Source organism: Parapedobacter indicus (genome assembly GCF_900113765.1).
In the GTDB taxonomy this organism is placed as follows: Bacteria; Bacteroidota; Bacteroidia; order Sphingobacteriales; family Sphingobacteriaceae; genus Parapedobacter; species Parapedobacter indicus.
In genome coordinates, this window is sequence record NZ_FOQO01000003.1 from 576,717 (window position 1) to 634,387 (window position 57,671).

34 protein-coding genes (2 of these 34 cut by a window edge) are annotated in these 57,671 nt (G+C 51.5%); 18 read left to right on the plus strand and 16 right to left on the minus strand.

Annotation, left to right across the window (positions count from 1 at the left end):
* The 8 genes from BMZ56_RS08835 to BMZ56_RS08870 form a co-directional block, all read right to left on the minus strand.
* A protein-coding gene (locus BMZ56_RS08835; RefSeq protein WP_090626191.1) for a DUF6603 domain-containing protein crosses the window boundary here: on the minus strand, positions 1-7,497 show its 5' portion. It extends 2,010 nt beyond the left edge of the window; the window shows 7,497 of its 9,507 coding nt (coding positions 1-7,497); its start codon is at positions 7,495-7,497; its stop codon lies off the left edge, out of view.
* On the minus strand, positions 7,487-9,082 hold the full coding sequence (locus tag BMZ56_RS08840; RefSeq protein ID WP_177195096.1) for a lipase family protein: 1,596 nt from the start codon (positions 9,080-9,082) through the stop codon (positions 7,487-7,489). The genes BMZ56_RS08835 and BMZ56_RS08840 overlap by 11 nt, the downstream gene beginning before the upstream one ends.
* A gap of 43 nt (positions 9,083-9,125) precedes the next feature.
* Positions 9,126-9,866 carry a hypothetical protein gene (locus tag BMZ56_RS26050; RefSeq protein ID WP_090626193.1) on the minus strand — a complete coding sequence of 247 codons (741 nt, stop codon included), beginning with the start codon at positions 9,864-9,866 and terminating at the stop codon, positions 9,126-9,128.
* A 2-nt stretch (positions 9,867-9,868) separates the two neighbouring features.
* Complete coding sequence (locus BMZ56_RS08850; protein WP_090626194.1) at positions 9,869-10,504, minus strand: hypothetical protein; 636 nt, start codon at positions 10,502-10,504, stop codon at positions 9,869-9,871.
* A gap of 10 nt (positions 10,505-10,514) precedes the next feature.
* Positions 10,515-11,129 carry a hypothetical protein gene (locus BMZ56_RS08855; RefSeq protein WP_090626195.1) on the minus strand — a complete coding sequence of 205 codons (615 nt, stop codon included), beginning with the start codon at positions 11,127-11,129 and terminating at the stop codon, positions 10,515-10,517.
* Positions 11,130-11,708: 579 nt separating this feature from the next.
* A complete protein-coding gene (locus BMZ56_RS08860; protein WP_090626196.1) occupies positions 11,709-13,895 on the minus strand; it encodes a DUF4954 family protein in 2,187 nt (728 codons plus the stop codon).
* Positions 13,896-13,905: 10 nt separating this feature from the next.
* Positions 13,906-15,747, minus strand: coding sequence for a glutamine--fructose-6-phosphate transaminase (isomerizing) (glmS, locus tag BMZ56_RS08865; protein ID WP_090626197.1), 1,842 nt, complete (start codon positions 15,745-15,747; stop codon positions 13,906-13,908).
* A gap of 260 nt (positions 15,748-16,007) precedes the next feature.
* Positions 16,008-16,883, minus strand: a complete 876-nt coding sequence (locus tag BMZ56_RS08870; RefSeq protein WP_090626198.1) for an AraC family transcriptional regulator — start codon at positions 16,881-16,883, stop codon at positions 16,008-16,010.
* Between the two features lie 197 nt (positions 16,884-17,080).
* Between BMZ56_RS08870 and BMZ56_RS08875 the strand changes: the two genes are divergently transcribed.
* The 11 genes from BMZ56_RS08875 (at position 17,081) to BMZ56_RS08925 (ending at position 31,876) form a co-directional block, all read left to right on the plus strand.
* On the plus strand, positions 17,081-18,442 hold the full coding sequence (locus BMZ56_RS08875; RefSeq protein ID WP_090626199.1) for a sugar porter family MFS transporter: 1,362 nt from the start codon (positions 17,081-17,083) through the stop codon (positions 18,440-18,442).
* Between the two features lie 21 nt (positions 18,443-18,463).
* Positions 18,464-19,840 carry a hypothetical protein gene (locus BMZ56_RS08880; protein WP_090626200.1) on the plus strand — a complete coding sequence of 459 codons (1,377 nt, stop codon included), beginning with the start codon at positions 18,464-18,466 and terminating at the stop codon, positions 19,838-19,840.
* Between the two features lie 12 nt (positions 19,841-19,852).
* Positions 19,853-20,944, plus strand: coding sequence for a carbohydrate kinase family protein (locus BMZ56_RS08885; RefSeq protein WP_090626201.1), 1,092 nt, complete (start codon positions 19,853-19,855; stop codon positions 20,942-20,944).
* Positions 20,945-20,951: 7 nt separating this feature from the next.
* Positions 20,952-22,340 carry an aspartate aminotransferase family protein gene (locus tag BMZ56_RS08890; RefSeq protein WP_090626202.1) on the plus strand — a complete coding sequence of 463 codons (1,389 nt, stop codon included), beginning with the start codon at positions 20,952-20,954 and terminating at the stop codon, positions 22,338-22,340.
* Between the two features lie 10 nt (positions 22,341-22,350).
* Entirely contained in the window at positions 22,351-23,778 is a 1,428-nt protein-coding gene (locus BMZ56_RS08895) for a hypothetical protein (RefSeq protein ID WP_143072885.1), read from the plus strand.
* A 27-nt stretch (positions 23,779-23,805) separates the two neighbouring features.
* Positions 23,806-26,952 (plus strand): SusC/RagA family TonB-linked outer membrane protein, encoded by a 3,147-nt coding sequence (locus tag BMZ56_RS08900; protein ID WP_090626204.1) that lies wholly within the window; start codon positions 23,806-23,808, stop codon positions 26,950-26,952.
* A 17-nt stretch (positions 26,953-26,969) separates the two neighbouring features.
* Positions 26,970-28,397, plus strand: a complete 1,428-nt coding sequence (locus BMZ56_RS08905; protein WP_090626205.1) for a RagB/SusD family nutrient uptake outer membrane protein — start codon at positions 26,970-26,972, stop codon at positions 28,395-28,397.
* Positions 28,390-29,655 carry a glycosyl hydrolase family 28 protein gene (locus tag BMZ56_RS08910; RefSeq protein WP_218146520.1) on the plus strand — a complete coding sequence of 422 codons (1,266 nt, stop codon included), beginning with the start codon at positions 28,390-28,392 and terminating at the stop codon, positions 29,653-29,655. Before BMZ56_RS08905 ends, BMZ56_RS08910 begins: the two co-directional genes overlap by 8 nt.
* A 221-nt stretch (positions 29,656-29,876) precedes the next feature.
* Positions 29,877-31,274: an alpha/beta hydrolase gene (locus tag BMZ56_RS08915; RefSeq protein WP_090626207.1), complete on the plus strand. Its 1,398-nt coding sequence runs from the start codon at positions 29,877-29,879 to the stop codon at positions 31,272-31,274.
* Positions 31,275-31,326: 52 nt separating this feature from the next.
* Complete coding sequence (locus BMZ56_RS26155) at positions 31,327-31,599, plus strand: SemiSWEET transporter (RefSeq protein WP_262509816.1); 273 nt, start codon at positions 31,327-31,329, stop codon at positions 31,597-31,599.
* Positions 31,600-31,690: 91 nt separating this feature from the next.
* Positions 31,691-31,876 (plus strand): hypothetical protein, encoded by a 186-nt coding sequence (locus tag BMZ56_RS08925; protein ID WP_090626208.1) that lies wholly within the window; start codon positions 31,691-31,693, stop codon positions 31,874-31,876.
* Here the strand turns inward: BMZ56_RS08925 and BMZ56_RS08930 are convergent, their stop codons facing one another.
* Positions 31,877-32,938, minus strand: coding sequence for a Gfo/Idh/MocA family protein (locus BMZ56_RS08930; protein ID WP_090626209.1), 1,062 nt, complete (start codon positions 32,936-32,938; stop codon positions 31,877-31,879).
* Positions 32,939-33,205: 267 nt separating this feature from the next.
* Here BMZ56_RS08930 and BMZ56_RS08935 point away from each other — a divergent pair, with 267 nt between their 5' ends.
* Positions 33,206-34,315, plus strand: coding sequence for an acyltransferase family protein (locus BMZ56_RS08935; protein ID WP_090626210.1), 1,110 nt, complete (start codon positions 33,206-33,208; stop codon positions 34,313-34,315).
* 150 nt (positions 34,316-34,465) lie between these two features.
* Here BMZ56_RS08935 and BMZ56_RS08940 read toward each other — a convergent pair whose 3' ends face one another.
* Positions 34,466-35,125 (minus strand): HAD family hydrolase, encoded by a 660-nt coding sequence (locus tag BMZ56_RS08940; protein WP_181127802.1) that lies wholly within the window; start codon positions 35,123-35,125, stop codon positions 34,466-34,468.
* A gap of 225 nt (positions 35,126-35,350) precedes the next feature.
* Here BMZ56_RS08940 and BMZ56_RS08945 point away from each other — a divergent pair, with 225 nt between their 5' ends.
* The 5 genes from BMZ56_RS08945 to BMZ56_RS08965 all read left to right on the plus strand — a co-directional run bounded on the left by BMZ56_RS08945 (position 35,351) and on the right by BMZ56_RS08965 (position 43,375).
* Complete coding sequence (locus tag BMZ56_RS08945) at positions 35,351-35,917, plus strand: sigma-70 family RNA polymerase sigma factor (RefSeq protein ID WP_177195097.1); 567 nt, start codon at positions 35,351-35,353, stop codon at positions 35,915-35,917.
* A 55-nt stretch (positions 35,918-35,972) separates the two neighbouring features.
* Complete coding sequence (locus BMZ56_RS08950; RefSeq protein ID WP_090626213.1) at positions 35,973-36,941, plus strand: FecR family protein; 969 nt, start codon at positions 35,973-35,975, stop codon at positions 36,939-36,941.
* Positions 36,942-37,088: 147 nt separating this feature from the next.
* Positions 37,089-40,547, plus strand: a complete 3,459-nt coding sequence (locus BMZ56_RS08955; RefSeq protein ID WP_245893142.1) for a SusC/RagA family TonB-linked outer membrane protein — start codon at positions 37,089-37,091, stop codon at positions 40,545-40,547.
* A 40-nt stretch (positions 40,548-40,587) separates the two neighbouring features.
* Positions 40,588-42,396: a RagB/SusD family nutrient uptake outer membrane protein gene (locus BMZ56_RS08960; RefSeq protein ID WP_090626214.1), complete on the plus strand. Its 1,809-nt coding sequence runs from the start codon at positions 40,588-40,590 to the stop codon at positions 42,394-42,396.
* A 13-nt stretch (positions 42,397-42,409) separates the two neighbouring features.
* Positions 42,410-43,375, plus strand: coding sequence for a metallophosphoesterase (locus BMZ56_RS08965; protein ID WP_090626215.1), 966 nt, complete (start codon positions 42,410-42,412; stop codon positions 43,373-43,375).
* 96 nt (positions 43,376-43,471) lie between these two features.
* On the opposite strand, the gene BMZ56_RS08970 is transcribed toward BMZ56_RS08965, so the two are convergent.
* The gene (locus BMZ56_RS08970; RefSeq protein ID WP_090626216.1) at positions 43,472-45,823 is read right to left on the minus strand and encodes a PAS domain-containing hybrid sensor histidine kinase/response regulator; all 2,352 of its coding nucleotides are present in this window, start codon (positions 45,821-45,823) and stop codon (positions 43,472-43,474) included.
* A 161-nt stretch (positions 45,824-45,984) separates the two neighbouring features.
* Between BMZ56_RS08970 and BMZ56_RS08975 the strand changes: the two genes are divergently transcribed.
* On the plus strand, positions 45,985-47,265 hold the full coding sequence (locus tag BMZ56_RS08975) for a sugar MFS transporter (RefSeq protein WP_218146521.1): 1,281 nt from the start codon (positions 45,985-45,987) through the stop codon (positions 47,263-47,265).
* Between the two features lie 77 nt (positions 47,266-47,342).
* On the opposite strand, the gene BMZ56_RS08980 is transcribed toward BMZ56_RS08975, so the two are convergent.
* The 5 genes in view from BMZ56_RS08980 to BMZ56_RS09000 are tightly spaced (at most 53 nt apart) and all read right to left on the minus strand, a layout consistent with a single transcriptional unit that may run on beyond the window.
* Positions 47,343-50,807, minus strand: a complete 3,465-nt coding sequence (locus tag BMZ56_RS08980) for a PVC-type heme-binding CxxCH protein (RefSeq protein ID WP_090626217.1) — start codon at positions 50,805-50,807, stop codon at positions 47,343-47,345.
* Positions 50,808-50,860: 53 nt separating this feature from the next.
* On the minus strand, positions 50,861-52,087 hold the full coding sequence (locus tag BMZ56_RS08985) for a GDSL-type esterase/lipase family protein (RefSeq protein ID WP_090626218.1): 1,227 nt from the start codon (positions 52,085-52,087) through the stop codon (positions 50,861-50,863).
* Between the two features lie 41 nt (positions 52,088-52,128).
* Positions 52,129-53,304: an FG-GAP repeat domain-containing protein gene (locus tag BMZ56_RS08990; protein WP_218146522.1), complete on the minus strand. Its 1,176-nt coding sequence runs from the start codon at positions 53,302-53,304 to the stop codon at positions 52,129-52,131.
* Between the two features lie 38 nt (positions 53,305-53,342).
* Positions 53,343-54,836 (minus strand): RagB/SusD family nutrient uptake outer membrane protein, encoded by a 1,494-nt coding sequence (locus tag BMZ56_RS08995; RefSeq protein WP_090626220.1) that lies wholly within the window; start codon positions 54,834-54,836, stop codon positions 53,343-53,345.
* 34 nt (positions 54,837-54,870) lie between these two features.
* Positions 54,871-57,671, minus strand: the 3' portion of a protein-coding gene (locus BMZ56_RS09000) for a TonB-dependent receptor (protein ID WP_218146523.1). 496 nt of this gene lie beyond the right edge of the window; only the last 2,801 of its 3,297 coding nucleotides appear in the window; its start codon lies off the right edge, out of view; the stop codon is at positions 54,871-54,873.

Consider the following 57,671-nt stretch of genomic DNA (forward strand, 5'->3'; position numbering starts at 1 on the left):
CAGATGCAGTTTAGCACCGAGTTCGGCGGAGATCCTGACTGACACGCCGGCGATGGTTGTCCCGAAAGACGCACCGATCGTCACGCCGATCCCTACATTGAAGTAAAAAGGCTGCCATTCGATGAGGAAATTAGCATAGGCATCCAACCAGGCTTTCAATGGCCCTGCCTCAAAGACCACATTGATATATCCACCGGCCATCACCGCGGTAGGACACAGTGCAAAATAAGCTCCTCCGCTGATGCCGATCTTGCCCACGGATACTTCCATTTTCCATTGCATACCCAGTCGCGGCACATCGGGGTAATAGACAGGCTTGGAGAAGGCGGGGTGATAGCCGCCAAGGGAAATGACAAAATCTCCGGCAGGGATGGTATAATCCGCCGTTGTAATTGTTTTATACCAAAGGTAGAAGGCAAAACCACCGGTCACCTTACAGTCTTTGGACAGCACAAAGGAGTTGGGAGTCAGCTGGGCCTCGGCCGAAACGATACCCGCTGATGGTTTGAACGAAGCCTTAATGGCCAGCTCAAAGTAGGCCAATGCCAGATCCTGTGTCACCATAGGCGGCAGGGAAGCATAACTCAACCCAAGTAGATTCATTTCGAAATCCTTACCGAAGCTGACAAACAACAGCGCGGAGGAATTGATAAGCTGAAAGGAGGTGAAGCTCAATCCCGCTGCTATCCAATATTGACCGACCTCGGGCGTCACCACTTCAGAAAGTTTCAGCAACGCCGTTGCGGGATCCTCTCCCGCGGTAAATGAGCCTTCCGTCACACCCTTTACCAAGGGGAAGTTTTGCACTTCCTCCACCGCAGGGATACGCAGCGAACGGTTGTAGCTAAAGCCTGCGGCGATGCCCGTGACAAAGAATGCCGGCGGTCCGCCCAGCGGCATGTTGAGTACGCCAAATACAAAGAGTGACGGTACTTTATCGGCATCCGGTTCATTGGAAACGGCCACTTCAGCATACGAACCGATGGCCGAAAGTGCAAATCGGGTGGCCTTGATGATTGCCGTACCGGTGTAACTCAGGTAAGGTGTTTCCGTTTTTACGAGCCCCGCCTCCAACGTAACCGCTCCTCCCTTAAAACTGACATCTATCCCTTGGAGATCCAATGTATAAGCGCTAAAATCTGTAGGGGTGGTAACCGGAACACCTACGGTAAGCCCCGTGAGAGAAGCTTTCAAACCCGCGAGGTTCACATTGCCGGAGAACAGAAAATCAAGCACTTTCTGCTGCTGTTCCCAGCCCAGTCCGAGATTTTCCACATATAAGGGTCCGAATGAACGCTGGATCGGGACGATCACTTCCGAGCCATTGCCGGTATCGCTCTTCAGGTCTACCCAAAGGTTATTGCAGTAAGCTACCGAAACGGAAAATGTTGGGTTGGTGGGCGGATTGGCAGCATCGTTGTCCGTATCATTGCCTGAACCCAGCAGGTTGCTTGCAATGGGGTTACTGCTACTCCCCGGTGCCATGCTGTTAGGCGCCAAGGACAGGCCCATACGATCGAGGGTTACGCCGGCTCCAAACGCGACGGTAGGTGCGTTGCCGCCGTTTAACTGGATGCTTAGCAGTATACGTGGTTCAATCTTATCAATGGTAAAGCGGGTGAGGTCGACGAGGGGTTTTCCGTTGGTACCCCTGAAGTCGAAACCGACATTATCCATCACCAGATTAATCCGTGTAAAATCAGCCGAAAAATCTGTACTGCTCACTTCCAAGGGCAGATACAGACCAATACCCGGGTCACCGGGTGTCCCCCCGCTTCGGGAAATCCATGCATCGTCGCTGTTGCCCACCTGAAGCACCAGGTTGGGCACAATATCCAGCTCCAGATCTGGGGCAAACAAGCGCAACCCATAATAATCCGGCTGGTTCTTCTTGGGTCCGATGGTGATGCTGCACTGGTTTTTGTTACCAAACGTAAACAAGGTAATTTCCTGTTTCATTAACGTTTGCAGGAAATTGCCAAAGAAAGTCTGCGGTGTGAGGGCCAATAATTTGTCGACAGTATTCAGTGAGTATTTATTGGAGGTTTGGTCGAGCAGAATAACCGACGATGCCGTAAGCAATAAGCCCGGTGTTGGGACCGTCTGCCCCTGCTGCGGAGTAACGATGGGCGAATCGAGCCAAGTACGCACGCTGTCTTCATTGAGCACCAAGGTAGAGACGTAACGAGGTAAGACATCTTTAATGACAGCAAACAGCCAACTGGTAAAGCGGTCGGCGAGTGAACTCGCATCGGTCGCTGGAAAAAATTCCGGAAGCAATTCCCTGCTGAGTGCAGACGTTTTGCTGAAATCGGATGCATCGCCCAGCGGGTCGAAACCCAGTACAAATCCCTTTTCTGCACGATAATCGAGGTTGAGTGCAGGTCCTGTACTGCCTTCGATGGCAACCAGCATATGTACGCCGAAATTAAAACTGATTTCTCCGGATCCGGAAATTCCCATACCCGTTTCGGCAATATCGAGTTTGAGCAGCTCGGTACCCGGCAGTTCTACATCCGCCCAAAGCCCCAGCAGGGCATCGTTATTCAGGCCTGCTTTAATGGTGATGGGTATCTGGTCGCTGGGTCGGTAGCTCACCTTGCCTCCATCCGCCTCAAGCTGCCCGGGCAACACGCCGGAAAGCAACGTAACGATTCCTTGCACCGTATCAGCCACCTTGTCTGGCCCATAAAGGCCCTGCAGCCAATTCAGGGCAGAAGCTTCTACCATCTCCAGCAATTCCCTTTGGGTTTTCGATGCAAAGTTCGCCGGGGTAAGGATATCCATCAGTCCGCGAACGAAAGCATCCACCTGTATCTGGGTGCCAAAAGTGGTGAGGCGATCTACAAAGTCCTTGGCCCCGGCATCCGCCAGTTTTTGGAGGAGCTGGGGGGTAAGCTGTTCGACCATATATACCGCAGCCATACGTGACGCTTGCTCGGCCAATGTTCCCCATCCCAAAAACGGCAACAGTTGCACGGCCAGTCCGGTGGGTTGTTCCGGCGTTCCCTGCGCAATCTTCAGCAGGAATGCTTTGTTGTATCCCGCCGTCACGTAAAAGGGTATATTGAGGTCTTTCGATGCGGAAATATCCAATGATCCGCTTACAGCGGGCTGATAGTTTTCGTCCAGTTGCAGTTCGAATTTCAGGTTGCTGAGTGTGGCAAATCCCCCTGCAATAGGCAATGAAGAAGTGCCGAAACCAAAATTGGCGATGCCGTTGTTTCCCTCAGCAGACACATTGAAATCATAGGGAAGGCCTGATATATCCACGCCGTTGCTTTTCGGCGTAACTGTGATGCCATTGGACGAACGGACTTCGGGCAGCCCTTGCAGCAGCCGCAGCAGTGCCGCCACACTGAACTGGCCGTTGTAGCCCAGTACGCTGTCGGAAAGCAACCAACCAAGCGGATCCCGAAGTATCCCCATCAAAGACGGCATCTGCCAGGTACCGTCGGCTTGTTGCGCAAGGCCCAAGCCCAAAAATAGGTTTTGTACGAAGGGGTATTTTTTCAGCAGCTGATCTTCCAGCACGGCATTCAGTAAAATATTAAGCGAATATGCCGGGGCCAGCTCGGAAACCTGATCCAAGAAGACATTGCTGTCGAACGGATAGAGCTGCAGCGGCTTTGCCGCAGGTTTGCTGGCGTCGCCCCATACAAGCGAAGTCCCGAAATTGGCTTCAACCGCATTATTGGCATAGGTAAGGCCCAGCACGGAAGCTAAGGTAAGCCCCACTTTCGGACAGTAACTATCGAGAGTCCAGTTTAGGGTCCTGTTGACAAGATCTACCGTTATGCCACCGCTGATCCGCAGGAAATCACCCAAGGCAAACGCATCAGCAGGCAATACCTGAAAAGCGGCCACGCCATTGGACGTGGAGCTGAACGTAAAATTGCCGTAGCGCTGCTGGTCAAAGTTCTGGGTGATAGCAGCAGTGAGTTTAGACAGGGCCGCGGCATCTTCAAACAAATTGGTAAAGCGTTCCTTCAATCCCCCCACCGGGTCAGACATCAGCTCCAGCACCGCTTCGGGGTAAATTGGGTAGCCTTTTTCGGCCGGTCCGCATATCTGCAGCCCTTCCAGCAGATCGAGGAGTGGCTCGGGGAAATCCGGGAAATTGACATGTAAGAGTTGGCCGAGCAGATCAAACAATTGTCTGCGTGAATCCTGCGAGGCCAGCAACTGCGATAGCTGTGTCTGGATAAATGTATCAAAATCAGCCAGCATGACGCTCCAACCTGCCGCGTCAATGGCATAAGGGTCGGTATCCTTTTCACGAGCCAACGTAAGCCCCAACGTTTCCAATACCGTATACAGCGTTTGGAAAGTTGGCGAACCGCCTGTCTGGGCAAAGGCTTCCTGCAGCCCGGCATTCAGGAGCACGAGAAATGCCGATTGTGAAGAGGCGGTAAAATCGCTCGCCAGAAAATCCTGTAAGGTGATGGCATCCTGTTTAGCCTGCCCGGGAAGTGTCACTCCTCGAAGCGTAACCACGGGAACAAACGATACACTTCCGCCCGAAAGCGAAAGATCGAACCCAATAGCTATTTCAGCTACACTTCCAATGCTTTGAGGTAGATCAATCAGCAGGCCATCCGGGTTTGATAACGTACCTTTAAAACTCAGTGAAGGTAACTGGCCGTTGTGTACCAGACTCCCCGATGACAGCGAATATTCCACCAGATTAAGCCGGGATATTAATTGGAACGAAATCCGGTTGGTCTTTTTTTCTTCCCCAACCTGGCGGATAAAACTGTACGAATCGGTACGGCCGATACCCATCCCCAGTACCTCTCCCTCGGCGGCATACCATAGCGGCAACATGAACCCTCCCGGTAAGGGGGTAATATATGGATCGGCGAATGTACCTGTCCCCGCAATTTTTGGAGCCGCACTTGTATAATCGAGAATAGTCCAGGAAAGCAACGACAATACGCTTTTTGCTTTATCCGTCGTGCTGAAGTCGGAGGCGATTTGCCGGCGCAGATCAGGCCATGGGTCCGTAAAACTTTTGAGATCAAAGGTGGTAAAATCTTTCCAGGTCAAACCTGCAGGAAAAATCGGGGAGTCGCTTAAATCGGCCGACAGCCCCAGTGCCCCGGCTACGAACAGGCCGGCACGTGTTTCACTGCGAATGAGCAGCGTGCCCAGCGCCGCCACCAGAAAAGGTGCAAAGGCGGCCTGACCGGTAGTAACCAGGTCTTTCAGTGAAGTTTGATCACTGAAATTGAGGTTTTGACCCAACGCAATAGGGTTGCCGGCAACGGTTATCGCCGGGTCGTTGACAAACATCGACCAGGACCACCCGCTGAACCTCGACCAGACCGCCGAAAGTTGGGTTGCCGATACCTGTACGGAAAAACCACCAACCGGCGGCGTGCTAAAACCATTCGGAAGGGTAAGTCTGGCGGCCACCTGCGGCAGCCAATTAGCCGTAACTCGAGCAGTTTTCCCCGTCGGGGGGAAGTCAAGGCTCAAGGCATCGAGTGTCAGCGAAGGTACAATTTCCGTGGAAGCCACGGTAATTTCCGGGGCAAGTGCCAACCCCAGCACGAGGCGTAAACCGGCATCGGCTGTGGCCTCCTGCCATGCGGTAAAATAGGCGGGCAAGGTTTGATCATCTAGGCTCACGCCTGCCTGCCAAGGGGAAGCTGGCGTTCCGTCGCCACTCACCACAATCTGTACCTGTTCTGATCCGCATTGCAGCATAGCGGCAAATTCGTTCACCAAGTAGGTGAACGCCGATTTTCCCTGAATCGTTTCGCCGTACCGCAGGGTTTCCAGGTAGTAATTGGCCCAGGCTTCCAACGGATTGATGAGGGAACCCGCCATCTTTGCAGGAGAAAAAGGCGGGGCAAGCGTATCGGGCCAATCTGCACCCGCACTGTCGGGTGTGATTAATCCGATAAGCGCGCCCACGCGCTCCTGGAAAGTCTGCTGCGGTTGCTGTGGGATATCAAGCAGGGATTTCAGTGCGCTGCTCAACGCAGAGGCCCCGGCGTCTGCCAGTTGGCCCGGTGAGAGCACATTGATAGCATCGAAGGAGGTGTCTGGGGTTTTTACCTCGTTGAGCACAAACCGCGGAACTAGCTGGCCTTTGCTACCCAATTGGAGACCAGCGGCCAGTGAACCGAAACTGTAATCGCCGTATGCAATCAGCGGGGTGCCTGAAGTCTTGTTGGCAAGCTCAAAACTGAAATCAAACTGGATTTGGGGGGTAACCGATGCCGATCCGGTAGTAAGTACAAATTCTCCGAGCTCTAGACTAGCACCCATGTTAAACACGGCATCGGAAGTACCCAGGGAAACTCCGTTGGCTTTAAAACCGAGTCCGGGGTAAAAGTAACGGATACCCGTATCGCTCACGGTGGTGGCCGCATTGAAATTCAGCTGTCCCACGGAGTCCACGGAAAGCAGCGGCACTTCGAACGGATTGCTTCGTGAGCCATTGCCAGCTATCGTCGGCGTGTCATTACCCAAAAAGCCGGCCAGGCAACCCAACCAAGCGTTGAGCTGTTTGGGATCGGCACATAACGTGTTGAACCAACTAATGAAAGGCTGTTTTACATCGCCGTCGGGTGAACTGGCAATGGAAAACAAGCTGTACCATTCCAGCACCGGCATTTTCACATCAGAAGACGGTACCTGCGATGAAAACCCAAACAGTGGTGCCAAATAATGGATACGTTTTTGCTGCGAAGGAAAAACATCGCTCAGTGCACCAACAAAAAGGCTGGCTGCCGTATCCAGTATCTCCTGCCCCGATATAGCTGCCAGGTCAGCCAGTGAACGCGTGGTACCTTTGGGCTGCCCCGGCAGTTTCAGATTGATGATTTGCAGGGAAAGATCAAAGGGGTTGCTTACCGCCAAATCTACCGCCAGGCTCGCTTTCACACCATTGAACGAAACGCCATTGATGTCGACCAACGGCTGTCCCGGTGTTGTACCTTCTGCCGCCACGCCGATGGAAAGGGGGTAACCCGGTGAGCTGAAGGTCATTTCCAGGCTACCATTGCCCAGTTTCAGAAAAGGGACAAGCCCCCATACTTTTACATCGAGCAACGGATTAGATGGCGTTACCTGCCAACTGTGCAATACACCTAATCCGATTGCGGTAAATGTACTGGCCTGCCCCGCTTCGATTTCGGTCTTCTGGTATGAAACAATGTACAATCCCGTGGGTTCACCCTGATACATGATGGGATACCACGTACCCAACAAAGCAGGATCCTGAACAGGTATGCCCAACGCATTGCCACCGGCCTCGCCAAGCATCTGTGCCAACAGTGCGCTGAACTGCTCCGGATTTTCGGTAACTCCCGACTTTGTGCTTGCAACCGGATCTTTGAACCAATCCGGATTCAGGGTGTACGTACTATTATCCGACGAGTATAGCAGTCCGATCAGCTGCCCGAGGCTACCTAATATCGGATCAAGATCCGTAAAGGTAACGCCCTGTGGCTCGGTATTCGAGGCAAGCAATTTATTGTTCATCGGGATCGTTTTTTACGGAAGTTGCGGCTTTTTTTTCTGTCCCCGCCGGATTCAGCAGCACCAAATAGCCAAATAACGCATGAAAGGTCGATTCATCTACCGCCAACTGCCCATTCACGGAAACCACATTATTTACCGGAGAGAATCCCAAGGTGACAATGGAACCGGGTATCTTGTCTTGTGAGCGTATAAGCTGATAACTGCTTTTATAGGCCTCGCTAAATATTTCGGCAAAATCGTAATCGCCGGGGTATGTTGCGCCAAAGGTATACAGTGCATCGGGTTTAACGCCATACTCGGACATCGCATAATCCGCCGCAGCAAGGGTAGCCACTGTGCCGCCCAATCCATGTCCGGTAAAATACAGCTGCTTGCCACTTGCCAAAGGTTTCAGTTTTTCGAGCAGCGTTTCGGCGAACGTCGCTGCCGACGAAGAAACGTCAACCGGACCTGAATAGACCGTATAAGCCCCGCTGTGGACGTGTGCACGTCCAGCAGTAATAAATGAGGGGGTAGAAAAATTGGCATTTGCTTCCAATGTGAAGAATTCCTGCCAGGTTACCGTCCCTCTGAAAACCACCGCTACCGCTGCCGCACTTTCAAAGATAAAAGCGAAAGGGGTGCCTTGATAGTTGACGTATTGCGTAAACTGATAGGGTGCCACATTGCCCGTAGTTCCGGTGATACTTCGAGACAACTGATAGGATGCCTGCGCCAATATGGCCATTGACGCCGCCGTTACCTGTGAAAATCCGCCCGGAGGCTGGGGAATGGAGACTGAGATAACCGGAGCGCTTTCCGGAGTTCCGCCAAGGGCATTCAGGTAAAAAACATCGCTGCGTTCCAGCCAGGGCACATCATACGGCTGGGACGACGGAGGCAATTGAAGCCACCCTGCATTGCTGCCCGAAGGAATGGTGCAACTGAGACTGGTCAGCCGACCAATCTGTACAAAATCTGCGTTATCTGGACGGGTAGGAAATAAATCAACCGGCAAGGCCTGTGTACCTGCCCAAACCACGTTGGCATCGGTCACTATCGTTTGATAATAATTAGCAAAGTCCTGATTGACGAAGTTCACGGCTGAGAACGCATAGCTCGTCGGTTGTACAGCGATTTGAGACAGATCGGCCGGCCCCTTGTTACCCGGACGTAGGTCTAGCGCGCCGATTTGTGCCAGTGGCGCGCCGAGACCCATGCCACAGATGTAAAGAGGCAACCCGGCATTCATATGCTTCAGTGTTGTCCATGCCGCCTCTCTCATTTGCTGGTAAGCATACGCATGGGGCTGACTGACCAATGAATTGGGCGGCTGTCCGCTTCCGGCAATGGCATCGGGCAATTTAGTCTGTAGAAGCGTCCCTGAATACTGATTGAGCAGAAACGAGCTCCAAGTCACCCCCAGTGCTAAGACATAGCCCTGGTTTCCGTCGGCATCGACGGGCCCGAGCGCCAGGAATCCCTGTGATTGCGGCACCGGCGGGGGCATGGAGTTTGTGCTGGCTATCGAACCGATGTTCACCCATCCTGTGGGAAGGTTAGGGCCATATTTAGCCAGCGTAGGTAAATTGGCTTGTGCAGCCATTTGTAAAAGTTGAACCTGCAGAAGGTTAGCATGGGTTTCCATATCAACGGCTATTAAGGGTGAAAAAAGTTACCGTCCCCCGAGCGCCCGGACTACCGGCAGATCCTCCAGCACCTTGGCCACCAGGTTGCCCCGGGGGAGCATATGTGGGTGTTGATTGATTTGGCAAGGGCTCATTGGCACCTCCATCGCCGCCCTTTCCTCCCTGCCCGCCTTCGCCAGCTTTCCCTGCTTCGCCCCCACTGCTTAACGCCATGATCAAGGACTGTACATTGGCCGGGCAATAGATGGTGATACTTCCTCCGGCACCTCCGTCACCAGCGGGCCCACCGACACCGCCAACCGCACCGTCGCCTCCATTTCCCCCAACCGCCGGCTGGCATGTGCCGTTGTTAATGCACTTTTCATAATTGATCCCGGCATTTCCTCCCGTGTCGCCATTTCCTCCCGTTCCACCGGTTCCACCGGTTCCACCTACACCGCCTTGACTGAGGATGGACAGCGGTTTTCCATCGGGAACATGAAGTTCATACAAGGTCAAGGTGAAGGAAGGCGCAAGTCCGCCACGTCCGGCAGGCTCACCCCGGTCACCCCCGCTCACGGCGTGAGCGCCGGTTGTTCCGGAAGTGGCGCATTTATCGCAACCACCCAGCCAATTTTTGGTTCCTTTCTTACCCGGCTGCCCGGTATTGTCGGCAGCACTGTTTACGCCACTGACGCCCGAAATCCCCTGCACACCGTTCAACCCGGGCTCACCCTGAATCGATATTGTGTAAGTTGACATTTTTAGCTGCTTTTAATAATACGAATGGTCGAAGCCGATCCCGGATTCTTTCCCGGATCGCCCGGCGCTCCATCTGCGCCTTTTGAAGAGCCTGTTCCACCATCGCCGGGATCGCCGCCATCGCCCGGCCTTCCGCTGGTTGTCTTCTGGTTAAATTGGCCGGTAATCGAGGTGTAGTAAATGGTAACGGTGGCGCCATCGCCGCCGTCGCCCCCTAATGCGCCGGGCCCACCCGGGCCACCAGCGCCCTGTGGGCCTGATTTGGCTCCGCTACATCCGTCCGGGCAACTCCCCGGAGGGCCGCCGGGGCCACCGGTACCTCCCGTGCCCCCTTTGCCACCCTTTTGACCATCGCCGCCACCCACCTCGATTGAAACGTCACCCACGACATCGCCTAAATTAAGAATACCGTTGGGTGCCGGGAGCCCTTTAGCGCCGGGACTACCCGCAGTACCGGGACCACCCGTGCCTCCAGTACCACCGTTGCCGGGAGGAGTAACGCATTCGTTCTTGCAGTTGCTGCCGTTATACTTGTTTGTTCCCGCGGTTCCGGTAGCTCCGGTACTTCCGCCACCACCGTTACCACCGGCTGTTGCCGGGGAAGAATAAGGTTGACCTGTAAACGTGAAAGTTGGCATAGCTTTAAGGTTATAATTGAGTCATTATTTGTGTAGTGATATTGGCGTCTGTCTGGACAATGATTTGCCCGTTTTGACCTACGGTGATCGAACCGTAGTTCAGGACCACCGGGTCCGCACCTTTAATGGTAACAGACCCGTTTTCGGGTACATTAAGATCGCCAGAGTCTGCAAATACAGCCACTTTACCCGGAAAGAGGGTAGCGTTGATCAGCGGCTCATAATCGGCCACCTTTGCTGGGTTCCCTTTCAGATAGGCCGCAGCCGCCGTCTTCAAATCGGCCAACGTGTCGTCGTCTAAGCTCCCGATAAGCTGGGCCCGCGTCAACGGCTGTTCCGCTTTGGCAGTAAGGTGGGCAGATGCCGCAGGAGGATACACAACATCGGTATCGTCTCCATCATCTGGCGCACCTGCTAACTTATTCAATTCAGCGATCGATCCTACCGCAATCAGGTAGGGTGGAATGTCCGATTCGGCCGGGTTAGATGATAGCACCACGTGTTGCTTGGCAACGAAGTCCTTTACCCTGGCATTTGTGGCGTGGGTCGACTGTGCGGGGGCAAGTCCCAGCCGGGCATTTACGGCATTAAATCTGCCCATTTGTTGTTCATTAAGCTCGCTCATAAGAAAGATGTTTGATACTAGTTAATACTTGGTTTTCCAGTCCGGGCGCATTCAGGTAGATGCAACCCAAGTGATTGGTATTCATAGGTGGTAGATGTAACATAAGTGGTAGATATTACGTAGTAGATGTAGATGGTTTTTAAAGAGACCGCCACAACCAAACCGCATGGGCGATCCACATAAAATGCTTGTTTTACATAATCTTAGATTAAATGAATACTCACCGAAGATAGCCTAACACACCGACAAGCGCGTTAATAAATTATGACGTTTCTGCTAAAAAACAATCAGTCAAAATGCTTTGTTAAGTGGTAGTGTCTATTAAACGGTAGAGTTATATTTTTTTTCAAAAAGTAGATGAACGCAAGTTACAAAACTTTATGAAAACAAAAAATAAAATAGAAAATAAATGCGATCCTCATGATCTTAACGGACCTAGGTCGTTGAACATGCTGTGGTTTCGGTTGCAGCGCTTTCGTTCCTCCGTTTGTGTACGGTCGGATCATTTAGCGGCAAATGTAGTATTGTAAGCGTATATTTTTAGAACCTTGCCGAGGCTGATTAGCAACGGCAGGGCGTTTATATGGGGCGAATACCTGTAATCGATTCCGTGTACCGTTCGTATTCGTCCTGTTGTTGCCGGATGAAGGCGTTGTCTTCTAGACGCCCAATTACTATATCCCGTTCTTCGTCATTCTCATACACCATCGTCCGGAACGGATTCTGGTAATCCTTGGCGCGTGTTTTATAAATTTCCCCGCAGATCCACTGCTTGGTGGCCACGCTTTCGGCAATGCAAGTGTCGAGGTAAGCGGGTGTTAGCGCTGACTTCTCTAGATCATGGATCTCCAAAAAAGTGGCGAGGGCGTGTTCAAACTTATGCGTTAGATACCGGCTGCTGAGGAGGTGGTACTGATGATGGATGGCTTCCCACTCGGCAAGCTCCCCACTACGGATGTGCTCCAGCAGGTCGTCGAGATCCGGCTTGCGGATAAGCTGTCCGCCCACATTTTCAAACCCGGCCCGTTCCATCCGACCGGACCGGCTCAGGTAATCGGCCCGGAGCTCGGCAAACGAGTAGGTATTCAGATAAGCTTTGAGCTGCGTAGCGGCATAGTAAGCAATGATGCGTCGGTAGGTGTTGTAGCCCTCCCGCACCTTAATGAGCACCACCTTCCGTTTGGAATTTTCCACTCCGTCCAGCACGATTTCCTTTTCGCGCAGGTCCATCGTAGCATCGGCCAATATCGCTTTGCCTTTGGCTCCCCACTCGGCAGGGTCGCCCGCTTCGGGATGGTAAGTCTTGCCTACGGCGATCTCGATTTCGTGCAGCGCTGTAAAGGCCTCATTCACCGTATCGGGCGCCAGTACATCGTATTCGAAATGCTGATTCTTGAGCGAACGCCGGTCGCGGCTAATGAATTTACCGTTGTTGCGCATAAGCGCATACATATTGTACAGAAACCAGTAGGCCGGGAGGATCACGATGCGGTCGTTGGCCACATCGTGGCTTACCATCGTAAACGGTAAGCGGATATCCAGTTCGTGAAGGAAGTCACCTTTCACGATGAGCGTATACGACGCGAACCGCGAATTATGTTTGAGGCTCACGCAGAGGCCCGGCCAAAAGCCACGGCCCGCGATGATTTCGCCGTCGGCACCGCGAGAATTGTGGTTGGAGCCTACGGTGGCGCCCGCCGCCATATTACTCTGTCCCATCACCAGCGATGCGCAGAGGAACGAGTTGTTGTGGTGCTGTTCGTGTGCGGGAAAGAGGAGTGAGTTAAGCACTTCGCAGCAGGAAATCGTACTGTTGTCGGCGAGAAACGAGTTGATCAGGCGTGCACCATATTTAAGCTGCGAAAACGAGCACAGGATAAAGCGCACCGCTTTTACACCGTAAAAGATGCGACAGCCATGGCCAATTATACCGTTTACCAACTCGCACCCCTCACCAATTTGGGTGTAGGCTTCCGCGATGGAATTGACCGTCACGTTCTTGAGTTTGTTCACTCCTTTGATGTAAGCATCGGTGCCGATTTTGACATCTTTGATGATATCTGAATTTTTAATGACCGTACGGTGGCACACCACGCTGTAGTAGCCCCTGCGGGTATCGAACCGTCGGAAGGTAATCTCTCGGAAGCGCGACTGCAGCAGTCGGTCGTGCCGTTGGCGTGTCCAGAGATATACGTCGGACGCCTGCATGCCTTCGAATGGCAGCACCGCACGGCCACCGTTTTCGTTACAGAGCTCCAATTGGATGAGACTGCTCTCTGCGTCGCCTTCCTTCAGGATGCCATTACCGAATTTAGCGTTATTGCTCGTCTCCATCTCATTGATGTTGAAGAGCATCACCTCTTCGCCCAGAATGAAGTGCGCCATGTAACGCACATTGTGGATGGCATTGTACCCGCCAATATCGCTGCTTACGATAACGCTGTTGTAAATACCTATAGGAAGATGCAGGTCGCGGAAGTCGAGGAAACTTTCTTCCATATCGCCGATGCGTACCCGTCCATAAAACGTAGACTGCTGTACCTGCTCGGGCAGAAACCGATCCGTTACCCACACATCCCCCCAATTGGGTGAATAGTTACCATTGCGGGTCAGTATGGCAACCTCATCGGCGCTGAGCTGCCGATAGGTATACTCCGTCAGTTGCTGCTGGTTTCTGAAATAATATTCATCCGCTCCCTCGGGAAGGTATTCATCCCGAATGAAGCCATACCCCAGGGTGTTCAGTGGTTTCCGTTTTGGTGTCATGGGCAATCGGTTATTCTACGGTGACCGATTTTGCCAGATTGCGGGGTTTATCCACATCAAGGTCCCGCTCCACTCCGATGTAATAGGCCAGCAATTGCAGCGGGATGACGGATAAGAGTGGTGCCACGATTTCATGCGCCTGGGGCACAACCATCACCGCCTCGGCTAGTTCGTTCACGGTTTCGTCGCCTTCGGAGACAACAGCCACCACCTTGCCTTTCCGGGCGTTGATTTCCTGGATATTGCTTACGATCTTTTCGTGGTATATATCTTTTGTTGCTACGAAAACCACCGGAAGCTTTTCATCTACCAGCGCAATAGGGCCGTGCTTCATTTCGGCAGCAGGATACCCTTCGGCATGGATATAAGTAATTTCTTTCAGCTTCAGCGCACCTTCCAACGCAATGGGGAAGTTATACCCGCGGCCTAGGTAGAGAAAGTTGTCGGCATCCCTGTACCTCCGCGCAATGGCTTTGATGGCTTCCACCTGGTTGTCGAGGATCCACTCCACCTTGGCCGGAATTGCCTCAAGCTCATGCAGCAGGTGCTGGAACAGTGAATCGCCGATAGTTCCCCGCAACTGGGCCAGTTTCAACGCAAAAAGTTGCAGTACGGCCACCTGTGCGGTGAATGCCTTGGTGCTGGCTACGCCAATTTCCGGCCCGGCATGGGTATAGGCCCCCGCATCCGTGATGCGGGCAATGGAAGAGCCCACCACATTGACAATACCAAAAATAGCTGCTCCCTGTTTCTTGGCATTCTCAAGGGCTACCAACGTATCGGCCGTTTCGCCACTCTGAGATATCGCAATGATCACGTCCTGAGGCGATATAATGGGGTTACGGTAGCGAAATTCCGATGCATATTCGACCTCCACATTGAGGCGGCACAACTCTTCGATGAGGTACTCGCCGATGAGCCCCGCATGCCAGCTGGTGCCGCACGCCACGATGACAATGCGATTGGCATTACGGAGTTTTTCTTCGATTTTATTTAGCCCACTCAGCGTAATGTAGCCCTGCTCGGCATTAAGTCTGCCACGTAACGAATCAAGAATGGTCTTGGGTTGTTCGTGGATTTCCTTAAGCATGAAATGGTCGTAGTTGCCTTTCTCGATGGCCGCCAGTTCGAGATCGAGTTTTTGCACAAAAGGCGTGATGCGCTCGTTGCCCAGATTTTTCAAGATCAACTCATCAGGCCTGACGATGGCCAGTTCGTAATCGTTGATGTAGACCACCTCTTTGGTGTAGGCCAGCATGGGCGAAGCATCCGATCCCAGAAAATGCTCTCCTTTTCCCACGCCGATCACCAGCGGACTCCCCTTCCGGGCGGCAATAATGGTATCGGGATGTTCGGTGTCGATCAGCAGAATCACATAGGCGCCGGTAACCCGTTTGAGGGCTACGCGTACCGCTTCTTCCAACGAGCATTCGTTGTTACGTTTGATGTCTTCGATAAAGTTGAGCAGCACCTCCGAGTCCGTATCGCTGTTAAACGTATAGCCTTTGCTGACCAATTCATCTTTGAGCTGCGCATAATTTTCAATGATGCCATTGTGAATCATCGCGATATTACCCGATGCAGAGTAATGGGGATGTGCATTGCGGTCGGACGGTTCGCCGTGGGTGGCCCACCGGGTATGGCCGATGCCGGTCGTGGAAGCAACCGGATGATCTCCGGCATATTCCTTGAGCGCAGCCACCTTCCCTTGTTTTTTGTAAACCGCTAGGTGATTTCCCAAATGCAACGCAACCCCCGCGCTGTCATATCCGCGATATTCCAATTTTTTCAATCCATCTATCAGGATCGGATAAGCTTGTTTCTGGCCGGTGTAGCCTACGATTCCACACATAAGTTTCCAAGTTAGTTTTCGCTAGAGCGTCGGCAAAAATAGTGTTTTTAGTATTAATCAATCGGTTGTTTTGCTTTTTTTTGCCAAGCGCTCTCCAGTCTCCAAACTATCAACAGCTATCGGAGCCAGCAAAATGATATTGCATGTGCCCTTCAAGGGCTATTTTGCGTGCGACGCTTGTCACGGTGAGCACCATCGCTCAACAACTCCAGAGGTTAGATAAAGAATAGTAGGAAGATTGCGTACACTACCCGCGTTGGTCAGTTTGTTATATTCAACAATTGCTTCCTGTATACTTTGGCACTCGCGCCGGTCAACAGTTTAAACTGCCGATTGAAATGGGAAATGTTATTGTAGCCGACCTCGTAACCGATTTCTGAAATATTCAACGCTTGGTTCAACAGGAGCTTACATGCCTGCGTGATTCGGATTTCGTTTAAAAACTGCGTGCAGGTCTTGTGCACCCTCGTCTTAAAATATCGGCAAAACGACGCTTTATTCATATCGATGATCGACGCAAGTTGATCCAGTGTAATCTCATGACGGTAATTCTCCATCATATAATCAATCACTTGGTTCAACCTCTCTGTCTCGAGTTTGCGGATATTTTTTGCGTAGAACGGTGTTGAAAGCAATTCGTATTCCTTGATTTTTGACAACGCATCCAATAGTTGGAGAAAATTAATCAATCGATCGAATCCCGAACTTAAGCATACCGCCTTCACCATCTGCGATATCCTGGCATGATCTGTCCCCAGTATCGAAATCCCTTGTTGACCCAATTCGAACAATCGGGAAATATGATTGAGTTCCGGCAAGTCAAAAAAGCTATCGCCCAGTGCATCGGGAAGAAAATGGATCACGTACACGTCCACGTAAAATTCAGGGTTCCCCGCGTAGTATTCTTTGTCGTTTTTCCAAACATGGGGCAAGTTCGAACTGATGAACACCAAGTCGCCGTCTTCAAAGCGCGCAACATTGTCGCCCATTACCCGCAAGCCCCGGCTTTTCTCCACAAAAATGATTTCATGCTCCGGATGGTAATGCAACGGGTAATCCATATAGGGAGTAATCTCTCTTTTTACCGCAAATGAATAAAATAAATTGGGTGAGATCTTTTCCAGCTTTGGCTTCATACTGCGCTTCTATTACACACATCAATCATTTTTACCCCATAATATGCAAACATAGTGTCTTTTTTTGAAAACCTCGTCGTTTTTCTGTGATCGATGTGCGTCTACCTTTGCTGTATACAGTAACCAATAATAGGCAAAGTCATAAATTGATTAGCGGAGGCGTAGACAGCTGACAACATTGGATTAATTTTATCGCCATGATGAAAATTAACATATTCTACATTGCCAAAATAGCCGTTGTAGCTTCCGTTGGCGGATTTCTCTTCGGATTTGACCTTGTCATCATTGCCGGCGCCCTTCCTTTTTTGAAAACCGAGTTCCAGTTATCCGAAGCGATGCAGGGATTCGCCGTCAGCAGTGCGATTTTGGGTTGTGTTATCGGGCCTATCGGTGGTCTGTGGTTCACCGATCGATGGGGCCGTAAGAAAACGATGATGTTTTCCGGTGTGCTGTTTATGGTATCATCCGTCGGCTGTGCGATCGCATGGGGATTGTGGGATTTCTCTTTTTATCGGTTTCTGGGGGGATTGGGCATTGGTTTAGCGATGATTTCCTCGCCAATCTATATCGCCGAATTGGCTCCCACCCACCTTCGGGGCATATTGGTCAATGTCAATCAATTATCCAACGTGATCGGCATCAACATGGCCGTAATTTCGTGTTACCTTTTCTCTTTTGACGGATGGGGCTGGCGGTGGATGATGGCATCGGAAGTCATACCCACAGGGATCCTGATACTCGGTTTGTTGGTCATTCCCGAAAGCCCGAGGTGGCTGGTGCTAAAAGGTCAGATCAACGCAGCCGATCGTATTCTTACCAGGATCTATGATAAAGAAATGGCGGCTGCGGAGGTACAGCGTATCAAAGCCAGCAATCAAATGGCGCACGAGAGCAGTTTTAAAACGCTTCTATCCCCCGGAATTAAAGCAGCGCTGATCATCGCCATCTTACTCATGGTGTTGCAGCAAATCAACGGTGTCAATATGCTGCTTCTCTACGCTCCCAGCATCCTGATGGATGCCGGTGTCAGCATGGGTTCCCATGCCATATTGAGTTCACTCCCGGTATATGGTTTTATCCTGGTGTGTACGCTGTTGTCCTTTCCGCTCATTCGCAAATTCAATCGGCGCACGCTGCTCGTAAGCAGTGTATCCTTCATGGCGATTGGGCATATTGTCATGGCCATCAACTTTCAGCAAGGGTGGCCGCCCCTCTTCGCCCTGTTCCCGATGTTGATCGGTGCCGGTGCATTTACGCTCGGATTAGCGCCGCTGGGCTGGATCATTCTTTCTGAAATTTTTCCCAATCACATCCGCGGAAAGGCCACTGCGGTCGTGTGTATCTTTCTCTACCTGGCGTCTTTTGTTACCGCGCAATTTTTTCCGGTGCTTACGCAATGGTTTATCACAACCAACGGTAATCCCGCCGGTGTATACTGGATCTTTGCCAGTATCTGCACTGCTGGAGCACTTTTCTGCTGGTTCAAGGTACCCGAAACCAAAGGGCTTAGCCTAGAGAAAATCGGCGAGTTTTGGCAAAACAACATTCGAAACAAATAATATCCTATCAAGTATCCGATAATGAATCAAACAGAAAAGAAGATTGCTTTTGTACCTTTTGGCGAAATAAACTCACCCAGGGAACTGATTGCGCAAATGGCCGCAGCGGCTCTGGAAGAAGTGAAAGGACTGGGGTATGCGGTGGTATCCACCGACCTCGTGACCGATGATGAAGCGGGCACAGACGTCGCCCGAGCGTTGCACGACCTCGATGGCCAGTCGTTCGATGCGCTGATTGTCTGCCTCACCGGTTGGATCCCTTCCCATGCGGTTATCTCCATTACCGATCCGCATCGGCAGGTTCCCATGGTGTTGTGGGGATTGGCCGGAAAGCGGACGAACGGGCATATCGTAACCACCGCCGCACAAGCGGGCACCTCAGCGCTGCGGAAAGTTTTTGCGGACCTGGGGTATCGATTCACCTATTTATATAACATCATAGACAATCCGTCACCCTTGGAGAAAATCGACAGTTTCATCCAGGCTGCATTCGCCCAAAAAGCGCTTCGGTCCACGAAAATTGGCATGGTCGGCTTCCGGGATATGCGGCTTTATAACACGCTATACGAGGGCGTATCCCTAAAGAGCAAACTGGGTATCGAGGTCGAGTTTGTCGAAATGCTCGAGGTCGTAAAAGCCAGCGAGCGCGTGGAAGCGTCTGCTGTAACGGCAGTACTCAACACCATCCAAACAGCCTGGAATTTTCAGGGCACGGTTGACCGACAATTTCTGGAGCAAGGCATCGCTTATTACCTCGCCATCCGGAAAATAGCCCTCGAAAAAGGGTTGGATGCGATTTCGCTCAAAGATGTGGACGGCATGAAAAAATTACTAAGCTATCCGCCTGCCGTCGTATTCATGCTATTGGCGGATGAAGCAGGTCTATGCACCATTCCGGAAAACGACGTAATGGGCGCAGTAACCCAGCTGATTGTCAAGCAGCTGACCGGACAAAGTGCCGCTTATCTTGAGTTCTATGAATATTTTGAAGACAGCGTATTAATGGGCGTGCCGGACTATGTTCCCGCCGAAGTTGTACAGGAACGAGTAAACGTATTGCCGGCGGCATTTGGTCAAATCAGCGGGGGCTTGCTTAACGTTTCTTCCATGCGGGAAGGCAGGCTGACCATTGCCCGGCTTTCCAACACCGGGACAGCGTATACCATGCATATCGCGACGGGGGAAGGGCACTTGTGTTCCTGGGAGGAAGCCGGGTGGACACAACCGGCTCCCCAATTACCAAGCTTGCTGATTAAGCTGGATACAAAAACGGAACAATTTGTCCAACAGATATCCGGCCAGCACTACATTTTGGCCTATGGCGACTGTACATCGCTTTTGGTTGATTTCTGCCGCCTGAACGACATCGAAATTATTTTGCATCACGCCGCCAACTGACCGTAGCTTAGAATGGATAAGACAGTTGATATTTTCGTCTGCGGGTACTTATGCGTTGATCTGACGCCGGCTTTTAAAACGGAGGTCACCTTCCAGCCCGGCACCCTCACGGAGCTCAATGGAATGACCTTTTCGCTGGGTGGCGCCGTAGGCAATACCGGATTGGTTCTACATCGGTTTGGCAAAAAGGTGCTATTAAACAGTCTCATTGGAGATGACCATCTGGGTCGTTACATCTCGGATTGCCTGGATGAATATGGCGTGGCAAACAGCATCCAGAAAACCACCCATGCCGGAACGGCCTTCGGGATTGTGCTGGCCCCACCCGCCATCGATCGTCTATTTCTCGAATATCCGGGAAGCAGCCGATTCTTTGACCTGGCACGTGTCGACATCGAGAATGTGAAATCCAGTAAATTACTACATTTCGGTTACCTGCCCTTGTTGCAACATTTCTTCCATGCGAAGGGCGAGCAATTGGTCGAACTGTTTCAGCAAGCTAAGCGAAGTGGAACGGTCACTTCCATGGATCTGAGTTTACCCGATCCGACCGGTGAGACACAGGAAATTGACTGGCATGAAATTCTGACGCGCGTCTTGCCCTATACGGATATCCTGCTTCCCAGCATTGAAGAAATCCTATACATGACGATGCCGGATGTATATCGTGAACTATGTGAAAAACACGGAGAAGCACAGGTATTGGATCGGGTTTCGCCAGAGACGATACAAAGCGTAGGCCGGATGCTTCTGCGCTACGGCGTCAAAATCGTGTTGATTAAAATGGCTCACCGCGGTGCCTATCTGTTCACAGGCAATCTCACGGACGAAAAAAATGGACTCCTGGAATTGGATACCGAACAATGGAGTAATCTCACCCTGTACTGCCCCGCCTATGCGGCAGATAGGCAACGGATAACCAATGCTTCCGGTGCGGGTGATACGGCGGTCGCAGCCTTTCTAGCTGCGCTTCTCGAAGGTGTTACGCCACAAATGGCTGTGAAGTTAAGCACCGCGGCGGGAAGAGAAAGCTTGTACTGTAACGACCTGTATACGGAACTGCCCGATTGGGAAGATATTTATCATTTAGCAATAACTAATTAATGTAATCATGGAAATCCTAACAGCGACTAATAAGGATTGGTGGAAAGCCAGCGCAGACCAACTGCCGCAGATCATCCACGAACCACCGGGCCCGGTGTCTAAGCAGATGCATGCCAACACCGAAAAATACATGCGCGGACTCAGCGGACAGGTGAAATTGTTTCCGGTATGTTTTGAAGAGGGGCATGGTATTTCGCTTACCGATTCCGACGGCAATCGCTACCTCGACTTTTCGTCGGGTATCTACGTAACCTCGCTGGGTCATTGCCACCCAAAAATTTCATCGGCTATTTCGCATTGGGCGAACCGGCTGATGAACATGCACGATTTTACCACGCCGGTAAAAGAAAAGCTGCTGGAAAAATTGGTGGGGGTCTTACCCGCCGGACTGAACTCCGTGCAGCTCTTCAGCGATGGCGCTACCGCCGTTGAGGCGGGCATACGGGCCGCACGTGCCATCACGGGCAAACACGAGTTCATTTCCTGTTTCCGCGATTTCCATGGCAAAACCATGGCCGCTGTCAGCTGTGGCCAAATGATCCGTGGCGATGTTCACAGCTATGGGCCTACCCGGGCTCCCGGTTTCTATATGGTTCCCCGTCCGGATCCCTATCGGCCCCTTTGGACAAAACCCGACGGCACACTGGATACCGATGCCTACATCCGGTTTTATGAACAGTTCATCCAGGAATCTACCGTGGGAAATCTGGCTGCATTTGTCCTGGAACCCGCGCAGGGATGGGCTGGCTCCATCTTCCCGCCGGATGACTTCTTTCCGAAGCTGCGAGCCCTTTGCGATCAGAAAGGTGTCTTGCTGTTTGACGACGAAGTGCTGGCCGGCATGGGCCGTACCGGCGAATGGCTTACCCTCAATCACTGGGACGTGGTGCCCGACATCGTGACCTTTGGTAAGTCCTTTGGCAATGGGTTTCCGGTTACCGCCCTGGTAGTCAAAGAAGAATACGCCGAAGCCCTCGACAAAATATCCGGCTCTTCGAGCTATGGGGGCAATCCGATGGCCTGCGCCGCGGCCCTGGCTTCGCTGGAGGTCATCGAGGAAGAAAACTTGTTGGAAAATGCCAGGCACGTCGGCGAGAAGATGATGGCAAGGATGCGACGGATGAAGGACAGCCACCCCATCATCGGAGACGTAAAAGGCAAGGGCTTCTTGCTGGGGATCGAGCTAGTGAAAGACAAACAGACCAAAGAGCCCTTTGACAAAGCGGGGCAATTGGTCTACCAGAAAGCATTCCGCAAGGGGCTGGCCTGGATTCCGGCGGGCCATATCCTGCGCATGTCGCCCCCCTTGATCATGGATGAGCACTTCGCCATGCTGGGACTGGATATCATTGAAGAATCGATATACGAGGTTGAGAAAGAATTCGGATACCATTAAATCGCAAAAAATGTCAACGATCAACGAACTTTACATGGGATGGGCCAGTTCGGATATTACTCCCGAAGGGCCGGTTTCCCTTTTCGGACAATATTACGAACGCATCTCCACGCATGTGCAAAGTGCACTTACGGCCACTGCATGGGCCCTGGAAGCACCGGGTGCAGGCCACGACGGTCAGGCTATTCTGATTTCTCTCGACCTGTTATGGTGTACAACGGCGCTTCAAGAGGCCGTGCGGGCATCCGTATCGAAACAACTGCCCGATTTCGATCCACGCAAGCTGCTCATCTTTGCCACGCATACGCACTCCGGACCCGAACCGCGTGCTGACGATGAATACGGCAGGTTTTTGGTAGCCCGTCTCACAGAGACTGCCGTTGCGGCATGGCAACGGCGCTCACCCAGTCACGGGGTTACACCCGCCACCACGTATGCCCCCATCGGTCACAACCGGCGGGTGCAATATGCCGACGGCACCACCGAAATGTACGGAGCGGTTGACCGGGAGGACTTCATCGGACTGGAAGGCCCCGAAGATGCGTCGATGGACCTGCTATTCTGTTGGGGTCCGAACAACCAGCTCGAAGGCATTGTGATCAATGTGCCCTGCCCTGCCCAGGTGACCGAAGCGAAATATTATGTTTCGGCAGATTATTGGAACGAGGTGCGGCGGCGTCTGCGGGAGCGCTTCTCTCCGGATCTTTTTATCCTTGCCCAATGCGGCGCGGCAGGCGATATCTCACCCCGGGATCTGCCGCGGGGATATTCAACGGAAGCGCCAAACATGTGGGAGTGGGAAGGAGCCGCCGAAATCGGCAGGCGAATCGAACGGGCTGTATCCGATGCGTATGATCAGGTGCGGGATACGCGGGAGCGGCACCCGGTCTTCCGGCATCTTGTCGAAGATGTGGACTTGCCCCTGAGAAACGTCACGCACGAAGCGTACGAGCAGGCACGCCGTATCGTGGAAGAAATCCGATCGCGGGAACCGGCAGATCCGGCATCGCCCCAGACCGCATGGAACCGCTTTCTTGCCGAAATAAAAGCCAATGAAAAAACCAAGAGCCACGGCCCCTGGGATAACAAAAAGAGCGACTATGGTGTGCTCCGAAAGATGGAACTGGAAATGGAGCAATATGACAGCCATCCAAAAAAGCAGTACTACCGTACCGAAATCCACGTCGTCCGTCTTGGCAGTGTTGTATTTGCCTCGAATCCCTTCGAGCTGTTCGTGGATTACGGGTTGATCATCAAAGGACGAAGTGTCTTTAATCGCACCCTGTTAATCCAACTGAGCGGTGACTATGCCGATTACCTGCCGACACCCCGAGCGCTTGCCGGTGGTGGCTACAGTGCCATGGCAACGGCGGTAGGTCCGGAGGGCGGCTATCTGCTGGTCGAAAAAACCCTTGCCCTGATAAATGAAGTGAATTGATTTTAGTTTGAACCAAGTTTAACAATTATGAGAAAAAAACTATTTCTTACCGCAACCAGCGCCGTGTTGCTGCAGCTCCCCTTAGTCGGCGTTGTGCATGCACACGCCAGATCTGGTCATGCTGAACTCGTTTGGCAGCAACCGCAGGAGCCCGTAACGGGCCGTGTGACAAACGAAGCCGGCGAGCCGCTGGCAGGCGTAAGTGTTTCGGTAAAAGGAACCCAGCAGCGTTCCAGCACGAATAACAACGGTGAATTCCAGATTCAGGCGGGGGGAGCCGCCGACGTGCTGGTATTTAGTTATGTAGGATACGAAAACAAAGAAGTTTCCGTCGGACCGCAACGAACGGTACTTATCCAACTGGCAACGGCCGAAACCGCCATTGATGAGGTCGTCGTGGTAGGCTACGGTGCGCAATCAAAGCGGAAGATATCGACTGCGGTAAGCAAAGTCTCCGGCAGCAGCATCAACCATTTGCCGGTTACCACGCCAGGGAATGCCTTGGCAGGGATGGCCGCAGGTGTACAGGTCCAATCCGGTGGCGGCGATACGCCCGGACAAGCGCCTACCATCCGAATCCGGGGCATCGGATCACTCGGCGGGGGAAACGCACCCCTTTATGTCGTGGATGGCTACCCCCTTCAGGACGCATCGCACTTTTCCCGGATCAGCCCGTCAGACATCGAATCGATTGAAGTGCTCAAAGACGCCGCGTCAGCTTCCATCTATGGGTCGCGGGCAGCCAACGGGGTTATACTGGTAACCACGAAACGTGGAAAATCCGGAAAAACCACCTTCAATGTCAATGCCTATTCGGGTTTGCAGCAGGTTTACCGGAAAATGGAGATGATGAATGCCCAAGAATACCTCCAGTATGCCAAAGATGCACGCAATGCCAGCGGACTGGATTATCCCGATGTATTTGACACGCCTGAGCAGCTCGCCAATACCGACTGGCAGGACGTTATTTTCCAGAGCGCTCCCATGTCTGAATTCCGTTTGCAGGCGCTTGGAGGAAACGAAAAGGTACAATTCTCCATTTCAGGCAGTTACCTCGCCCAAAAAGGGACACTCAAGGGCACCGATTATAAACTCGCCTCGATGCGTACCAATCTCGACGCTGCCTTGTCGGATCGGTTAAAAATCGGCGTCAATTTCGCTCCGTCGGTCTCGATCCGTCACCAGCAGCCCCTCCCCGGCGTTAGTGGACCCGCTTCGTACGTTCCGGTATATGCTGCGCTATTAATGCCTCCCGTCGTTTCGGCACGTTTGCCCAACGGCGACTATGGGCAGAACAACGTGATGCCGTTTACCCAATATGGGTTCGCCGAAACCGGCATCCATAACCCGCTCGCGGTACTTGAATTGAATGAAAACCGACAGAATACGCTGAACTTGTTCAACAATGCGTACCTAAGCTGGCAGCCCATAGACGGGTTGGAAATAAAAACACAAGGTGGAGCAACGGTTTCTGCCCTTACGAATCAAACCTATATCCCGTCGACACTTGCATATGCAACATCGCCATTTGCCAACCTGTCGACCCCCAGTTTAGCCGGCATTCAAAGCCAGACCAACAGCGGAAGAAATATCGACTGGGTGTGGGAAAACACGGCTACCTATACCCGGAATTTCAACGACGTGCATAACCTGTCGGGTTTGCTGTTATTCTCCATGCAAAAAACCGACAATCAACTGGTTGCCAGCACAGGGCGGATCGGATCGTTTTCAAATGACATTATTACCAATCCCACAGCGGCCACCGAGCAGATCGGATCGTTGACGTATGGCCGCAGCAGTTTCCTATCCTATGCGGCGCGCGTCAATTACGACTACAAGGATAAATACATACTCATGGCATCGGTCCGGACCGACGCTTCATCGCGTTTTGGCCCGCAGAACCGATTCGGCGTTTTCCAATCATATGCCGCGGCATGGCGGATCAGCGAAGAATCGTTCATGGAATCCCAACAGCTTTTCAACGAGTTGAAACTCCGGGCAAGCTACGGTGAAACCGGTAACGCCAACATCGGCGATAACACCTGGATGAGCAGCGTGATTGCCCGAAACTATAGCTTCGGCGACGCACGGGTACCCGGAACGATTCTGCAGGGACTGCAAAACGAAAACCTGACCTGGGAAAAAAACAAGCAGGTGAACCTGGGCTTGGATGCCGCTTTCCTCGATAACCGGATTTACCTGACGGTGGATGTATACCGGAAAAATACCGCGGGCATGCTGTTTTCGAAAGAACTGCCTGCTATCGTAGGCTACGCCACTTCGTTTTATACGAACATCGGAAAACTGCAAAACGATGGTTTTGAAGTCGACCTGCAAACCACTAACCTGGAAGGTGCTTTTTCTTGGTCCACCAACCTGAATCTGAGTTTCAACCGGACCAAGGTACTTGATCTGGGTGGACGTGAATCACTCAACGCCTTGGCAGGAACCCCCGGATGGCCCAACGTATACAAGGTCGAAGTAGGCCAACCACTGGGTAACATGTACGGATTTATCATCGACGGTGTCGTCCGCAATGAGGCTCAGTTGAATGGGAACCCGCAATGGCCCGGATCTACGGTCGGCTCCTATCAGATTAGGGACGTCGACGGAAACGGCACTATCAACGAGGGCGACCGGACCCTGCTAGGGAACGGATTGCCGGATTTTGTCTACGGGATGACCAATACACTTGCCTATAAGAATTTTGATCTCAGTATCGTGATACAGGGCGTATTGGGCAGCAACGTCATCAACGGCGCTTCGCGCCATACGGAACTGTGGGTCGGCAGATTCAACACCGTCAAGGGGATGGCAAACAACTATTTTGACCCCGCCAATCCGGATCGGGATGTCAAATACGCTCGGGTTGGGCCACGCACCGGCTTTTCAACGGCGGGCGAACTCCACACCTATGCCGTCTACAACGGGTCCTTCCTGCGCGTACGGAACCTAACGCTCGGATACAACCTCTCCGAACGGATTGCCCAAAAGCTGCGGTTCAGTTCAGCACGGATATACGTCGCCGGACAAAATCTTCTTACGGTATCGGATTACCCCGGGTTTAATCCCGAACCCAGTATGTACGGAGACTCCGTTTACCAGCCCGGATCGGACCAAGGTACCTATCCATCAAACCGCAGTTACCTGTTAGGGATTAATTTTGGATTTTAACGTCAAGGAGAAGAATCATGAAAAAAATACGAGTTGTCGCTGCATTAGCCTGCTGCTGGACTACCTTATCAATGGTTAGCTGCACGGATTTTGTCGACTTAAAATACCCCACGATTGTGGGTCAGGATCAATATTACAACACGCAGAGTGATTTTCAGGCAGCGGTAAATGGCCTCTATGCAAGCCTCCGCCCGGTGTATAACGACTTCCATACGTTGGCCGAGCTACCGTCTGACAATACGCAAGCCAACGACTATACCCTGGGGCTGTTGTCTCTTGACCAGATGACCTGGCTGGACAATAATACCAACATACAAAACCTTTGGCTCAATTCATACCGGGTAATCGGACAAGCCAATACCATCCTGGCCCGGATAAATGGCATATCCATGGATGAAAACGTGAAGGCCCGCTTTATCGCAGAAGCCAAGTTTATACGGGCATTGATGTATTTCAACCTCGTTCGTTTTTTCGGCGACGTTCCCCTGGTAGTCAACGAAATCAAAACCGAAGCGGAAGCATACGGATACCTGCGCGAATCGGTACAGGTAGTTTATGATCAAATTGAGCTGGATTTAACAGATGCAATTGCGATATTGCCGTCCGTGGGACAAGTGGAAAACGATGGTAGGGCTACCAAAGGAGCCGCCCAAGGTCTGTTGGGAACGGTTTACGTCGCGCAGCGTTCGTTTGAAGAAGCGTTACCCATATTGGCCGAATTGATTGGAGATGGTCATTATAAGCTTTTGGATGACTACGAAGCGCTATTCCTCGCGTCTAACAAGAACAATGAGGAAATGCTGTTTTCAATACAATACCATAGTAATGGCAATGCGGAGGGCTCAAACTTCTCGATTTTGTTTGCACCTTTCGGATCGGGAACGGAGATTACCTCGGGGGGTAACCCCGCGCAGGTGAACGAAGGTACACAAGATCTCTGGGACGCCTTTGAGGAGGGCGATGCCCGCAAGCCGGTCGCCATTGCGAAGTACTCGCCTACCGGCGTGTATTATACCCGCAAGTTCCTCGATAAACCCACGGCAAACTACGAAGCAAGCAACAACTGGCCGGTTTTACGGTATGCCGACGTAAAGCTGCTCTACGCTGAAACGCTGAACGAACTAGGTAGGGGATCCGACGCCATGGATGAATTGAATGACGTCCGCCGTCGTGCAGATCTTGATGGGCTGTCGGGCCTGGGCCAAGCAGCGCTGCGCGATGCGATCCAACGGGAGCGCCGGGTAGAACTCTGCTTCGAAGGCCATCGTTGGTTCGACCTGTTAAGAACGGGGAACATGGTGGATGTGATGAGCGCATATAAGGAAAAGGGAGTCGGCTATCAGGTAGACTCGTATGAAGTTGACTCTTATAAGGTTCTTTTGCCCATACCGTTCAGGGAACGGAGTTTAAATCCGAAGCTAACACAAAACAATGGATATGAGTAAACAACATCTGTTTCTGTTAATCGCCTGGGTTATTCCCATTTTTCTAATGGCCAAGGTGCCGACGCCCAACGATTTTACGGGAAGCGATACCGAGCGGATACAAGCGGCAATCGACGCCGCTAAAGGAACCTCTGGTAAAGTGATCATTCCCGCCGACAATGCCAACGGCAAGAATCTATGGGAGATCGATCGCGCCATCTTACTGCCCAGCGACATGACCGTCATTCTGGATAATTGCACATTGCGGCTTTCCGATAACAGCCGGGATAACCTATTCCGCAGCGATAACGTGGGCGAAGGCATCAGCCAACCGACATGGAACCGCAACATCCGCATCATCGGCGTGGGCGAAGTAAGGTTGCAGGGCGCGTTGAACCCCCGATCGACCGGCGACAGCTTCCGCCAATTGACACTCGACACGGAGCAGGCCAAGAAAAACGGTAATTGGCGGATCAGCTATGGCAGCGATGCCGGGAAAGCCGACAGGAAGCAGACCGGCGACTGGCGCAACATCCTGATCCTGATGGGCTACGTAGATGGATTTACCTTGACGAATGTGTCCATTGAGAATACCCACAGCTGGGCGGTCAGCTTCGAGCGGACGTTACATGCCGAGCTGACACAGATCCGGATCGACAATCGGGAAGAACTGGAGATAAACGGCCAGAAAGTAAGCGTTGCCAATAAAGACGGAATCAATTTACGCCAAGGCTGCAAGTACTTCCGTATTGACAATATCTCGGGGTATACCGGCGATGATTTTATTGCGCTATCCAACCTCGGCAGCGGACCTGAATCGCCTGCCGCCAGTGGGGATATCACCTCTTACATGGTTACGGCCCCAACCTGGTTTGGGCCGGAAGACGATATCGAAGAGGTACATATCAGCAACATCCATTGTTCCAACCGCTACCGAGCTGTAGCGATCCGTGCTACAGACCAGGCAGGTATTCATCATGTTTTCATCAATTCATTGGTATTCCAAGCGGTGGACGGCGTGCATGAAGCCATCCTGCTGGGCGGCGGCGGATATGGAAAGCCATCGCTGCCTGGGAAGATTAATCACGTGTATGGAATGAATATCAAGGGCACTGGCAAATGCTTGGTACGCATCGAGTCGCCCGTGCACCATTGCGGTTTGATCAACGCTGTTTACGAGGGCGAAGGCGATGGACCCATCCTCTACACGATTGACAGGGAACAAATCCAGGATTTGGAGTTACTAAACGTTATACACACAACGCATTCTGAAAACTAACCTGCCGTACCAGCGCCCAATGATCCCATCAGTGCCATGGAGAAAATACGGGGGGAGGGCGGATGACAGAATTTGATACCGCACCTGTGAACCAGTATCTGGCAATAGTCGATAAATGACTTACGAAAATATAGCCGTGATCGCAGCGGAAAATCTTACTTCCGCTGCGATATTACCCTATGTGCGATTGTATTCTTACGAATTAACAGCTATATTCGTCCATGATGAAGCTATCCTACTTTTTTCTAACGTCCCTGACCTACTTGTTGCACTGCAGCTATCTATTGGCTCAGGAGCGCCCGGTTTCGGAGAATAACTTTCGCGAACCGCTTTTCAAGGTCGTGGACGATATGGAAAAACGTCACCACATTACCATCCAATACGATTCAACAAAGCTGGCCGATCTGTGGGTTGACTTTGCCCAATGGCGATACCGCGGAACGCCGGCGCAGACATTGGCCAATGTCCTTGCACCCTTACCGCTGAGCTACCGCCAGCTGGATGACAGCACGTACCGCATCACCAGCTATGAGTATTTTCGGAAACACCCGAAAGAAGGAAAGCAAGAACTCGCACAGTTGATGGCCAGTTACCAAACGTTGGCTCAATGGGAGAGCCGATCCGGCGACCTATCCTCCTGCATCCGTGAAACACTCGGCTTGCAACGCATACACCCCTCCCCAATCGCTGCAGCGATAAAAACACCCAAACGGCAATACAATGGCTACACGGTGGAAAATATCGCCATCGAAGCGTTGCCTGGACTTTATGTAGCTGGCTCTCTTTACGTCCCGACCGGCCGTAGCGGAAAGCTGCCCGCTATGCTGTGTCCCAATGGGCATTTTGCCAGTGGGCGGTACCGACCCGATCATCAATTGAGATGTGCGATGCTTGCCAGAATGGGGGTCATCGCCCTTAGCTATGACCTGGTGGGCTATGGAGAGTCACTCCTGCAATTGGAAGAAAGTGACCATCGGCGGAGCCTGACGGCTACCGTACAACTGATCAACAACCTCCGGATGCTAGATTTTATCCACGGCCTACCAGCGGTCGACACAAGCCGGATCGGCATTACCGGTGCTTCTGGCGGAGGAAGTCAGTCCATCTTGGTAACTGCCCTGGATGATCGCATCAAATTGAGCGTACCGGTTGTTATGGTCTCGTCCTATTTCTCGGGAGGGTGTCCTTGCGAAACCGGCGCCGGGCACCACTTCTGCGGCGGAGGCACCAACAATACCGAAATTGCAGCGATGGCCGCTCCGCGTCCCCAATTGCTTATTTCGGATGGTAACGATTGGACCGCCGATTTTCCCACTATTGATTTGCCTTATCTGAAATACGTATATGGTTTGTACGACCGAAAGAACCTGGTACAAAACATCCACCTTCCCGATGAAAAGCACGATTATGGCCCTGCTAAACGTCAAGCCATGTATGCCTTTGTTGCGGAACATTTTTCGCTGGAAATCGACACGTTGAAAGACCCCTCTGGTCACTTTTCGGAAGAAGGCTGCGTGGTGGAAGAGGAAGCGAGACTTTATGCATTTGGTATGGACGGCCAAAAACTGCCCTCCAATGCCCTGCAAGGTTTCGTCCAATTGCAAGACGCGCTGCGTTAAGAAGAACGGCAGAGAAAGAAACAATTTGATGTCACAGCTGTTAAGCTAGTGTTTGGAACTTTTCACTTACGAAAACATAATTGGTATCGCAGCAGGAATCTGTACTTCTATTGCCATGTTACCCCAATTGATCAAGGTCATAAAAACGAAAGAAACAGCCGATCTGTCCGTCACGATGATCGGCGTACTGATCGTTGGTGTCAGCCTATGGGTCTATTACGGGTTCCTGCAAAATGAAGTCCCGATCATCCTTTCAAATTCGTTTTCGGTCGTTGTGAATTTAACACTCTTGATCTGCTGGTTCCTCTTTAGAAAGAAATCATAAACCCGTTCCCAATCACACCGTCTTGCACTGAATAGGGGCGTTATCCGTATAGGCATAGATATTGTAACCATATTAGACAAATACAAAGCATATGAATGTAAAACGAATATTCGGCACCATTCTTACCATCTTGGGCATTGGAGGATTGATCTACACCGGTGCAATGGTCATCCAGCAAAGCGGACAGACGCGAGAATTAATCGTCGTTGGCATCATCGGTTTAATATTTTTTATATCCGGCATCTCGTTAATTCGCAATACCAAAGATAAAGAATAACTATAGCGAGATGGGCAGCTTGACCCGGGTGCCTGTACGTGCACTTTCGTAAATAGCCCTTACGATTTCAACGGACTTGCGGCCCTCTTCTCCGTTAATAAAGGGTTCATCGCCCGTCTCTATTGCACGGATCAGATCCGCCATCTGCCTTTGGTGGCCCACAAAACTAATATCCGCCGGATTGGAAGCGCCTCCCGCAGAAGCAGTCTCTTCCTTCATCGAACTCCTTATCCGCTCGTCGACGGAATCTTCCCGTTGAAATTGCCATTTTATGAAACTGTCTTCTTCCAGGATAGCCGTCCCTTCCGTACCCATTATTTCAATGCGCTTAAGCGTACCGGGAAAAACAGCCGTCGAGCACTCAATGGTTCCCAGCGCCCCGTTTTTAAAATTCAGTGTAGCGACGATGGTATCTTCCACCTCAATATTCTTGTGCCGGATATTGGCAGCCACCGCCTGAACGGATTCAACAGGCCCCATGTACCATTGCAATAAGTCGACCGAGTGAATCCCTTGGTTCATGAGCGCTCCGCCTCCGTCATATTCCCAGGTTCCCCGCCAGCGACCCGACGCATAGTATGCCTCACTTCTGTGCCACTTTACATACGCGCCGCCCAATACCAAATCACCGAATCTATTCTCATTCAGGGATTCTTTTAATTGGCTGCTTGCTTCGTAAAAACGCGACGGAAAGATAACCCCTACCTTTACGCCAGCTTTGCGGGCTGCAGCCAGGATCTGGTCGCATCGTTCAACCGTTATTTCGAGGGGTTTTTCAATCAGGCAGTGTTTACCGGCTTCGATGCTCTTCAGTGCAGGTTCGAGGTGTATTCCCGAAGGCGTGCAGATGCATACGATGTCGATTTCAGCGTCAGCCAGCATGTGTTCCAACGTATGGTAAGCCGTGCAGCTATGCTGACTCGCAAACGCATCCGATTTGGGCTGGTTGACGCTATAAACCCCAATTAAACGGGCATTCGTCAGCTCAGCAATCGCTTTCGCATGAAAATGAGCAATCATTCCCGCTCCTACAATCCCAAAACCGAAATGTTTTTTTTCCATAGTAAATTCGCTTTATTGAATGATAATCAGACTTAATTCAGCTACTCCGCCGTCAATAGAACCAAGCATCGCGCAAATATAACAGGTATCACCAAAAGGCATAGATTAGCCGGGAAATTTTACATCAAAAAAGAAGCCATTTGAAAAATCCAGGCAGGCATGTTATATTTGCTTGGACTATGTATGCGTCGCAATTATCTTTGCACCATAGACTAATCAATTAAATCAACGCTACCGATTCGTCGGCTATACGTTAACGTTTAGAATATGCCACAGGAAAACAAACGGCTTCTGTCATTGGACGCCCTCAGGGGGTTCGATATGTTTTGGATAACCGGAGGGGATGACCTCGTTCATATCGCAACGAAACTATTCGGCTGGGGATGGCTTGCCGTGCTATCGCAGCAGTTTCATCATCCGGAGTGGAACGGGCTGACGGCATACGACTGCATCTTTCCCCTTTTCATTTTCATGGCCGGGGTATCTGTACCCTTTTCGTTGGGCAGCCGCATGGAAAAGGGAGTACCCAAGTATAAATTGGCAAGAAAAGCCGTACAACGCGGCCTTATCCTGGTTTTGCTGGGCATCATTTATAACAACGGAATACTGGTCAAATCTTTTTCCGAAATGCGGTATGCAAGTGTATTGGGCCGGATCGGCCTGGCAGGTATGTTTGCGCAACTGCTTTACCTGTATAAGCCTTCGGCATTAAAGCTGTTGACCCAAGGAGTCATTCTTCTGTTGGGCTACTGGGCGTTCCTTAGCTGGTTTCCCGTTCCCGGCTGTCCGGTGGGAACGATGACCATGGAGTGCAATCCGGCCAGTTATCTCGATCAGCTTATCCTGCCTGGAAAATTATATAAGGGTATTCACGACCCGGAAGGCATTGTATCCACCGTCCCTGCCGTGATGACAGGTTTGCTGGGGATATTGGCCGGCATGCGGATACGAGGCAATACGGGTCAGTCCGGCGAACAAAAAGCGCAATACCTAGTTCTGTATGGAGTCATAGCGCTCACCCTGGGTATTATATGGTCGTTCTTCTGGCCGCTTAATAAAAATTTATGGACCGGATCTTTCGTGCTGGTCGTAGGCGGTATCAGCTTTCTTCTGTTGGCACTTTTCTATTGGATTATCGACGTAAAAAAGCGGCAGCGATGGACCCTGTTTTTTGTGGTCATCGGCACCAATTCAATCGTCATTTACCTGCTTAGCCACTTTGTTGATATCGGATATACGGCCAACGCCTTGTTTGGCGGAGTACTTGCATTCTTCGGGCCGGATACCGTCGAGTTGGGGCAGGTAGTAACCTATATCGTGGTACAATGGTGTCTTATGTATGTGTTGTATAAAAACAGATGGTTTCTTAAGGTATAAGCGACTGCTCCCTCCTTTCCCAAAGCTTCATGAATAGATGCTGTAGGACATCTTCAAGGTTCCACCAATATTAAGAAAAAATGCTACTACACATAACCCGGTGAACGTCAAATGACGCATTTGGCGTTTTCAAAAAACCTTTGCCAAAATCTATTGCTTAACGTGAAGCCCATCGCTATTGCCACGTAAAAAAGGCTCCAGCTGTCCATAGTGTGAAATGATATCGTATCCATCCATCGCACTAAGTGTGTCATAGTGGTCATATACCACCGCATCAATTCCCAGCTCTTTTGCCGCCTGAATCTCCGAATGGATATCATCTCCTATTACAAGAATATCTGCAGGTTGCAGCCCATGGTCAGCAGCTATTTTCTGAAAGATATCCTTTTTGGTGTGCGTGGAGGCCGAAGGATCGACAACATAGCAGGCGTCAAAATCATCACGTATCCTAAGCTGATTAATTTTACTTTCCTGCAGTCTGTTAAAACCGGTAGTAACCAGAAATTTAAGGCAATCGATCCTCTTTGTTAACTGATAATCATCGAACGGCTCTATGACACCGTCGTACTCGAGTTGGGACAGTATAGCTAACCCTTCTTCAATCAAGGTGTCACCAAAACGAAATTTTGTGGCAACGACCTGAAAAGGCTTCCGTTGGATGGCATCCTTGATTTCGGCCATCTCACCCTGATAGGCTCCGGATTGTTCAATGATGGCGAACAGGTCAGCAAAGAGCTTGTCGCCGATCGCATGCACGGGATATATCGTATTATCCAGATCGAAGATGATGGCTTTCTTTTTTGCGGTCATGACATCGTGGTTGTTTGCCGTTTTTGGCAAATGTTTACGAATATAAAAACTTCTTCCTACTTTCATGGAATAAGAGTGGAGGTAATACGTCGGAAATCACAATTATTATTTACAAATTTGGAGACCCTTGCGCGATATGCTTGAAGGGCCAATTAGTTTAGCAACACAAATGAATCAGTGGAGCTAACATAAACATAACATTACAGCAATATTCTTTTTTTAAGTTTGACCACCGGAAATGGAGGTGTAGCATTGAAACAAATCGACAAACGACAGCGTATCATCATCATCTACAACAAGTTCTGGAAAGAACTGTATGTCACTGCTTTTCGCAGGCTACACAGCGAAGAGAATACGGAGGACATCCTACAGGATCTTTTCCTCTCGCTGCTGGAGAAGGATGTCGTCCTAGATAACGACCCATCCGTCCGTGCGTTTCTCCATACCCGTCTGAAGAGTCGCATCATCGATTTCTACCGAAGGGAGGCCCTTCAAACCACTTATAAGAAGCAAGCCCACGTACAAGAACCCAACGTTGTATATACAGACACCCAGTTACTAACGCAAGAGCTGGAGACCGTGATGCAGCGGGAAATCGACAAGCTACCCACCAAAATGCGGGAGATATTCCGGCTGAGTCGGGAAGAAAGTCTCACCAATGAAGAGATTGCCACCCGTTTGGATATTTCGGGCAAGACCGTCAGGAACCAGCTCAGCACTGCGCTCAAGAAGATTAAAATGACCGTCCATGAATATTGTGCGGTGATCATCGCTTTGTTTACCACTGTCTAATTTTTTTTGGGACAAATGGCTTTCCCGTTCGGTTGTATAATTAAACGGGCAGTCAATGGACAAAAAGGAGCTATATCAACTATTAAACAAATCCAAAAAAGGAATTCTCACCCCTCAGGAACAAGCGAAGCTTGACCAGTGGTATGCCGACTTTGACGTCACAGCCAAAGACCTCGATGTATTTGCAGACGGACGGCACGAAAAGGAAGTACGCAAGCGACTGTTGGATAGAATATTAGATAACGTACCGAACACACGGTCCCGCACGGTCTTCCGGATTCGCAAGCCCATTCAATGGGCGGCGGCAATCTTATTGGTGAGCGCCGCTACGCTCCTTTACTACCAAAGACTCCCTCACCGGATGGCATCGCGCCTGGCGGAAAATCATCAAACAAGCACAGCCCCAACGGGCAAGCTTCTAAACGTCCGCCTGGAGGATGGTTCCGAAATTCTCCTCAACGCCGGATCGACCGTGTCCTACCCCAAACAGTTTGCAGGAGGCATCCGGGAAGTCTATCTGGAAGGCGAGGCTTTCTTTCATATCGCTCCCGATGCGGCGAAGCCGTTTATCGTCAAGACCGGCAAAATGGACATCCGCGTGCTGGGCACTTCGTTCAATGTGCGCGCACACCCGAATATGGACCAAGCGAAAGTAACCGTTGCTACGGGCAAGGTGAGCGTGGAGGCCAACGGAAAGACCTTAAGCCTGCTCAATCCCAATCAGGAGATAAGCTACGACAAAGAAACCACCCAATTTGAGGTCGCTAATACCGATGCTAAGCTGGCCACTTCGTGGCAAACCGGTGAGATACGGCTCGATGGCGTATCCTTCCAGGAGCTAGCCATCGTTATGAAAAACACGTGGGGAATGACACTAGAAACCAGCAGTGAACGGCTGAAATCCGCAAATTATAAAACGACCTTCCATGCTACGAACCGCCTCGACGATGTCATGCAGGTGATCGGAAAAATGACGAATGTAAATTATGAAATCAAGAACCAAAAAATCGTACTGTATGAATAAATAGACAAAGACAAAACAAAAAAACGGAAGTTGCTTTGAACAACTCCCGTTAACGGTAATCAAACGCTACTAACGTGCCGTGGAAAGTTTGTTAGAGCGTTCTAGTGATCAATGGCATTGTATAACCATTAAACAACATTCAAATTTATGAAAAAAAACATCAAGACGATTATGAGAATCACCTCAATAATCATCGTGGTAATCGTAGGCTTTAGCAGCATGGTCTTTAGCACGGAAAGCCGTGCCCAAAATCTGAATAAAATCCGCATAACGATTCGAATCGATAATGAAAGCATGGCCGAGGTGCTAGGCAAAATAGAAACCCTGTCGGGCGTGCCTTTCTCATATGAAAAAAGCCTGCTCAATAAAATTTCAGTGCCGGCGCAATCCTTTCGCAAAGAAACATTATCGACGGTATTGGACCGCTTGCTTACCAAAATAGGCTATGATTATGAACTGATTAACCATAATGTGGTCGTCGCCCCGAAATCCGAAGTGCCGACCGTAAACCCTGCGCTCGGCGGTATTCACCCAGCAGGCCGATCGCAGGCCGGCCCAGAGCAGGCCCTGCAACAGCTCCTAATGAATCGTGGCGAACTTACCTATGCCGAAAAGCCGCAGCGCCAGACCGTCACCGGAAGCGTACGGGATGAGCAAGGAAACCCACTGGCTGGGGTATCCATCGCCGTCAAAGGTAGCAACCGTACCGATGTAACCAACGGGGAGGGAAACTTCAGCATTGCCGCTAACGCGGGCGAAGTGCTTGTCTTCTCATTCGTCGGCTTCCAATTGCAGGAAGTGACGGTTCCCGTTTCTTCGACCCTAGACGTCGTGTTGATCGCCGATATGCAAAACCTCAACGAAGTAGTCGTTGTCGGTTACGGCACGCAAAAGCGGGTCAACCTCGCCGGGTCAGTATCTTCCATTACCGGTGATGAAATCACCAAAACGCCCGTGGCGTCTGTGTCAAACACCTTAGCAGGGCGTCTTCCCGGATTGATCACGTTACAATCCACTGGCCTGCCCGGCTCCGACAATGCGACCTTGAAGATCCGCGGCTTCGACGGCCCGTTGGTGCTGATCGACGGCGCTGAAGGCAATATCAACGCCATCGATGCCAACGAAATCGAATCCATCTCTGTATTGAAAGACGCTTCGGCATCCATCTACGGCGCGCGGGCGGGCAACGGGGTGATCCTGATCACCACGAAACGGGGACAGACGGGAAAACCGACGCTCACACTCAATACCTCCACCACTTGGCAGGGGATTACCAATATGCCGCGCATGGCTTCTTCGGGCCAGCTGGCGGAAATGCGGCGCGAAGGACACATCCAGGGCGGCCAACCGGAGGCAACGGCACCTTATACGCCGGAAGAAATCCAAAAATTTTACGAAGGGGGCGACCTGCAATACCCCAATACCGATTGGTACGATCTGCTGATCCGGACGTGGTCGCCACAACAGCAGCATAACCTCTCGGTACGGGGCGGCAGCGAAAAAATCAAATACTATGGGATGCTGGGCTACCTCAAGCAGGAGACGTTTTTCAAACGTAGCGATGCCGGGTATCAGCGGTATAACCTCCGTTCCAACATCGATGCGACGATCACCGAAGGACTCACCGCACGGATGGACCTATCCACCTCGATTGGTATGCGCGATTACACCACGCGGAATCTGGACGACAATATTTGGGGCGACTTCTGGAATACCCAACCCATGTATCCGGCCGAATTTCCCGACAAGGATAAGATTCCCTACGCCGAAGGTGGTGGTACCGGCGGTGCACACATCACGACCGACCGCGAGTTATCTGGCTACAGCGACCGCCGGAGCCAAGACCTCCGGGCCGTATTCGAACTGGCTTACGACTTCCGCCCCATCCCTGGCCTGAAGGCGAAAGCGCTGGTAGACTACAAGCAGAATTATGCATCAACCAAAAACTTTTCCAAACCGGTTCCGTTCTACCGGTATGACTTCGCGGCCGATGTATATACCCATGCGGGCGCTTTCGGCAGCACAGCGAATCTCTCCTACAACCTGCCCAGCGGGCGGCAAATCCTATCGCAGGGCTCCCTGGCATACGACCGAGTGTTCAATGACGTACACGATGTGAGTGTACTGGCGCTGTTTGAGTCGACCGACTATTACGACGACTACGTTTCGGCCGCCCGTTCAAATTTCCTCACCCCTGAAATCGACCAGATGCTGGCCGGCAGCACCGAGGGAATGACCAATAATGCAGGTACCACCGAGATGGGACGGATGAGCTGGGTGGGACGTCTGAACTATTCGTTTGACAACCGGTACATCGTGGAAGCCACCTTGCGTGCCGACGCTTCTGCCAAATTCCCGCCCGCTACGCGGTGGGGCTACTTTCCCGGTATATCCCTCGCCTGGCGGTTGGAGCAAGAGGCCTTCCTCAGCGACTTTCACGCATTGGACGCCCTGAAGCTGCGTGCCAGCTACGGCGCCTCCGGCAACGACAACGTGGGCAACTTCGCCTACATCACTGGATACGACATCAGCAGCTCGGCAACCGGAGGCTCCTACCTCTGGGGCAGCAGCCGATATCCGGGCATTCTTTCCAAAGGCCTGCCAAACCCGAACCTCACCTGGGAAGAGCTGAAGATCTACAACGCGGGAACGGACTTCTCGTTCTGGAAAGGACAGTTCTATGGTTCAGTTGACGCCTTTTACCGCCAACGCACGGGCATTCCGGCCAACCGGCTGATCACACTGCCCTCCACCTTCGGGGCATCCCTGCCTGCGGAAAATCTCAACAGCACCGACACACGCGGCTTTGAGGTAATGCTGGCTACCCGGAGCCAAGCAGCAGACCTACGCTGGGACATCCGTGGCAACATCTCCTGGGCGCGCTCGAAATGGATTGACTACGAAGAACCCGACTACGTGGATGCCGACCAGAAGCGGATTAACAAAAAATCGGGCCACTGGACAGATCGCACGTTCGGCTACCTATCTGATGGCTTGTTTACCAGCCAAGAAGAAATCGACAACCTGCCCTACGACCAGGATCTGCGGGACAACACCACCTTACGCCCCGGCGATGTCAAATACCTGGACTCGAACAGCGATGGGGTGATCGATTGGAAAGACCAGGTCGAGATCGGCCAGGGTACCGTTCCCACCTGGATTGTCGGGCTGAATCCTACCTTCCAGTATAAAGGATTCGATCTGGATTTCCTATTACAGGGTGCGCTGGGATTCCATGTCGTTGCCTCCATCAATGGCAACTCGGAAGAATTTTACAACAACCGCTGGACGGCCGAAAACAACGACCGAAATGCGATTATCCCTCGTTTGGGCGGCGCATCCGCTAATGGGTGGCTATCGGATTACCGGCTGGTGAAAGGCGATTACCTGCGTTTGAAATCCGTCAATATCGGCTATACATTCAAAAAGGAATTGTTCGGATCGGTGGGCATCCAAAGCCTCCGCCTCTTCGCCTCGGGCGTGAATCTCTTCACGGTCAGCGCACTCAACAAATATGCCCTCGACCCTGAAATGCCTTCTGGCAGGGGATCCCTGTACTATCCGCAACAGCGCAACCTGTCGTTCGGACTGACACTCATCCTCTAGGGCTAGATAAAAAAACGTAACATTCAATTAAAACGAACAGATGCAAACGTTAGCTAACCATAAAACGAATTCTATAGGCCGGGTGCTCATCCCGTGTCTTTTGGTATTTTTTTCCGCCTGTAACGTGCTGGACAAAGAGCCCTTGGACGTTATTCCCGAAACCATCGTATGGAATGACGAAAAGCTGGTAGATGCCTACCTGACCGGCGCCTACCTCAATACCACCGTGCTCCATAACGAAGCCGATGACGTACACAATTCGGGCAAGCCTTTTTTCTCGATCTTCTACGTCAATAATGTGAGCGATGAGTCGAAGTCAACGTCCAACTTCTCGGGCAACGCCTACCAATTCAAGGTGAATGGGCTCAAGATCAACGGCGGACTGCTGGAATATTGGGAACGGCCTTACAAAGTAATCCGCACGTTGAACGAGATCATCGAAAATCTGCCCTCCTCCACGGTAAGCGAGACCTTCAAAACCCAAAAGATCGCCGAAGCGCGATTCCTCCGGGCCTTCAACTATTTCTACATGGTGAAACGCTATGGGGGATTGCCGCTGATTCTGAAGGTACAGCAAGATACCGACCCACAGGAAGCGTTATATCCTAAGCGCAACACCGAGCAGGAGGTGTATGATTTTATCATCGCCGAGGGCAAGGCCATCCTAGATGACCTTCCGGAAATCGACGACACCAATTGGGGCCGCCCTTCCCGGTATGCGGCACTTGCGCTCATTTCACGTGCGGCACTTTATGCCGGTAGCATTGCTGCATACGGCGAAGTTGACTTGGGAGGCACGATCGGTATTGAGCGCGGACAGGCAACGCGGTATTACGAAGCGTCCCTGGAAGCTTCCTCACAGATCATCGATGGCGGACAATTCCAGCTTTATAACGACAATCCCGACAAGACCGCCAATTTCAGGGAGCTTTTCCTCACCAAGCGCAACACTGAAGTGATCTTCGCCGTGCAGCATGACGGAAGCGATAAGGATTACGCTGGTGCCGGCTGGGCTTATGACTACTTCCAATGCCCCTTCCCCAACGGCTGGGCCAACGGTATCCACGATGCGCCTTACCTGGAGTTTGCCGAGGCATTTGAATACATCGACGGTAGGCCGGGTACGATCGATTTTGATGACCTACAAGGGCAACTGATCACTACCGGCGAGTTGTGGGCCGGTAAGGATCCGCGCTTTTTGGCCACCGTATACACACAAGATACGAAATGGCAAGGACGTAACCTCGACTTTTACAACGGTATCCGACAAGAGGATGGCACGGTATTGACCACCGGATCCTATAAAGGCGTGCTCGCCAATGGCGACCAGAAAGTTACCCAAACCGGCTTTGGCGTACTCAAATACCTAGATGAAAAGAAAGACAATGGCAACAGCTCGACCGCCGGCATCTTCGGCTCCACTCAGGATTTTATCGTCTTTCGCTATGCTGAGATATTGCTCAACTATGCCGAAGCGGCCTATGCCCTAGGCAGGGACGATGACGCACTGGATGCATTGAATCAGGTGCGCAAGCGGGCAGGCATCTCACAATTAACTTCTTTAACGTTAGCGCGTATCCAAAACGAGCGCCGTGTCGAACTCGCGTTCGAAGGCCACCGCTATTGGGACCTCAGGCGTTGGCGCATTGCGGAAGATTACCTATCCCGCAACCAGAGCGGCATCCGGTATATCCTGGATTACACCACCCGCAAGTTTTTGGTGGAAAAGCGGCTGAACCTGGATGGTGCCGTCAACCCGCCCATCTTCGAGGAGCAGCATTACTACTTCCCGATCACCCTGGCACGTACCGCTAACAATCCCAACTTAGTTGAAAACCCCGGATATTAAATAGAAAGCAGCCATGAACATAAAATTCCATAACCTGCTTGCCTTGATCCTCCTGCTGGTGGGATCTATCCATACGCAGGCGCAGCAGTTCACCCTACCGGTATTCCCCGATTCGCAAAGCGAAATCGACGGAAATTACCGCATGTTTGAAAGCCAGTTCGATTGGATCCTGGCCAACAAGGACAAACTCAACATCCCATTCGTCCTGCACGTAGGAGATGTGGTTAATTTTGATAACCTTTCGCAGTGGGAAACCGCCAGCTTGCAGTTTGACCGGTTGGACCGGGCAGGTATCCCCTACGCAATTTCGCTGGGAAACCACGATACCGAGGCCGTGGGTGAGTACAGCGGCAGCGCCGCACCGGGCAACGTAAATCAAAATTTACGTAAAACCGCCAAGTTCAATTCCTACTTCCCGCCCTCGCGGTTTATCGCCCAGCGGGGCCGGTACGAAGCCGGCAAAAGCGACAACGCCTATTACACCTTTCAGACGGAAGGCATCAACTGGCTTGTCATCTCCTTGGAATTTTGCCCCCGCCAAGGCCCCATCAATTGGGCAGGCGACGTGATCAAAGCCCATCACGAATATAATGTCATCATCCTGACACACTACCACCTTACGGGCAAAGGTGAAATCGCCGACCGGAATGCAGGGTATGGCGACTTCAGTCCGCAATACATGCACGATCGACTCGTGAAGGTATACCCAAATGTCCGTTTCGTATTGAGCGGACATGTGATGAGCTCAGCGCTGAAGATCGGAAAAGGCGATCAGGGAAACACCTACTACCAGCTGCTTCAAAATTACCAGAATGATGATTTCGGTGGTGGCTACCTCCGCCTTTTACACTTCGACCTGGAAGAGAAGACAGTCAGCGCAGAAATGTATTCGCCCTATTATAAGGACACGAAGGCAGACAGCTCAACGTATCAGCTAACAGATTTGGATATTGTCCGTCCGAAGATGCCACGTAACTAGCACAGCACAAAAACCGACGGTTGCCGAGCATTTTCGGCAACCGTTTTTGCTTACCGACACCCTGCCGTTATACCCTACAACTGCTTCACCCAGAATTTACCTATTTACTTTGGATAGCGCCGTAACCAGGTCTGTTGGCCGAAACGGCTTATTCAAAATATCCAGAATATTCATTTTCGCCAACTTCAACCTCGTCTCGGCCATGATGTCTGCCGTCAGGATGATAATCTGGATATCGGGGTATTCCCTGCAGATGATTTCCGAAAGCACGTAACCATCCATTCTGGGCATGTGCAGGTCAACCAACGCGACGGCATACGATGCGCTCGCCAAGTAGCGGAGCGCTTCCTCCCCGTCTGCTGCACAATCGGGAACCACCCCGAGCTCTTCCAGCTGTTTCCGGATCACCGTGGTACTGATGGGGTTATCCTCTACCAGCAATACGTGCATGTCCTTAAGCTTTCCTTGGCGGGCCGTTGGACCCGATGGAAGCCGCTCGGCACCGGTGGCAGCTGCCGCCAATGGAAGTGCAAACTGGAGGTCAAAGCAAAATTCCGCTCCATTTCCGGGCGAGCTCCGGAGTCGAATATGACTCTTGTGCAACTCAATAAGCCGCTTGGTAATCGTCAGCCCCAGCCCAAACCCTGTGTATTGCTGATTAGGCACCTGGATCAACTGCCTAAAATCTTTAAAGATTTCCTCGTGGTAAGCCTCCGGAATACCAGGCCCCGTGTCCTTTACCGAAAAATGCAGGGTGACCTCGGTATTCGTGTGCGACAATCCCCGCACTGCAATCGTAACATGCCCTTCGTCCGTATGTTTGATGGCGTTACTGACCAGGTTGTAAAGAATCTGACTCAAGCGCGTCGGATCGGCCATAATCTGGCGCGGAACAGTCGCATCGAGCTGTGCGACTACCGCAATACCCTTCGCTTCGGCCATCGCTTGAAACTGATTCTTGATATTTTCGATCAATTCAAACAGATTAACCACCGCCCGGATCAGCCGCAATTGCCCGCTTTCCATTTTATTGAAATCGAGCACATCGTTAACGAGCCGCAGCAGGTGTTCTGACGAAAATCGTAAGTTGTTTATCGTTTCTTCCTGTTCCGTTGAGCTACGCTGTTTCAGGTGGTTACTGGAACCGATGATACCTACCAACGGCGTACGGATCTCATGGCTCATCACCGAAAGAAAGTCCGACTTCACCTGTGCCGCTCGTTCGGCCATCTCTTTGGCATTCAACAACTCAATGGCTTCCAGCTTCTCCTTGGTGATGTCCATCAGTGCGCCGCGCAACCGGACCACCTGGTTATTTTCCACCACGGGTACAGCCCGCACCCGTACCCATTTGGCCTCTTGCTGTGGGGTGTTTACCTGTAGTTCCATGGTATAGGGTTGCAGGTCCGCCCTGCACTTTTCAAGCGACCGAACGACCACTTCGCGGTCAGAAGCTGTAAAAAGAGGAAGATTTGCATCAAATTTGGAAAAATCAGCATTCTCCGGGAGCCCTAGAATCACGTACATCTGCGCTGTCCAGGAAACGTTACCGGAGATAAGATCATACTCCCAGCCTCCCGTACGACTCAGCTGCTGACTGATATTCAGCAACTCGTTACTCCGCTCGATTTTGGCTTGGGTTTCTTGTAAGGCGCGGTCCCGTTCAACCTCGGTGGTGATTTCCCGGATGGCTATTGCCAATCGCTGCTCTTTCGGTTTCCCCCTCAGTTCAATCGGTACGACCATCAACCGGTACCATTTTTCGATGGATGCATCAATATGCCGATATTCGAAGGTTGCACGTTTGCCTGTGCGGATCGCCCGATTCACCGGATCTGTAAAGGCGGGTGCTCGCTCCTTGCCGAAAGCATCCGTTATGGTCGTACCCAGAAAGCGCTCCTTCGGCATAAAGAGCTTAGATTCATCCGATATCCAGACATTTTTGAAGACCTGATTGCCGTCTATCTCAAACACAATATCCTCAATGAGGCCCATCATGGCGTTGATGCGGCCAAAAAGTTCCCGATACGTTGTATCGGCCGGCTCGGTGTGATATGAGGCGCCATGGACATCCGACACATCCCGTACATACATAACAACATGGGATACGCCGCTGTGCTGTTCAACCATTAAGCGTAGGTCGGCGCAACAATAACGCGTGCCCTTTTGCGGATGTGCAGTAGCAAATTCGCAGTAGCCTTTTTGTTCCAGACCCGTTACGAACGCTTTCAGTGTGTTTAGGATTTGCTGCCGCTCTTCGGCGGGCAGGGAGCCTGTCCATCCGAAGCCCTGCATATATCCATCGGCCACCCCAAAAATCTGGCAACAGGCTTCGTTGGCAAATAAACATTTGCCTTCGTGATCTGCCAATAAAACGCCGATAGGCGCGTCCTGCAACAGGCGCTGAAAATCAGTGATGTGGCAACCTGGCAACTGCGCTTCCTGCATAATGATAAAATGTCATAACTCGAATCCAAACAAATCTAAACAAAAAACCGATCATATCTTCGAGCTTGCCACGGTTAATGGCTGTCCCACATTTTTTTGTTCATAATCCACCGGTTTTCTCTATTTTAGACGCCGTTCCAATTCAACGAGGAGCCTATATTATGAGTAAAAAATCAATTTTCGTTAAAGACGGGGTGAATTACACGACACCCTTCATGGCAATCAGCGCGCTGTTTCTTACCTGGGGAATCGCACACGGGTTACTGGATACACTCGACAAGAACTTTCAGGAGCTATTGCATTTGAAAAAGTGGCAATCAAGCTTCATACAAGTTTCACTCTATGGAGCCTATTTTTGCACGGCCATACCCGCTGGTCTGTATACCAAAAAATACGGCTACAAAAAAGGAATCATACTCGGGTTGACCCTTTTTGGAATCGGCGCGCTACTTGCAGCGGGCACAGCACCGCTACAATCGTTTATCCTCTTTTTATTTTGCCTGCTTGTTATCGGCGCAGGCTTGGCAACACTGGAAACCGGGGCCAACCCCTACACCACCAAGCTGGGGCCTCCGGAATCCGCGGAACGGCGAATCAACATTGCTCAGTCTTTCAATGGCTTTGCCTGGGTGGTCGGCCCGCTGATTGCGCTGTCTATTTACGGCAATCGCAGCCATGTCGAAGGGGAAAAAATGATCTCCATTATCCTACCCTTTGCCCTTATCGGATTATCCGTTCTTGCCATTGCTTTTGGGTTTTCCCGGCTAAAGCTGCCTAAAATAGATGAGGAGGATTTAATGCACGCACACGGCGCAGCTCCAACACCCGGTGGCGATATGGAAATTTCAGATCCTTCACACCCTGCTTATATTTCCAAGAAGCCGCTATGGAAAAACAGACATTTCAAACTGGGTGTTGCTGCACAGGCTTGCTATGTAGCGGCCCAAACCGGCGTTTTCAGCTACCTGATCAATTTTGTTACGGATCATGACATGCACCCCAGATTTGATGTGCAATACGGCCCTTATTTTTTGTCCCTCGGCTTCTTCCTGTTTATGATGGGCCGTTTTTCAGGCAGTGCGCTGATGCGGTATGTTAAGCCTCCCCGTATGTTGGCTTGCTATGCGCTATTGGTATGTATTTTATTGCCTATCGTATCGTTGAAGCTGGGTTGGGTTTCATTCGTTGCACTCTATGGCGTTTTCTTTTTCATGTCCATTATGTTTCCCACCATCTTTGCATTAGCCATCCGGAGCTTGGGAACCCACACCAAGCAGGGCGCTTCTTTTTTGGTTATGTCAGTGGGCGGCGGAGCCATATTCCCGCCGTTGATGGGCTATGTTTCTGATATATACGGCATGGCAGCAGGCTTTTTTGTCCCGATTCCGTTATTCGCATTCATAGCCTATTACGCCATCAAGGGCTATAAAATCAAGGCTTAGCAATAAAGTAGCTGTGCAAAATGAAAACGGATTTCTCATTTTGCACAGCTACTTTACTTGTAAAGGACGAACCTCCCCTACTTTCCCATGACCAACCGGGTCTGTGCACCGCCGTCGGTCAGCTGTACAAGCAGCGGCCCCTCCTTGCGGAGATTGCGGTCTACCGCCAGTGTAATCTGATGGGTCCCCTGTACAAATGAAGTGGTGAGTTTGCCACTTTGGATAGCTATGGCTTTTGCATCCGCCCAGCCGGTAATGCCGTTCGCGTCGTTAAAGCTCAGTGTCACATTACCCGGGGTAAGGACTTCCACCTGGAACTTCACAACGCTGTAGCGTTTGTCGCCGCCGGCTTCCAAAACAGGCAGCTCGCTGATGGGAAGTGCTCCGGAAACCGTACTGTAATGAGCAGACCCCGCCGGTTTATTGTCTTTGGAAACACCTTCGATACCGTCCTTTTTAACTCGTTGCAACACATCCTCATTGGCCGGCAAAACTTCCCAGCGCCTCACAAATCGTTCCGTGGGGACCCTAAAGCTGCCAGACGTACCCAGTTTGGAGAGGAAATTTACCAGGTCGATAAACTCCTGCTTATCGAGGCTGGCTGTCAGACCCGGAGGCATGAGCGAACCCGGTATTTTTTCCCTTGTCTTCACATTGTCTTTCGGGATAGCCACCTCATTGCCGGTCACATCCCTTACGACGATCTCACCGGGTTTATCAGCGACGAGGTATCCCATCAGTTCACTGCCGTCTGTGCGGACCACACGCTGCAATTCAAAACCCTCTTTGATGGATTCTGTCGGATACATAATGGATTTGATGATCGTTTCAGCCGGCGAACTGGTTCCGAGGCTGCTCAGGTCGGGACCGATCTGTCCGCCCGCGCCGCCGATCGCATGGCACGTCAGGCAGGCAAGTTCCCGTTTGCGGAAGATGAGTTCTCCTGCAACCGGATTACCGGTTTTCTTTGCTTCGGAAGCCAGTTCTTTGATCTGATCGGGCTTGAGGTCCTGCGGCATGCGTTCAGCCGGCAATACGCCACCGGACGCTTCCAGACCCTGAATCAGTAATTTGACCTCCTCCTTTTCCCGGCGGTTCCAGGGAATAGATTTCCGTAGGTGCTGCCGCGCTGCTACCGCCACCTCTTCCGGTATGCGGATGGCCACCAACACATCGGCCAGTGCCTTGGTCCGTCCACTATCGGCTAGAAACGCATCGAAGACCTCCTGCCCTTGCTCGGGATTATCCAGTTTGCCCATCAGTTCTGCCCCGATCTTGGCCGCAGCGGGTGCATTCAGGTAAGCCAGTTGTGAAACAGCAACCAAACGGAGGTCCAGCGGATGCTGTCCCGTAGCCAGGTTTTTTAGAAGCGTTTGTGCCGCTCCCGGATTTATGGACCTCAGCGCGCCCATGGCAGCTTTTGCATAGGTACGGTTTTCGTGGTTTACCCCTGTTTTAAGTTGCGCTTCCAGCGACCTGACTTTCAGGGCTCCGGCTACTTTCATCGCCGCGATGGCAGAAGCTTCGTCAGCACCCGCAATAATCGGCTGGAGGCGCCCAAGCTGGCGGTTCGCTGCCACCTGCCTTTCGGATGCAGCGCTTTCCACGGCAGCGAGCTCTGCTGAAACATCCCGCTTCTGCTCCGAAAATCCGGTGACGGCAACGTCAAGGACGTCGTTCAGGTCGTCCACCTGTCCACGTTTAGCGATTGCCGATAGTGCATCTTTCTGATATTGCTGTGGAACCTGACCCTTTTTATATAGCTGTGTTAGCAGGGTGATAGCATCGGCGCTGGCTGCCGACTTCAGCGCATAGGATGTTTTCGCGGGATTCCCGAAGAACTCCGGGTCGCTTTTCACGCTGGCGAGCCATTCGGGCTCAAGCTGCCGCAAGGTTTGCCATAACGCAAAGTTAAGGAATTCGTCCATCGGCTGGTCCAGCACATCCAGCGCAGTTTTAGCAGCCGTAGCACTGCTTAGTTTCCGGAGTGCAATCACCGCCTCGAGACGCACCTGTGGGTGAGGGTCTTTGGCCGCTTTCTGCAGGATGGCATCCAAGTTTGTAACCTTATTATGCCAGAGCTGTAAGGCCCGTAGCGCTCCGGCCCGCACTTCGTGACTCTGGGCATTCAATAAGCTTTCCAAAAGTGGACCATTGTAGGTGTCAATCGCCTGGAATACCCACAGACCTTCGAGCTTCAGCCGCTCGTAATCGTCGCTTTTTTGGTCGAGGTCATCGATCCAGCTTTGCAGCGGCGCAGCCACTTCGTTGGCTCCTCTTTCCTTCAGCAGCTGCCGGGCCTGTCCGCGTGTCCACTCTTCGGGCGCTTCCAGCGCATCCAGCAGGTCATCGACCGATGCGCCCACCAGTTTGGGTTTCTTCACCAACGATCTTTTTTTAGCGGTAATGCGCCAGATCCGGCCGTGTTCCTTGTCGCGCCGGGGGTCGTGGAAGTCGACCTCGCCATGCTGGATGATGGGGTTATACCAATCGGCAATGTAAATCGCACCGTCTGGGCCGACCGAGATATCTACCGGACGAAACGCAACATGATCGGTCCAGAGCAGATCAGGCATCTGCTTGGAAGCATATCCGCTGCCCTGCTCCGCTAGTTGGAAGCGATTAACACGGTTGGCCCGAAAATCATTTGTTATGAGACTGCCCGCCCATGATTCCGGTAGATGCCTTCCGGAGATGATTTCCAGCCCGCAATGTTTGGGTTGTCCGGGATTCAGTCCGCGAAGTATTTCTTCGGCACCCGGCGACGTAAGAAACGTAGCCCCCGGGAAGGCGTAATTGATTCCCTCTTCGCCGGCTCCGTCCGTGAGGAACGATTGCCCATATTGGTCAAACCGCAGCCCCCAAGGGTTCACGAGGCCCTTTGCATACACATCCAGTTCGAGCGTATGCGGGTCAAGCTTCCAGACCCCACCTCCCTCAAGCCGTCTGATTCCCCAGGGGGTTTCCACATGGCTATGGATGTAAATCGATTGATTAAAATACATCCTCCCTTCGGGGCCCCACCGGAAGGTGTGGATGAGGTGGTGTGTGTCGGCCGTTCCAAACCCGCTTAGTACTTTTCTTCGGGTGTCTGCCTTACCGTCGCCGTCGGTATCCGATAGATGGAGGATTTCGGTGGCGTTTGCCACATACACCCCGCCATCGCCCGGTAGTACGCCGGTGGGCTGAAACAGGCCTTCTGCAAAGACCGTCGACTTGTCGGCAACGCCGTCACCATCGGTATCTTCCAGGATGAACACTTTGTCGTTTGGCTCCTCGCCGGTTTTAAGCTGCGGGTACGCCGTACTGCTGATCACCCACAACCGTCCCTCGGCATCCCAGTTCATTTGGATGGGTTTCACCACAAGCGGTTCGGAGGCAAAAAGCGTTACTTCAAAGTCTTCATCAATATGGAACGATTGAAGTTCATTCCTGGGATCGTCGGCGGGATACTCTCCATGCTCGTCCGGGTTGCCCGAGCAGGCGGCCAGTAGCAGCATCGGTATAATCAATACTCCCGGAAAGGTCGATAACAAACGCATCGGGCTTATATCTATTGAAATCACAGTATTCAGATTATGTTTATGTTTGTCAATTATTGTCCTTTTTGGAGATTCAGTTCATACGTTTTGATAACCGGCTTCCGGTGCAGTTTAATTTGCGCTTCCAGCTGGGCAATAAGCGGGTCCATATCGTCTAAATCCCGCTTGTTGTTACCCTGTTCGTACGACCGAAACCCCAGAATATACGTCCGGTTTCGGGGGCGGTATTGCTGAAAGAACAACGTATTTTTTTTGACAATGTAGCCACAGACTTCCGCGGCCTGCTGCTGCGAAGTTTCCTGGTCAAGTACGACACCCTTTGCCCAGTCCGCTTCCGATGCCGTGATCAGTTTCCGTCCGTTTTCCGTTAACGTATAATGTCCCTTTTTCAGGCCGTTTACCTGTACGGACACGGCCGCTTTGGCGTCGGGCTTCCCCGAAGCAGTTGCGGGGAAGGGAAGCACGGGCTCTTCCAGGCTGAAAACAAGCTTGTCCGGTCCGCTTGAAACGATTTTCGCGGGAGCGTTAGCCGTGGATTCCCCTGCGTTGATAGTTACCGTTAACCCGCGGGAAGGCCACCCGAACGCCTGTTCGAGCACCTGGGCCAGGTAACGATAGCCCGCTTCATTCAGGTGAATGCCGTTGTCGAGAAACAAGGCATTTGTATTTTCGTCAATGGGCGTATAAATGTCCACGTACCTTTTTTTGCGCTTCGAGGCAAGCGCCGCGATCGCGTCTGCATACAGGCGGAGGTTCTTATTCTGAGTAATCGTATTTTCCCGGTTGCCTGCGAGCTTTACGGGAATCGTTGATAGCAGGATCGATTGCGCACCCAGGGCATCGACCGAGTCAAGGATTGCCCCGAGCCCCTTGACGAACTCGCCAAGTCCCGCTTCTCCCTTTTGGGATTCGACCCCGCCGTACGCAATCAGTACATAATCGGGATGGGTGCTCCTGATCTGCTGGAATAGTTGCTGATAGGGGGTGGGTGGCGTGGTAAATGTACTTCGCGCTTCCGCGAATACATCGTCGCCGGTCCAGCCCAGGTTCCGGAACGTCAGATCCAGATCGGGCCAGCGGCTGGTTATGGCAAATTCAAGGTATCCCTTTTCCAGTTCGTTTTCGAAGAGCGAGCTTCCCAGGAAAACGATTCGCTCGCCCTGTTTGAACGTCAATGGGGAATGGTTGCCTTTATTTTGTGCCGGAAGCTGGAAACAAGTGCCGGCCAGCAGCGCACAGATTAATCCGCTGGCCAACAGAAATGATTTTATATTTAACATTCGGGACTGATTAACGATTTATTTACAAACTTAGCGGAAACTTACTCAAATCCCTCGTTGAAAAATACCCAGAGGCCATCTTTTCCGGCCACCACAATATCTTTTCTTCCAGAACCTCTCAGGTCGGCCACATCCATATAAATACCCGTGCCTTTACCCACACCCGGAGGGCCGTATGCGATGACATTCTTGGTGAACGATTTGCCATCCCAGGTGAAGTAATACAAACCGACGTCATCGTGTGCACCCGGGTCACCGTCGTTATGCGCCCGGTAGCGTTTGCCGGTGATCAACTCCGGTTTCCCATCGCCCGTGATATCGGTCCAGACCAATTCGTGGTACTGGGAAGCCGTATCGTCGATCAGGTGTTTCTTGAATGAGCGCTTTCCACCGGTTACCTGCTGTTCGTACCAATAGATCCCATAGTCATGCGCCGTACCCGCAATCAGGTCGTTTTTGCCATCTCCATTCAAGTCGGTCACTAGGATGGGAATACTGGCATGCGCCCCCATATCAAAATCTTGATGAAACACCCACTGGTTGTTTCCCTTGTTTTCTATCCAACCATTTTTGACAACGAAATCGCCTTTTCCGTCGCCGTTGATATCGCCATAGCCAAGCCCGTGACTTTTATAATCTCCTATCTCGTACCTTACAAATTTGCCTGGGCCTTCCAATTTAAAATAATGAAGCGGTGAATTGGGCGTATTCGGCACAATTTCCACCACCCCGTCGTTATCCAGGTCCCATGCCCGCACGGTTTCTACATTGCCTACTTTCGCGATTTCATGGGCCGGCCATTCGCTGTTCGTCCCTGGGTTCTCGTGCCAGCGCAATGCCTCACCGAACCAGCCGCCGGTCACAAAATCCATGCGTCCGTCTTGGTTCACATCTAAGGGAATCGTAGCGAAGTCGTCGAAGTATTCCGCAAATGCGGGCTGATCGCCCAGTCTGACGCGCTTGCGGAAGATGGTCTTGGCGTCACCTTCGTTGAGGTAATAAAAATCGCCCGAAACGAGATCCGGTTTGCCGTCGTTATTCACATCGATTACTCCGACCGATTCAAAACTTTCGGCCGCGACAAAATACGGGGTGAATTTTATCTTTTCGTGCTGCTGGGCCTGCAGGAGTGTGGTCGCAATGCCACACAACAAAGAAGCTAATACGGTCGTCCGAACCCATCGATTACGCGTATTATTGAAAAAAATGAACATCATATAAACATCATATATAAACTAGTTAAACCAACTTTTTTTCAATACCCCGGGTTTTGCGTCAGATCCGGATTCACCTGAATTTCCAGGAATGGAATCGGAAATAGCAGATCGTTCTGATCCACTTGGTAACTCGACGAACTCAGGTAATAATAAGCACCGTTTGATTTTAGTTTGGCCCCGTAGGCATTCATCACATCGATTGCATTGTCCGTTCTGACCAGATCAATCCATCGTTTATTTTCAAAAGCCAACTCAATTCTGCGTTCCTTCAAAATGGCTGCCCGCAAGCCTATCTGATCTGAAATTGCGATGTCACCTAACCCAGCCCGTCTCCGTACCCTATTGAGCAACTCCTGTGCTTCTACCGTCTGGTTTTGTTCATTAAGTGCCTCGGCCAGCATTAAAAGCACCTCTGCATAGCGATACACCGGAAAATTCTGATTGCTCTGACCAAAAATAGAATGGCTATGCTGATACTTTTTAATGTAAGGCAGATTCACATACGAGGTGTCCGATATCGGAGACGCACCCGTATAAAACCCGATCGAAGCGCTGAACCGTTGATCGGCTTCCCGATCCTCGTAAGCGGCCAATAAATCTTCCGTTGGAATATTCCACCCCGACCCGGGAACGTTTTGGGAGCCTTTGGGGCCTTTCGTCAATTGCGCATGGTCCGGTGTCAGGGGGATAAAGAAATAGGGAAACGTACTATGCAAATTCAAGGACGTTCCTTCCAGGTATTGTATTTCAAAAATCGATTCGGCGTTATTTTTGTTGGCAGGATCGTAAATGGCCGCATAACTAGCTAGTAATTCGTAGCCTGTTACCTGCCTCAACGCTTCTTCGGCCTTATCCCATTCTTTCCGGTTCAGAAATACATCTCCCAACAGGGTCCATGCGGCACCCGATGTAGCCCTTCCCGCTTCCTGTTCGGCTTTGTTGAGCAGCAGTTCGGCGGCAGCTGTCGCATCTGCCTGAATCTGTGCATACACTTCCTCCGTAGTAGCCCTGGGCAAGGAAGCCGTTTCCAGGTCCTTAGCGGGTGTCAGGGGCAGCGGCACGCCGCCGAAAAACTTCACCAGGTCAAAATAGCTCAATGCGCGTAAAAACAAGGCTTGCCCTTTCAGGTTATTTTTGGTCGCCGGTTCCAGCGTAGCATCGTCAATGACATCCAGTACCTGGTTGGCCCGGTTAATGATGTCGTAGTTGTGGTAATATTTATTTTGAGTCACCGTGTTCTCAGATCCATTCAGGAAATCCGCCACTTCTTCGGGGAACGGAAGGCGATAGTCCACGTTGTAAAAATAGTGGGTGTTATCCGAGCGCATTTCTCCCATCGCCCAGCTGGATTGGTCGTTATATAGCCCTTGCAGCGGTGCATAAATCCCATCGACCGCCTGCTGAAAATCCGATTCGGATTGGAAAAAGTTTTCGGGAGTTACTTTACTTTGAGGGGCAATGTCCAAGAAGTTTTCACAGGATGTTAGCCCTAGCGAAATCACACTTGCCAATACTGTTATTTTTATCTTCATTTTGATAATCTCCTTTAAATTAGAAACAAATGCTTTAGAATCCAATATTCAACCCCAACGTATACGTTCTTGGCACCGGATAGGATCCGCCATCGATACCCAGCTGGGTAGAAGATTGGCTTAAACTTACCTGCGGGTTAGAACCCGGGTAATTGGTAAAGACATGTAGTTGTTGCACACTTCCATATACCCTAAATCTGCTAAAGAAATCGGATTTGTTGGTCGGGATGTTATATCCCACCGTCACGTTATTGATGGAAATATGGCTGCCATCGTACAGCATCTGGGTGCCCCACCAATCCCGTTCAAGATAGGTCGTGCCTGCAGCTAGACTTCCATAGCGGCCGCTGCCCGGATCTTCGGGTGATCTCCAGTGGTCTTTTACATTAGCCAACACGTTAAACACCCCATCCAGGTTGGTCAGCGTCTGCTCAGAACCTCGAAGTATCTGATTCCCATAGGTGCCGGAAAGCGTCATAGAGAAATCAAAGTCTTTGTATTGAATCCGGTTGGTCATCCCAAACACGAAGTCAGGGTGTGGATTACCGATGATGGTTGCATCTTCCACCGTAATCTCGCCATCCTGGTTTACGTCTCTGAATTTTGCCGTGCCTACTTGGGAGCTGCTGTGTTTGGGTGAACTGTCAAAATCTGCCTGGTTTACGTACACACCTTGATGGTCCATTCCATACAACATCCCTATTGGCTGCCCTTCTTTGGTAATGTGGGAACCACCGATCAGGTCGCTTCCCGGGCCGGTGATGATTTCGGAGGTCCGGGTGCCCATAGACGTCACCAGGTTCCGGTCAAAAGAGAGATTGAAATCGGTATCCCAGGAGAAGTTTTTCCGCTTTATATTGGAAGAGACGATGGACATTTCATGCCCCCAGAATTTTAGATCGCCAATATTGGTAGAGGTAGTGGAAAATCCGGATGCTCTGGGTACGCGTACATTAAATAGTAGGTCGTTGGTATATTTTTGGTAGAAGTTATAGGTAAGCCCCAATCGGTCGTTGAAGAAATTGATGTCCAAACCGAGGTTGTATTCCTTATTGTTTTCCCATCCGATGTATTGATCTGCCAGGTTGTCTACCCTTCGTCCCGCACCAATGCGGTTACCGAAGACATAATTTGCGGAAGAAACCGTGGGAATATGGGTATAATTACCGATATCGAAGTTACCCACCACTCCGAAACTTGCGCGGAGCTTTAAAAAGGATATGGGCTCCACCGCGTCCATAAACCCTTCATCGGAAACAATCCATCCCAAAGACACCGACGGGAAATTCCCCCATCTGTTTTCTTTTCCGAATCTGGAAGAACCATCTCTACGAATGGACGCAGACAACAGGTAACGTCCTTTGTAATTGTAATTTACCCGAGCCAAGAAAGAGGCCAAGCTCCATTCCTGGATGTCGCTATTAGCCTCAACGGTTCCTGCTGCCCCGATGGTCTGCACCTTGTCATCCGGATAGTTGTTCGCATTGATACTGCTGGCGTCCTGCCGGAATCGTTGCGCTGTAAAACCTGCCAATGCGTCCAGGTGATGATCTTCCCCTAGGTCGGCTCGGTAATTCAGGATGTTTTCATTAACCCACGACAGGTACGAACCTTGGTTGAGATAAGCGAAGGGGATGGTATATAATCCCACACCACGGGTACCGGTGGTCGTGCCGTTAAAGTTAAAATCGCGGTTATCTCCTTTATCAATATTTCCGGAAGTTTTGAACGACAGCCCGTCGATGATCTCATATTCCACAAAGAGGTTGGCCAAAATCCGGGTATTTTTATTATCCACCACCTTATCCTCTAATGTCCTTACGTAATTGGGCGTAGGGAACATACCAGATGAGGACGCCGTGAGCGTAAGACTCCCATCGGGATTCCGTAAAGGGGCCAGCGGGGAAGTCTGTAACGTTTCGTTAATGATACTGCCCACACCATCCACTCCGCTGTTGGTATTCCTCGAATAGGTCGGTGCGATATTCAATCCGATATTCACTTTTTCATGAGGCCGGAAAGCCGAATTGATACGGAGGGAAACCCGGTCATATTTGGAAGCAACCACTACACCTTCCTGATTGAAATACCCCGCGGTTGCGGTCGTACTGAATTTCTCTCCGCCCGTACTCAGCGTGACGCTGTGATCGTGGATACCCGCCACACGGGTCAATGCATCGTACCAGTTTGTGCCTTCTCCGTATTGGCTGGGATCCTGGTATTCCGGATCAACGGGTTGTCCCCTGAATTCAGCCATTTCTTTTCTCCATTCGGCAAATTCCCGGGCATTCATCATGACCGGCCTGCCGCGGTTAGGAATCTGCTGTATCCCCGCGAAACCGCTGTAGTTTAGGGTTGTTCCACCCGGTTTCGCTTTTCTCGTCTCAATCAGTACGACACCGTTAGCAGCCCGTGAGCCGTACAGTGCCGTTGCTGCCGCATCCTTCAGCACGCTGATGGTTTCGATCTCATTGGGATTAATGTTGCTAATCCCTCCGGTAATGGGGTTTCCATCCACGACAAACAAGGGCGAGGCACCAGCGTTAATGGATGCCGCTCCCCGGACCCGGATATTCATCCCGCCACCAGGCGTTCCTGTGGCCTGTGAAATCTGAACGCCGGCCAGTTTACCCTGTAATTTCTGAGAAAACTGTGCCACTGGTAGGTCTGCGAAATCTTCTGCACCGACTGTCGACACGGCACTAGACAGCTGCCGTGCGGACTGTGTTCCATAGCCTACTACCACCACTTCCTCCAAATCGCTCACCGCGGTTGTCAAGGTAATGTTTACCGTTTGCGAAGTACCGATGGCCTGTTCCGCCGCGTTGTACCCTA

Excerpts from the sequence above, each read along its gene's own strand:
- BMZ56_RS08855 (WP_090626195.1), bottom strand. The coding sequence starts at position 11,129 with ATGAGCGAGCTTAATGAACAACAAATGGGCAGATTTAATGCCGTAAAT.
- BMZ56_RS08995 (WP_090626220.1), bottom strand. The coding sequence starts at position 54,836 with ATGAAGATAAAAATAACAGTATTGGCAAGTGTGATTTCGCTAGGGCTA.
- BMZ56_RS08895 (WP_143072885.1), top strand. The coding sequence starts at position 22,351 with ATGTCAACGATCAACGAACTTTACATGGGATGGGCCAGTTCGGATATT.
- BMZ56_RS08950 (WP_090626213.1), top strand. The coding sequence starts at position 35,973 with ATGGACAAAAAGGAGCTATATCAACTATTAAACAAATCCAAAAAAGGA.
- BMZ56_RS08925 (WP_090626208.1), top strand. The coding sequence starts at position 31,691 with ATGAATGTAAAACGAATATTCGGCACCATTCTTACCATCTTGGGCATT.
- BMZ56_RS08960 (WP_090626214.1), top strand. The coding sequence starts at position 40,588 with ATGCAAACGTTAGCTAACCATAAAACGAATTCTATAGGCCGGGTGCTC.
- BMZ56_RS08840 (WP_177195096.1), bottom strand. The coding sequence starts at position 9,082 with ATGGCTGCACAAGCCAATTTACCTACGCTGGCTAAATATGGCCCTAAC.
- BMZ56_RS08930 (WP_090626209.1), bottom strand. The coding sequence starts at position 32,938 with ATGGAAAAAAAACATTTCGGTTTTGGGATTGTAGGAGCGGGAATGATT.
- BMZ56_RS08975 (WP_218146521.1), top strand. The coding sequence starts at position 45,985 with ATGAGTAAAAAATCAATTTTCGTTAAAGACGGGGTGAATTACACGACA.
- BMZ56_RS08935 (WP_090626210.1), top strand. The coding sequence starts at position 33,206 with ATGCCACAGGAAAACAAACGGCTTCTGTCATTGGACGCCCTCAGGGGG.
- BMZ56_RS26050 (WP_090626193.1), bottom strand. The coding sequence starts at position 9,866 with ATGTCAACTTACACAATATCGATTCAGGGTGAGCCCGGGTTGAACGGT.
- BMZ56_RS08905 (WP_090626205.1), top strand. The coding sequence starts at position 26,970 with ATGAAAAAAATACGAGTTGTCGCTGCATTAGCCTGCTGCTGGACTACC.
- BMZ56_RS08965 (WP_090626215.1), top strand. The coding sequence starts at position 42,410 with ATGAACATAAAATTCCATAACCTGCTTGCCTTGATCCTCCTGCTGGTG.
- BMZ56_RS08915 (WP_090626207.1), top strand. The coding sequence starts at position 29,877 with ATGATGAAGCTATCCTACTTTTTTCTAACGTCCCTGACCTACTTGTTG.
- BMZ56_RS08900 (WP_090626204.1), top strand. The coding sequence starts at position 23,806 with ATGAGAAAAAAACTATTTCTTACCGCAACCAGCGCCGTGTTGCTGCAG.
- BMZ56_RS08880 (WP_090626200.1), top strand. The coding sequence starts at position 18,464 with ATGAATCAAACAGAAAAGAAGATTGCTTTTGTACCTTTTGGCGAAATA.
- BMZ56_RS08955 (WP_245893142.1), top strand. The coding sequence starts at position 37,089 with ATGAAAAAAAACATCAAGACGATTATGAGAATCACCTCAATAATCATC.
- BMZ56_RS08860 (WP_090626196.1), bottom strand. The coding sequence starts at position 13,895 with ATGACACCAAAACGGAAACCACTGAACACCCTGGGGTATGGCTTCATT.
- BMZ56_RS08980 (WP_090626217.1), bottom strand. The coding sequence starts at position 50,807 with ATGCGTTTGTTATCGACCTTTCCGGGAGTATTGATTATACCGATGCTG.
- glmS (WP_090626197.1), bottom strand. The coding sequence starts at position 15,747 with ATGTGTGGAATCGTAGGCTACACCGGCCAGAAACAAGCTTATCCGATC.
- BMZ56_RS08885 (WP_090626201.1), top strand. The coding sequence starts at position 19,853 with ATGGATAAGACAGTTGATATTTTCGTCTGCGGGTACTTATGCGTTGAT.
- BMZ56_RS08870 (WP_090626198.1), bottom strand. The coding sequence starts at position 16,883 with ATGAAGCCAAAGCTGGAAAAGATCTCACCCAATTTATTTTATTCATTT.
- BMZ56_RS08985 (WP_090626218.1), bottom strand. The coding sequence starts at position 52,087 with ATGTTAAATATAAAATCATTTCTGTTGGCCAGCGGATTAATCTGTGCG.
- BMZ56_RS08940 (WP_181127802.1), bottom strand. The coding sequence starts at position 35,125 with ATGACCGCAAAAAAGAAAGCCATCATCTTCGATCTGGATAATACGATA.
- BMZ56_RS08850 (WP_090626194.1), bottom strand. The coding sequence starts at position 10,504 with ATGCCAACTTTCACGTTTACAGGTCAACCTTATTCTTCCCCGGCAACA.
- BMZ56_RS08890 (WP_090626202.1), top strand. The coding sequence starts at position 20,952 with ATGGAAATCCTAACAGCGACTAATAAGGATTGGTGGAAAGCCAGCGCA.
- BMZ56_RS08875 (WP_090626199.1), top strand. The coding sequence starts at position 17,081 with ATGATGAAAATTAACATATTCTACATTGCCAAAATAGCCGTTGTAGCT.
- BMZ56_RS08990 (WP_218146522.1), bottom strand. The coding sequence starts at position 53,304 with ATGATGTTCATTTTTTTCAATAATACGCGTAATCGATGGGTTCGGACG.
- BMZ56_RS08970 (WP_090626216.1), bottom strand. The coding sequence starts at position 45,823 with ATGCAGGAAGCGCAGTTGCCAGGTTGCCACATCACTGATTTTCAGCGC.
- BMZ56_RS08910 (WP_218146520.1), top strand. The coding sequence starts at position 28,390 with ATGAGTAAACAACATCTGTTTCTGTTAATCGCCTGGGTTATTCCCATT.